The 52911-nt window shown below is 58.2% G+C and carries 71 protein-coding genes (1 of these 71 only partly in view); 19 read left to right on the top strand and 52 right to left on the bottom strand.

The genetic code is table 11. The features are described 5' to 3' along the window. The 3 genes from ASD94_RS04540 to ASD94_RS23465 all read right to left on the bottom strand — a co-directional run. A protein-coding gene (locus tag ASD94_RS04540) for a DotI/IcmL family type IV secretion protein (protein ID WP_056639275.1) crosses the window boundary here: on the bottom strand, nt 1–451 show its 5' portion. It extends 308 nt beyond the left edge of the window; 451 of the gene's 759 nt are visible here — the first part of the coding sequence; its start codon is at nt 449–451; its stop codon lies off the left edge, out of view. Continuing rightward, nucleotides 438–719: a hypothetical protein gene (locus tag ASD94_RS04535; protein WP_056639273.1), complete on the bottom strand. Its 282-nt coding sequence runs from the start codon at nt 717–719 to the stop codon at nt 438–440. Before ASD94_RS04535 ends, ASD94_RS04540 begins: the two co-directional genes overlap by 14 nt. Before the next feature lie 518 nt (nt 720–1237). After that, nucleotides 1238–2377 carry a site-specific integrase gene (locus tag ASD94_RS23465; protein ID WP_156391343.1) on the bottom strand — a complete coding sequence of 380 codons (1140 nt, stop codon included), beginning with the start codon at nt 2375–2377 and terminating at the stop codon, nt 1238–1240. A 931-nt stretch (nt 2378–3308) separates the two neighbouring features. Here ASD94_RS23465 and ASD94_RS04530 point away from each other — a divergent pair. The 12 genes from ASD94_RS04530 (at nt 3309) to ASD94_RS23950 (ending at nt 14375) form a co-directional block, all read left to right on the top strand. Further along, entirely contained in the window at nt 3309–3791 is a 483-nt protein-coding gene (locus ASD94_RS04530) for a DotD/TraH family lipoprotein (protein ID WP_056639271.1), read from the top strand. 5 nt (nt 3792–3796) lie between these two features. Beyond that, nucleotides 3797–4705: a type IV secretory system conjugative DNA transfer family protein gene (locus ASD94_RS23030; RefSeq protein WP_082576749.1), complete on the top strand. Its 909-nt coding sequence runs from the start codon at nt 3797–3799 to the stop codon at nt 4703–4705. A gap of 1 nt (nt 4706) precedes the next feature. Then, complete coding sequence (locus ASD94_RS04515) at nt 4707–5945, top strand: ATPase, T2SS/T4P/T4SS family (protein ID WP_087865045.1); 1239 nt, start codon at nt 4707–4709, stop codon at nt 5943–5945. 272 nt (nt 5946–6217) lie between these two features. Next, nucleotides 6218–6475 (top strand): IcmT/TraK family protein, encoded by a 258-nt coding sequence (icmT, locus tag ASD94_RS24255; protein WP_087865043.1) that lies wholly within the window; start codon nt 6218–6220, stop codon nt 6473–6475. A 29-nt stretch (nt 6476–6504) separates the two neighbouring features. After that, entirely contained in the window at nt 6505–7521 is a 1017-nt protein-coding gene (gene parM / locus ASD94_RS04505) for a ParM/StbA family protein (RefSeq protein ID WP_056639342.1), read from the top strand. A gap of 213 nt (nt 7522–7734) precedes the next feature. Beyond that, the gene (locus ASD94_RS04495; protein ID WP_144267072.1) at nt 7735–8250 is read left to right on the top strand and encodes a hypothetical protein; all 516 of its coding nucleotides are present in this window, start codon (nt 7735–7737) and stop codon (nt 8248–8250) included. Next, nucleotides 8250–9644, top strand: coding sequence for a hypothetical protein (locus tag ASD94_RS04490; protein ID WP_056639258.1), 1395 nt, complete (start codon nt 8250–8252; stop codon nt 9642–9644). Before ASD94_RS04495 ends, ASD94_RS04490 begins: the two co-directional genes overlap by 1 nt. A gap of 58 nt (nt 9645–9702) precedes the next feature. Then, complete coding sequence (locus ASD94_RS23460; RefSeq protein ID WP_156391342.1) at nt 9703–10875, top strand: hypothetical protein; 1173 nt, start codon at nt 9703–9705, stop codon at nt 10873–10875. A gap of 5 nt (nt 10876–10880) precedes the next feature. Then, the gene (locus ASD94_RS04480; RefSeq protein ID WP_156391341.1) at nt 10881–11681 is read left to right on the top strand and encodes a hypothetical protein; all 801 of its coding nucleotides are present in this window, start codon (nt 10881–10883) and stop codon (nt 11679–11681) included. Between the two features lie 270 nt (nt 11682–11951). Next, complete coding sequence (locus tag ASD94_RS04475) at nt 11952–13079, top strand: hypothetical protein (protein ID WP_056639250.1); 1128 nt, start codon at nt 11952–11954, stop codon at nt 13077–13079. Continuing rightward, nucleotides 13048–13617, top strand: a complete 570-nt coding sequence (locus ASD94_RS04470; protein WP_056639247.1) for a hypothetical protein — start codon at nt 13048–13050, stop codon at nt 13615–13617. The genes ASD94_RS04475 and ASD94_RS04470 overlap by 32 nt, the downstream gene beginning before the upstream one ends. Nucleotides 13618–13622: 5 nt before the next feature. Next, complete coding sequence (locus ASD94_RS23950) at nt 13623–14375, top strand: zinc-finger-containing protein (protein WP_082576748.1); 753 nt, start codon at nt 13623–13625, stop codon at nt 14373–14375. Between the two features lie 14 nt (nt 14376–14389). On the opposite strand, the gene ASD94_RS04465 is transcribed toward ASD94_RS23950, so the two are convergent. Genes ASD94_RS04465 through ASD94_RS04450 form a run of 4 tightly spaced genes read right to left on the bottom strand, consistent with a single transcriptional unit; the run spans nt 14390 to nt 16644 of the window. Beyond that, the gene (locus tag ASD94_RS04465; RefSeq protein WP_056639244.1) at nt 14390–14722 is read right to left on the bottom strand and encodes a hypothetical protein; all 333 of its coding nucleotides are present in this window, start codon (nt 14720–14722) and stop codon (nt 14390–14392) included. A 35-nt stretch (nt 14723–14757) separates the two neighbouring features. Further along, nucleotides 14758–15363, bottom strand: coding sequence for a hypothetical protein (locus ASD94_RS04460; RefSeq protein ID WP_156391340.1), 606 nt, complete (start codon nt 15361–15363; stop codon nt 14758–14760). Next, nucleotides 15360–16220 carry a hypothetical protein gene (locus ASD94_RS04455; protein ID WP_056639239.1) on the bottom strand — a complete coding sequence of 287 codons (861 nt, stop codon included), beginning with the start codon at nt 16218–16220 and terminating at the stop codon, nt 15360–15362. The genes ASD94_RS04460 and ASD94_RS04455 overlap by 4 nt, the downstream gene beginning before the upstream one ends. 13 nt (nt 16221–16233) lie before the next feature. Further along, entirely contained in the window at nt 16234–16644 is a 411-nt protein-coding gene (locus ASD94_RS04450) for a hypothetical protein (protein WP_056639236.1), read from the bottom strand. Nucleotides 16645–16758: 114 nt separating this feature from the next. Between ASD94_RS04450 and ASD94_RS04445 the strand changes: the two genes are divergently transcribed. Beyond that, nucleotides 16759–19563, top strand: a complete 2805-nt coding sequence (locus ASD94_RS04445) for a DotA/TraY family protein (protein WP_082576747.1) — start codon at nt 16759–16761, stop codon at nt 19561–19563. Nucleotides 19564–19626: 63 nt separating this feature from the next. Continuing rightward, nucleotides 19627–20175: a hypothetical protein gene (locus tag ASD94_RS04440; RefSeq protein ID WP_056639230.1), complete on the top strand. Its 549-nt coding sequence runs from the start codon at nt 19627–19629 to the stop codon at nt 20173–20175. A gap of 1554 nt (nt 20176–21729) precedes the next feature. Here ASD94_RS04440 and trfA read toward each other — a convergent pair. Beyond that, nucleotides 21730–22596, bottom strand: a complete 867-nt coding sequence (gene trfA, locus ASD94_RS04435) for a plasmid replication initiator TrfA (protein ID WP_162255814.1) — start codon at nt 22594–22596, stop codon at nt 21730–21732. Nucleotides 22597–22769: 173 nt separating this feature from the next. Here trfA and ASD94_RS04430 point away from each other — a divergent pair, with 173 nt between their 5' ends. From ASD94_RS04430 to ASD94_RS04420, 3 genes are all read left to right on the top strand, one after another. Beyond that, nucleotides 22770–23117, top strand: a complete 348-nt coding sequence (locus ASD94_RS04430) for a hypothetical protein (protein ID WP_056639224.1) — start codon at nt 22770–22772, stop codon at nt 23115–23117. Then, nucleotides 23114–23548, top strand: a complete 435-nt coding sequence (locus ASD94_RS04425) for a hypothetical protein (protein ID WP_056639221.1) — start codon at nt 23114–23116, stop codon at nt 23546–23548. Before ASD94_RS04430 ends, ASD94_RS04425 begins: the two co-directional genes overlap by 4 nt. A gap of 64 nt (nt 23549–23612) precedes the next feature. Further along, complete coding sequence (locus tag ASD94_RS04420) at nt 23613–24521, top strand: DUF6685 family protein (RefSeq protein WP_056639217.1); 909 nt, start codon at nt 23613–23615, stop codon at nt 24519–24521. Nucleotides 24522–24525: 4 nt separating this feature from the next. Here the strand turns inward: ASD94_RS04420 and ASD94_RS04415 are convergent, their stop codons facing one another. The 29 genes from ASD94_RS04415 to ASD94_RS04290 form a co-directional block, all read right to left on the bottom strand. Next, the gene (locus tag ASD94_RS04415) at nt 24526–24840 is read right to left on the bottom strand and encodes a hypothetical protein (RefSeq protein ID WP_056639215.1); all 315 of its coding nucleotides are present in this window, start codon (nt 24838–24840) and stop codon (nt 24526–24528) included. 18 nt (nt 24841–24858) lie between these two features. Beyond that, on the bottom strand, nt 24859–25281 hold the full coding sequence (locus ASD94_RS24205) for a glycine zipper 2TM domain-containing protein (RefSeq protein WP_156391338.1): 423 nt from the start codon (nt 25279–25281) through the stop codon (nt 24859–24861). A 25-nt stretch (nt 25282–25306) separates the two neighbouring features. Further along, entirely contained in the window at nt 25307–25570 is a 264-nt protein-coding gene (locus ASD94_RS04405) for a hypothetical protein (protein ID WP_056639209.1), read from the bottom strand. A 295-nt stretch (nt 25571–25865) separates the two neighbouring features. Beyond that, a complete protein-coding gene (locus ASD94_RS04400) occupies nt 25866–26474 on the bottom strand; it encodes a hypothetical protein (RefSeq protein WP_056639206.1) in 609 nt (202 codons plus the stop codon). After that, the gene (locus ASD94_RS04395) at nt 26468–26755 is read right to left on the bottom strand and encodes a hypothetical protein (protein WP_200954183.1); all 288 of its coding nucleotides are present in this window, start codon (nt 26753–26755) and stop codon (nt 26468–26470) included. The genes ASD94_RS04400 and ASD94_RS04395 overlap by 7 nt, the downstream gene beginning before the upstream one ends. A 408-nt stretch (nt 26756–27163) precedes the next feature. Beyond that, on the bottom strand, nt 27164–27442 hold the full coding sequence (locus ASD94_RS23455; protein WP_156391337.1) for a hypothetical protein: 279 nt from the start codon (nt 27440–27442) through the stop codon (nt 27164–27166). Nucleotides 27443–27746: 304 nt separating this feature from the next. Continuing rightward, a complete protein-coding gene (locus ASD94_RS04390; protein WP_056639202.1) occupies nt 27747–29519 on the bottom strand; it encodes a hypothetical protein in 1773 nt (590 codons plus the stop codon). Nucleotides 29520–29527: 8 nt separating this feature from the next. Further along, a complete protein-coding gene (locus ASD94_RS23020) occupies nt 29528–30079 on the bottom strand; it encodes a thermonuclease family protein (RefSeq protein WP_082576745.1) in 552 nt (183 codons plus the stop codon). Continuing rightward, the gene (locus ASD94_RS04385; protein WP_056639200.1) at nt 30076–30501 is read right to left on the bottom strand and encodes a hypothetical protein; all 426 of its coding nucleotides are present in this window, start codon (nt 30499–30501) and stop codon (nt 30076–30078) included. Before ASD94_RS04385 ends, ASD94_RS23020 begins: the two co-directional genes overlap by 4 nt. Nucleotides 30502–30716: 215 nt before the next feature. After that, nucleotides 30717–31034, bottom strand: coding sequence for a hypothetical protein (locus ASD94_RS04375; RefSeq protein WP_056639195.1), 318 nt, complete (start codon nt 31032–31034; stop codon nt 30717–30719). 381 nt (nt 31035–31415) lie between these two features. Next, on the bottom strand, nt 31416–33107 hold the full coding sequence (locus ASD94_RS04370) for a type II toxin-antitoxin system HipA family toxin (RefSeq protein WP_082576744.1): 1692 nt from the start codon (nt 33105–33107) through the stop codon (nt 31416–31418). Beyond that, nucleotides 33100–33405 (bottom strand): helix-turn-helix transcriptional regulator, encoded by a 306-nt coding sequence (locus ASD94_RS04365; RefSeq protein WP_082576757.1) that lies wholly within the window; start codon nt 33403–33405, stop codon nt 33100–33102. Before ASD94_RS04365 ends, ASD94_RS04370 begins: the two co-directional genes overlap by 8 nt. Before the next feature lie 134 nt (nt 33406–33539). Further along, nucleotides 33540–33788, bottom strand: coding sequence for a hypothetical protein (locus tag ASD94_RS04360; protein WP_056639192.1), 249 nt, complete (start codon nt 33786–33788; stop codon nt 33540–33542). Beyond that, nucleotides 33785–34090, bottom strand: a complete 306-nt coding sequence (locus ASD94_RS04355) for a hypothetical protein (protein WP_056639189.1) — start codon at nt 34088–34090, stop codon at nt 33785–33787. Before ASD94_RS04355 ends, ASD94_RS04360 begins: the two co-directional genes overlap by 4 nt. Nucleotides 34091–34098: 8 nt before the next feature. Then, nucleotides 34099–34470, bottom strand: coding sequence for a nucleotidyltransferase domain-containing protein (locus ASD94_RS23015; protein WP_082576743.1), 372 nt, complete (start codon nt 34468–34470; stop codon nt 34099–34101). Nucleotides 34471–34473: 3 nt separating this feature from the next. Then, nucleotides 34474–35001: a hypothetical protein gene (locus tag ASD94_RS23450; protein WP_156391336.1), complete on the bottom strand. Its 528-nt coding sequence runs from the start codon at nt 34999–35001 to the stop codon at nt 34474–34476. Nucleotides 35002–35088: 87 nt separating this feature from the next. Next, nucleotides 35089–35424 (bottom strand): hypothetical protein, encoded by a 336-nt coding sequence (locus ASD94_RS04350; protein WP_056639185.1) that lies wholly within the window; start codon nt 35422–35424, stop codon nt 35089–35091. A gap of 14 nt (nt 35425–35438) precedes the next feature. Continuing rightward, a complete protein-coding gene (locus ASD94_RS04345) occupies nt 35439–35648 on the bottom strand; it encodes a hypothetical protein (protein WP_056639182.1) in 210 nt (69 codons plus the stop codon). Further along, entirely contained in the window at nt 35645–35986 is a 342-nt protein-coding gene (locus tag ASD94_RS04340) for a hypothetical protein (RefSeq protein WP_056639180.1), read from the bottom strand. Before ASD94_RS04340 ends, ASD94_RS04345 begins: the two co-directional genes overlap by 4 nt. A 65-nt stretch (nt 35987–36051) precedes the next feature. Continuing rightward, a complete protein-coding gene (locus ASD94_RS04335) occupies nt 36052–37155 on the bottom strand; it encodes a Fic family protein (protein ID WP_082576742.1) in 1104 nt (367 codons plus the stop codon). Between the two features lie 9 nt (nt 37156–37164). After that, nucleotides 37165–37389 carry an antitoxin VbhA family protein gene (locus ASD94_RS04330; protein ID WP_056639174.1) on the bottom strand — a complete coding sequence of 75 codons (225 nt, stop codon included), beginning with the start codon at nt 37387–37389 and terminating at the stop codon, nt 37165–37167. Nucleotides 37390–37438: 49 nt separating this feature from the next. Beyond that, complete coding sequence (locus ASD94_RS04325) at nt 37439–38062, bottom strand: hypothetical protein (RefSeq protein ID WP_156391335.1); 624 nt, start codon at nt 38060–38062, stop codon at nt 37439–37441. 11 nt (nt 38063–38073) lie between these two features. After that, nucleotides 38074–38550, bottom strand: coding sequence for a hypothetical protein (locus ASD94_RS04320; protein WP_056639166.1), 477 nt, complete (start codon nt 38548–38550; stop codon nt 38074–38076). Nucleotides 38551–38584: 34 nt separating this feature from the next. Further along, nucleotides 38585–39106, bottom strand: a complete 522-nt coding sequence (locus ASD94_RS04315) for a hypothetical protein (RefSeq protein WP_056639164.1) — start codon at nt 39104–39106, stop codon at nt 38585–38587. Nucleotides 39107–39121: 15 nt separating this feature from the next. Then, nucleotides 39122–39730 carry an OmpA family protein gene (locus ASD94_RS04310; protein ID WP_056639161.1) on the bottom strand — a complete coding sequence of 203 codons (609 nt, stop codon included), beginning with the start codon at nt 39728–39730 and terminating at the stop codon, nt 39122–39124. Between the two features lie 12 nt (nt 39731–39742). After that, the gene (locus ASD94_RS04305; RefSeq protein WP_156391334.1) at nt 39743–40189 is read right to left on the bottom strand and encodes a hypothetical protein; all 447 of its coding nucleotides are present in this window, start codon (nt 40187–40189) and stop codon (nt 39743–39745) included. 98 nt (nt 40190–40287) lie between these two features. After that, on the bottom strand, nt 40288–41406 hold the full coding sequence (locus ASD94_RS04300) for a site-specific integrase (protein WP_235510563.1): 1119 nt from the start codon (nt 41404–41406) through the stop codon (nt 40288–40290). Nucleotides 41407–41560: 154 nt separating this feature from the next. Further along, on the bottom strand, nt 41561–42433 hold the full coding sequence (locus tag ASD94_RS04295) for a hypothetical protein (protein ID WP_056639153.1): 873 nt from the start codon (nt 42431–42433) through the stop codon (nt 41561–41563). An 11-nt stretch (nt 42434–42444) separates the two neighbouring features. Beyond that, entirely contained in the window at nt 42445–42753 is a 309-nt protein-coding gene (locus ASD94_RS04290; RefSeq protein WP_156391333.1) for a hypothetical protein, read from the bottom strand. Between the two features lie 302 nt (nt 42754–43055). On the opposite strand from ASD94_RS04290, the gene ASD94_RS04285 reads away from it, so the two are divergent. Beyond that, the gene (locus ASD94_RS04285) at nt 43056–44060 is read left to right on the top strand and encodes a DNA-binding protein (RefSeq protein WP_162255813.1); all 1005 of its coding nucleotides are present in this window, start codon (nt 43056–43058) and stop codon (nt 44058–44060) included. 123 nt (nt 44061–44183) lie between these two features. Continuing rightward, entirely contained in the window at nt 44184–44570 is a 387-nt protein-coding gene (locus ASD94_RS04280) for a hypothetical protein (RefSeq protein WP_056639144.1), read from the top strand. 20 nt (nt 44571–44590) lie between these two features. Here ASD94_RS04280 and ASD94_RS24170 read toward each other — a convergent pair whose 3' ends face one another. From ASD94_RS24170 to ASD94_RS23765, 15 genes are all read right to left on the bottom strand, one after another. Then, nucleotides 44591–44719 carry a hypothetical protein gene (locus ASD94_RS24170; protein WP_255357418.1) on the bottom strand — a complete coding sequence of 43 codons (129 nt, stop codon included), beginning with the start codon at nt 44717–44719 and terminating at the stop codon, nt 44591–44593. A 137-nt stretch (nt 44720–44856) separates the two neighbouring features. Continuing rightward, a complete protein-coding gene (locus tag ASD94_RS04270) occupies nt 44857–45195 on the bottom strand; it encodes a hypothetical protein (protein WP_056639138.1) in 339 nt (112 codons plus the stop codon). A gap of 43 nt (nt 45196–45238) precedes the next feature. Next, nucleotides 45239–45451, bottom strand: a complete 213-nt coding sequence (locus ASD94_RS04265) for a hypothetical protein (RefSeq protein ID WP_056639136.1) — start codon at nt 45449–45451, stop codon at nt 45239–45241. Nucleotides 45452–45842: 391 nt separating this feature from the next. Further along, a complete protein-coding gene (locus tag ASD94_RS04260) occupies nt 45843–46220 on the bottom strand; it encodes a hypothetical protein (protein ID WP_056639133.1) in 378 nt (125 codons plus the stop codon). A gap of 13 nt (nt 46221–46233) precedes the next feature. After that, on the bottom strand, nt 46234–46500 hold the full coding sequence (locus ASD94_RS04255) for a hypothetical protein (RefSeq protein ID WP_056639130.1): 267 nt from the start codon (nt 46498–46500) through the stop codon (nt 46234–46236). A gap of 429 nt (nt 46501–46929) precedes the next feature. Continuing rightward, nucleotides 46930–47202, bottom strand: a complete 273-nt coding sequence (locus ASD94_RS04245; RefSeq protein WP_156391332.1) for a hypothetical protein — start codon at nt 47200–47202, stop codon at nt 46930–46932. Nucleotides 47203–47213: 11 nt separating this feature from the next. Then, nucleotides 47214–47444: a hypothetical protein gene (locus ASD94_RS04240; protein ID WP_056639120.1), complete on the bottom strand. Its 231-nt coding sequence runs from the start codon at nt 47442–47444 to the stop codon at nt 47214–47216. 41 nt (nt 47445–47485) lie between these two features. Continuing rightward, on the bottom strand, nt 47486–47749 hold the full coding sequence (locus ASD94_RS04235) for a hypothetical protein (protein ID WP_056639117.1): 264 nt from the start codon (nt 47747–47749) through the stop codon (nt 47486–47488). Nucleotides 47750–48106: 357 nt separating this feature from the next. Continuing rightward, on the bottom strand, nt 48107–48466 hold the full coding sequence (locus tag ASD94_RS04230) for a hypothetical protein (RefSeq protein ID WP_056639114.1): 360 nt from the start codon (nt 48464–48466) through the stop codon (nt 48107–48109). After that, complete coding sequence (locus ASD94_RS04225; RefSeq protein ID WP_156391331.1) at nt 48463–48816, bottom strand: hypothetical protein; 354 nt, start codon at nt 48814–48816, stop codon at nt 48463–48465. The genes ASD94_RS04230 and ASD94_RS04225 overlap by 4 nt, the downstream gene beginning before the upstream one ends. An 11-nt stretch (nt 48817–48827) precedes the next feature. Further along, a complete protein-coding gene (locus tag ASD94_RS04220) occupies nt 48828–49058 on the bottom strand; it encodes a hypothetical protein (RefSeq protein WP_056639108.1) in 231 nt (76 codons plus the stop codon). 2 nt (nt 49059–49060) lie between these two features. Further along, nucleotides 49061–49330: a hypothetical protein gene (locus ASD94_RS04215; RefSeq protein ID WP_156391330.1), complete on the bottom strand. Its 270-nt coding sequence runs from the start codon at nt 49328–49330 to the stop codon at nt 49061–49063. A 152-nt stretch (nt 49331–49482) separates the two neighbouring features. Beyond that, nucleotides 49483–49890, bottom strand: coding sequence for a hypothetical protein (locus tag ASD94_RS04210; RefSeq protein ID WP_056639102.1), 408 nt, complete (start codon nt 49888–49890; stop codon nt 49483–49485). A 28-nt stretch (nt 49891–49918) separates the two neighbouring features. Further along, nucleotides 49919–51277, bottom strand: coding sequence for a hypothetical protein (locus ASD94_RS04205; protein WP_056639099.1), 1359 nt, complete (start codon nt 51275–51277; stop codon nt 49919–49921). 31 nt (nt 51278–51308) lie between these two features. Next, nucleotides 51309–52911, bottom strand: a 1603-nt coding sequence (locus ASD94_RS23765; RefSeq protein WP_200954182.1) for a hypothetical protein, incomplete at its 5' end; no start/stop codon positions are given.

Here is a 52911-nt window from a genome sequence, read left to right as displayed (position 1 = left end):
TGCGTCCAGCATCTGTGAAACGCTTCGTGGCAACATCGTTGATCGCGGGCCGGTAGTTCACGTAGTCGTAGGTGTAGGCCTCAACCACAGTGTCTTTGGCGTACTCAGTCAGCGCAGCGGGAGTGACGCGCACTTGCGCGTCACTGCTGACTGCACACAGCGCCCTGTTGTCAGTCGTGGGGATGTAGCGGTACTTTGGGAACAGAAAGAGTGCCGAACTCACAGACACCGCAAAGGTCGCACCCAATGTGAGTGCCAATCCCCAGACCCTCACATTGCGTTTTTTGAGAGTGATGTTTTCTTGGTGCAGACGCGCGACTTCGCGCAGCACTGCAGCAGCTTCACCAGGGGTCTTGTCGTTGGCGATCTGAGCAAGGATCGCGTCGTCAAGCTGACGCCCCTCAAGCTGATCCTTGCCGTTGTCCGGTTTTGTGTTCTCAGTTTTTGCCATAGCGAATCTCTCCGGTGCGGCTGTCCAGCACGCAAATGTGATCGGTCGCGTCCCAAAAGATCACGTCCTCATAACTGGTTTCCGTAAGGAGCCAAGCACACGAGCCCATGAGGCCCAAGACCAGCACCACTACTGCCACCTCCCCATAGACGGCTGCGCGGTCGTAAAAGCGATTCAGACGGCGCAATGTGCGCACGTCCGAACTTCCATCACTGACCCCCCAACTCGTCTGGCCCGAAAGCCAACCCCGAACGCTGTGCAGACGCATGAATACCTCTCGTTGGGCCGCATTCTACAAGCCATTTCAAAATCCGCAATCACGCAATTTTGCGATTTCTGCGTATGTTGCTGTTGCAATGCAATCCCTTATGACCTTTGAGACATACCTTTATGCAACATTCTGAAGCATTCCAACGATCAATCACTGGACTCAGATCAGCAGAACGCTGCGCAGCGCCTCACCCACTGGGAAGGGGAAACAAAAGAATGGATTTCAAGGCCACTTGAACGCGCCGTGTACGTGCCGCGTCTGCGCCGCATATGTGCCGTTTATGAGCCAGATAGGTGTCGCATTGGAGCTGTTGCGGTATACATAACGCGCAACCGCCCCTCCTGAGTGCCGCATGAGTGCTGCATGGGAGCCAGTTGGGCGCCGCCTACGTGCCGCTCCCGTGTCGCATGCGTGTCACATGATTACAAAATGCGTATCGACGCAATGTTGCGAAATTTAACAATTGCAACTGTGCGTGCAAGTGTGCAGGCGCAAAGCACGGTCGTGCTTTTGAGTCAACTTTTATCTGGCTGGGGGCCTGGGCGGGGCGATGGCTCACTCCATTGCGCAACGTCCTGGGGCGCCTGCACCTGCGTGTAGCGCACGGCCAGCAGGGACTCCCTCGCAGCGCGCATGCTGCGCCCGGTGTAGCCCGAAAACTTCCGTGCGTAATGCCTGTGCGCTGTCTCCTCGCTGGAATGCCCAAACAAGGCAGCAATCTGACGGCGGTCCTGACCATCTGCTTTTGCATTTGCAACAGCTTGATGGCGCGTCCCGTAAATAGACGGAACGCTTCCTTCCCACCCTTTACTTAGAAGCGTTCGGCGTATCGCTCTCTGCAAAGAGTCATAAATCTTTTTTGTCTTATCTCCATAAGACAACCTAGAAATCTCAGGCGTGTACAACTCCTTTATTGCAGCAAGCCACTTGCTGATATAGGAAAGATTTTGCTCCGTCAGGTTTTCAAGCATGATTATTCGATGCTCTCCATTAGCCCTTTCAGCGGATTGCTTGGCGTTATATACCCGCAACGCAGTACAGGTTTCAATCTCGCCATCTCTACCGATAACAAACTCACCCAATGGATCTGTCTTTTGATGCTTGATGAGCGCCGCATTTAGCCATTCAATTGGCCGCAAGCCAACCACGAGGTTCGCCCGAATAAACAACAATCCGTGCAAGAGATTCAAGCTCCTGTCATCAATTGCAGCCTTAGAAAGAATTTCTACTGCCTCATCGGGAAACGCCTTCAAATTTGGACTTGAAGTCATGCCCGATTTTTTTGGAAGTGCGCTCGTCCCTAGAAACTGAATATCTCTGTATGCAGACTCATAACGGTCAATAACTAAATCACCCGAATCCATAAGTGATTGCGCTTCCGACGCAATCCAAAATAAAGCAGCGGCCTTTTCAAGGCGCGCTGTGGCTCGGGTAATTTGGCTGTTGTCCACGCGATCCGAAAGATCGCGCACCAGCATCTCAGGCGTTAATCTTGAAATTTCGCCGCCAGCCACTCGGCTGGCGGCTTGTCTTATCTTTCTCGAATACAGAACAATAGTATCTGCAGACAGTGATTGACCCACCCGTTCCTCAGCACCAATACGAGAAAGCAGATCAAGCGCCCGCGTTCCTCCTGTTATCGAATTTTCGTACATAGCAATTATTTATTCCGCTCACAAAAGTAGGTATTTCGCGGATGCAGATCAAAAGAGGGCAGGGTGGCACAGGGCAAAAACCTCCAGTTCGGCACCAGCTCAGCAGACCGTCCAGACCTGGCACAGGGCCTGGCACCAGCTCGCCGAAAGGGCGCAGAACTACGCGCATCCTGTGACCAGAACGTGTGCTTCGGAACCAGAAAGCACGCCCCCAGGAGTCCCGGCACGCGGGCTCCGGTAACAGACGGAGGTTCCAGATCATCAGTGTTTCGGCGGCAGAAGGGGAAAAGCATGGTCGCAGATTGGTCGGCTTGGTCACAGATGGGCGTTACTCCGCCAAAACTTGGATGTATCGCCGCCAAAAATTGGATGTATCGCAGCACAAACGCCCCCTCTAAAGTGCCCAGAATGGAGTCCATGCCTACGGATTTCCGCAATTATGCGGATGTATTGCAGCATGGACAAGGGGCACAGACGCACAGTGCAAATTTCGCGGCTAAAACACGCGGAGTAACGCCCATGTGGGCTCCTGTGACCAGAACCTCGCGCGGCCTGCGACCAGAGGACAGTCAACAACTGCAGCATGCGTGCCGCAATGGTGCCGGATTGGGGCGATTGAGTGCCATTTGAGCACCGTATCTGCACCGTATGCGTGTCGCATCGGTGCCGTTTTCCGCAACTGCAAGGCGTTTTCACGGCGAAAGAGGCGCCAGATAGGTGCCGCATTGGTGCCGTATAAGAGCCAGAAGAGAACCGTTTGCGTGTCGTTTTGGTGCTAGAGAACGCATTTTTGCGCTCGAATTCATGAACTTGGGGATGCTTCTTTTGCCTTGGCGGGGTATGATCCCCGCGTGCGAAAGTTCGCTCCGAGCACGCCACAACATCACCGTTTGTCGTTTTATCGTCGTTTCACTTTTTGAAGGAGTCTGCAATGGGATTGAGATTGACTGCATGTGCGAGTCTGGCCGTGGCGTTCACGCTGTTGGGCTGCGCCACGCCCCCCGCGCCCATGGACGAGGACTTTGCGTCCAAGCTGATTGCCGAGAAAGCTGCGATTGCAGCAGGCGCTCAGCGCGATTACGCGGCGCTGCTCGCCGAGGACTATTCGACTGTCCAAAAACGGCAGGCTGCATTTGACACTGACACCATTGACGTGGACTACATCGGTAATCCACGCGAGCTGGTGCAATCCCTCGCTTCGCGCTATGGCATGGCATTCAGCGAGACAGGTCGTCCCGCTGAATTGCGTCCTATCAATATCCGCATGAAAGGGGTCACACCTGATTCGGTTCTCCGCAATATCGGCAATCAGATGCACCTCGCGGCTGATCTCGTTCTGAATCGTCCCGGCAAGTCACTCACCATTGAGTACAAGAACCGCGACAGCGAACAGAATCAAACAAAGGGAGGCTAAGCGCTATGGCTGCTGATATTCCTGTGTCCCTTGAGCAATTGCAGGCGCAATATGACCGCCCTGCAATGGTTCGATCCGCCGATGATTCTTCATCCAGTATCAAAATCGAAGCCCTTAAAGAAGCCGCTTTGGGCATTGGAGTCAAGGGTGGCTTGCGAAAACAGCTCGCCCACATCAATGGCGTGATCGAAAGAAAATCGCGTGAGCTGGATACGGTTTACGATTTCGGCAATCTGATGATTCGGGATCGGGTCGTACCCGCAGTTATCACCGAAGCCCGTGATTTGTATAACCAAGACGGCGCATACGCTCTGCGTTTATCTGGTGCCTCTTACAAAATTGACCAACAGCCGCGATTCTCGTCAGTACCTCCGAACTGGCGTGATTACCTTTGGTTCGGCAATGCAGACAAAGATGATGACGTGGCATCTGGCAATATGCGGCCTAAAACAGATTATGAGCGCCAGCTTTGGCGTGAATACATCGGGAAAGGTTGGCAGCAGGGTATCGACCAAGCGAACGTCATGCTGCAATATGGGCTCGACCGCCTGAACCGGGACTTGACTGGAATGATCCGGTTCCACACATTCGTGCTGCAGAACAAAATCACGATGCCCGCCATTGCGACGCAGACATGGGCATATTCGGCACAGCAGAATGAAACCATTGCTGTCGATGAAACGCTTCTGCGCATCACGACTTTGCCTGAATTCAACCCCGCCATTGACAAATGGCGCGCGTCTGTAAAGACCTCAGAGATCGTGCCTCCAATTCCAGCGCAGCCTACGCAGTCCATGCGCCGGATTTCGCCAAAATTCAACCCCACGCCCGATCCAGCACAGCCGCCAGCTCCCGAACGGCGCACGCTGCCCCACGGCCAGGATGGCGAAGGGCAGGGTGCCGCAGGTGTCTGATATGAGCGAGCCCGTGGGCAAGCTGCGGGTGGAGGCCGGTGGCTTGCTGCCACGCGCTGCTCGCCTTACCGACTTCGTGCCCCCACAGCGCTTCATCGTGCCGGAGCACTTGAAAGGCGTGATGCTCGAAGCTCAGGCACACAATGCCAGTGACGTGTACATCCAGCCTGGGTTGCCGATCTGTGCACGGATCAACGGCGACCTCATGGCTCTAACGCCCAGCACTCTCGATGAGAGCGAGGTCATGTACATGATTAAGTGGACGAGCAACCGTGACACCGCTGAAACGGACATACTTTCAGGAGTCCCGGTCAATGCTCGGTACGAGCTTTTCTCGCCAACTGAGAGAGACGCCCGTGGCGCAAAGCTGCGCTACGGCTACCGCGTCAACATTTCCCCGATTCTCAACCCAGGTGGCACGTCTGGCCAGATCGTGCTGCGCTCGATCCCAAACGAGCCAATACCGTTCTACAAAATCGGGTTGCCAGAGACGCTTGTGCGCGATTGCATCCCCGAGAGCGGACTGGTCTACATCGCCGGAGCTACCGGATCAGGCAAGACCACCACTTTCGCGGCCATCATCCGCTACATCCTGGAAAACGATACCCCCATCAAGGGCAATCTGTTGACGCATGAAGAACCGATTGAGTTCACATACGACCAAATCAACAGCCAGCATTCAATCATCGTGCAGTCTGAGGTGCCACAGCACTTCAAGGATTTCTACGCAGCCAATCGCGAAGCGATGCGCAGAAAGCCAGGACTTGTACTGGTTGGCGAAATGCGTGACGAAGAAACCATTCGTGCCGGTGTGGAGCTTTCTCTTACTGGGCATCCAGTTTTTGCCACGGTGCATGCTACTGATGTGCCATCGGTAATGCGAAGGCTCATATCGCGTTTTCCATCAAACGAGCGTGCAACCGCTATTTACGACATTGTTGATACTGCGCGGATGATAATGGCGCAGCGCCTTGTAAAAGGCATTGATGGAAAATTGATCGCTGTACGTGAATACTTGAAGTTCAACGACGAAATTCGCGACGAATTGGCCGAGCTGGACCAGATGGGAAAGATTACCAGCGTGATCGCCAGAATCGTTGAAGAGAAAGGGCACTCCTTCCGCAAGGAAGCCAGCACGCTGCTCGCCGAGGGGCGGATCACCAAAGCCGTCGCTGAAAGCATCTTCCCACCGCAGAAGGAGCAACAGCTAAAGGCGATCCTGGCTAGTCAGGAGTCCTAAGCACCTCGCTCCTACGTGTTGCATCGGTGCCGTTTACGCGCCGCGAATGCGCCGTAAAGGTGCCGCATAGGGTGGTTTAGGTGTCGCTTGCGTGCCACATTGGCCGCTTGCGTGTTGTATTGGTGTCGTTTTGGTGTCGCTTACGTGCCGCGAGTGCTACACTTCACTCACGATGGCGCGCAGTGCCATCTACGTGCCATGAGCTGGTCCCTTGGGACTTGTTCATGGGTATTTGTATCGACTCTTGTTGCTGACAAATTGAAGGGGGATTTATGTCAACTGGGCGTTATCACTGGAGCAATGTCTCTGGAGAAGCCAAATTTTTCATAATCAATGCGTCGGCAAGTGTGCCGTGGCTTGCGCTGATTCTCTTTCCGCGCTGGTCCACGCTCGCAATTGCATTGATATTGACGGCTTTTTTGCTGTACGTGCAATTCAAGAAAATGAATTTCAGGACGTTTCTCAAATCGAAAAAAACGTTTTTCCTGGGTCATTCGATACGTGTTGAGCGGCCTTTCAAGGGGCAATGATGGCAACCAAAAAAAAGGAAACCTCCCAAATGAGCGAAAACAATAGCGATAAGGATCTCTTCGTTGGCGTGGATGATGGTCACTACGCCATCAAAATCGTTCTGGAGACTGGTCAAACGTTCTCGATCCCCTCGCGGGCCGCTGCAGGCAAACACCTGATTTCGCTACGCGATAGCGACGATGGCGTGTTCTACGACACCGAAGAAGGCCGCACCTTCACGGTGAGCGCCCAGCTCCCCAAGTTCGAGGACACGCGCTTTATGGACTACCCCAAGTCCGAGCTGAACCGTGTGCTCGTGCATGACGCACTGCGCCGCGCAGGCCTGGGTGGCCGCAACGTGCGCATCACTACGGGCCTCCCCGTCAGCTATTACTACCTCGCCAACGGTGAGAAGAATCAAGCGCTGATCGACGCCAAAGTTGCCAACCTGGGCAAGCGGGTCAGCTACGGCGACACCCCCCTTGCCAAGATCGTTGCCAACACCGTGACAACCGAAGCGGTTGCCTCGTTTGTGGATCAACTGATGGACCTCGACGGGAACCCCTCGGGTGACTTCCAGAATCTCTCCGAGATGCCCGTGGGCGTCATTGACGTGGGTGGCAAGACAACTGATTGCGCAGTTCTCTTGCCTGGAATGGTCGTTGACCCCAGCCGTTCGGGCTCGAACGATGTGGGCGTGCTGCAGCTCATGGAAAACGTTGGCGCAAAGCTGCTTGCACACCTGCAATTGGACGCTGCGCTCCCGGCCTCGGCCATTGAAAAGGCACTGACCACAGGCACCGTCCGCTTGTATGGGAAAGAGCAGGACGTGAAGAAAATCATTGACGACGAAAAGGAGCGCCTGACGCAGCAGATCATGAGCGCAGTCCGCACGAAGGTCGGCAGCGGCGCTGATCTCGATCATGTGCTCTTCGTCGGTGGTGGGGCACTGGTGCTGAAAGAGCAACTGCTGAAACACTTTCCACATGCTCGCGTGCCAGACGAACCAGTGTTCGCCAACGCGCGTGGCATGCTCAAGTTCGCCAAGCATGTGGTGGGGGCCTAATGGCGAGCGAAGGCAAGTGGGTTAGGGCTTCGACGGCTTTGAACGGCAGCTACGAAGCCGAAAGCGACTTGCAGAGCGATCTCCAGAAGACCGACACATCCAACAGCGGAAAGCTGTTGCGTGCGTTGATCCGGGCGGGCTTCAAGGCCAGCCACAGCAGTCATGGCAGCGCTGCGGCGACTGCCATGACACACCCAGGTGGAGGTCAACCGCATGAGCCCTAAACGCCATGGCATGTATCTCTCACCCGAAGACGATCAGCAACTGTTGCAGGAGCTTGAGAGTTGCACGGTGAAGGGTCGGAAGTCGGAGTTGCTCCGCAACTACGCACTGCTCGGCTACAAGCTCGCGCTGGACCTGTGCGAAAAAACGCAGGACCACGCGGCGCTGACGACAGCGCTTGCCGCGCTGTTTGGCGCACAGGAATCACAACATGATTTCCGGCAAGCGGCCGAATTTTTGAAGGTCAGAGGCCTGCGCAAAGGGCAGGGCGGCACAACGCAGATCGCAGCACAACCACCTGCTCCTGTGCAGGCGGTTGTGACGGCACCTGCGCAGCCGTCCGAGGCGCTGCGCGAGCCGTCCCAGCCTGACGACAAGGCGGCACCGCTGATGGCGCACGAAGCGCAGCCAGCGGCTACAAAACCGCGCTGGGGCGCTTTGAACTCGCTGGTAGGCGGTGCGACTCAGCCCAAACCAATTACCTCCGACGAAAAAGGGAGTGACTGATGGCCAGTGGTGCGAGCGGCAGCGGCAACGGGCGCAGCGTTGACGATTTCACGATGATCCTGGCCCTCCTTGCAGGGTCAGTCATCGCAATCTTCATTGCTTGGCTCGCGTTTCATACCGAGCTTTCGATGGCGTACACCTACGTGCGCCGAGCGGAGTTGTGGTGGCTCGACATGATCGGAGCCACAGGCCTTCCAGGCGCTGCTGCAGTCAGCAAATGGTTTGCCAATGGCTGCGCTGCAAGCGGCTTGTTGGAGCGCTGCACACGCGATTTCAGCACGATGAGCTGGAGGGAAATTACCAATCTCGCCTTCTATGTGAATGTGATTTTGTTGCCCTTCATCATGCTTTTTGCGTTCAAAATTTTCGCAAACATCCAGTCCAAGCATCCGAACAATCGGTTCTCTAAAACCTTCAACGTGGACAGCTTTGTTCGCGAGAAAAAGCCGCTCTATCGCCACCTGCGCATGTTCGATGCGCTGGACTTGATAGAGGCGCCCCTGGATCACCCCGTCTTGGGCATGTCTCAAACCTCGCGCCAGTTCGTCTACCACCATCGCCTTATCGTGGACAACGGCGAGCCTGGAGACGGCTGGATAGAAGAGGCAGATGGCTCTGTCACCCCGGTGCTGGATAGAGCCAAAGCGGAGCGTGTGCTGAGAGAGCAACTTGGCTCTGTTTGGACCGGGGTTGCAAACCTCACACCAGCAGAAACGCTGTTGCTCGCAATCGCTATCCCGCGCGTAGCAGCCACCGATGGCTCGCTGGACGATGCTGCTTTCAAGGCCTGTCTTGCCGAGTCCAACGAGATGGTCAATTGGTGCTGGGATCAGTTCAAACCACCGCCAAAGGATAGCGCCAAGGCTGACAAAGCTGGTATCGCAACAGACCCACTCGCATGGCTTCAACCTCAGATTGATTTGACGGTGCCACGCACCGTCATTGCACGCCATATCGAGAGCAAGCCGATGCAGGCCATCCTGGGCAAGCACGCCTACGTGCGGACGATCCTGTTTGCCATGTTCACCGCCGCGCGCAGCCTGGGCGTGCTGCCGCCCGCAGACATGCGCTGGATGCGCTTCTTTGATCGCACGCTGTGGTACGTGCTGCAGAACTTCGGTCGCCAAGGCGCCTACGTGGAGGGCAGTGCGGTCCACGTCCACTACTTGTACGAAATCAAGTCCAACAACCCATTGATCGAACCGCAACTGGACAAGGCAATTACGGCCCTGGATATGGCCCTGACAGCCTTCCGCTACAGGCCATCGGATCGTGACGCTTACCGGGCTGGGGCACGGTCAATCGCGGAAGCGCTACCACCCGAGTTAACCGAGCAAAAAGACCAATCAGAAACGCCAGATGACCGCAAAATCGCCAAGGTTGTCAAAAATTAGTCGTTACGCTTTTCTAAATCGGTGATAGCATCGTGTGAGCTTCAAATGGATGTTGCTCATGGAATTGACACGCAAAAAACTCGCTATTGCCGCCGCTGCGGTGGCCGTCTTGATGGGTGGGGTTTGGCTCGTTGCCAGCCGCACCGCCTCCCCTCAACTTTCTGCAGATGGCATCGCCGACTTCAAGGCACCGCCTCGTTCACCTGATCTCAGTGGAGAAATCCACGACAAGATGGCGGCACTGCAACCTCCAAACGCAGAGCGGCCAGAGGTCAAGCTGCCACCTGCGCCACCATCGCGTGGATTCGACGCTCCCCCGACGCTGCCGACCGTAGGCACACCCACGGCTCAAGCGGTAGGGGCGGGTGCCGCAGAAGCGGCGCAAGCTGCTCAGGCTCTGCAAAACGACCCCGTGATGACTCATCTCGCACGCTACGGCACACCTGTGACCAAGCAGGTTATGCCTGTTGGCGGGCTGACGATGTGGACCCTCATCAGCAAATCCGGCAAGACCGTAAAGCTGTACACCACCGCAGATGGCAAGGCCCTCGTTTCCGGGGTGGTGTGGAATCTGGAGAGCGGCGCCAACGTATCCGAATCCGCTGCACTGCCCATGCCAATGCCCGGAGGCGACCCCAGCTATGGGGCACGCCTGCCCCAAGTTGTGGCGCCTGCCGCGCCCACAAACAACCTTGTGACGGGCAAATACTCAACACCGTCCGCATTCGACGGCAAGGCTCCTAGCCAGATCCCCGAAGCCATCAAGCTCGTTGATGGCTTGGCTGGTTTCAAGGAAGGGAAGGGCGGTCCAGCGGACACGCTCTACATCATCATTGACCCTCGGTGCCCATACTGCCGCAGCGCCTACCTCAAGACGCGCGAGCATGTGGCCAAGGGCATGACCATCAAATGGATTCCCACTGCCGCCTTGGGGCGCCCCGAACAGGGCCTCCCCCTGGCGACGACCATCCTTCGCTCCAAAGACCCTGCGGTGCTGGAGCGCGTACTGGGCAAGCATGAGTCCATCGCGACTGAGCCCGCCCAGGCAGACGTAGCAGCCCTCAATAACAACCTCGATTTCATGTTCGAGGCGTTCAAACAAAACAACGAGCCGAGTCCCGGCGTTCCCGTCGCATTCTTCGTTGATCGGCGCTCTGGCAAGGCTCGCATGATGATGGGCCTGTCCGAGCAGGCTGTGATTGACGACATTCTCGGCAACCCCAAGAAGTAAATCCCATGGCAAAACAATCTCTGCCCGATTTCGCTCCTGAGCTGCGCGTTGTAGCAGCAGGAACCGCAAGCAACCGTCTAGTCGTCGTGTTCGACACGGCCACCGACCTTGACCTCAAACGCTCGCCGCGCGTGGTGATGATCGACACCGAAGGCGTCACGAACATCACCACAGAAGTGACCGATGTGACCACCCAGGAACTGGTGGACCGTGCGCTGTACCAAGGCAAGATCAACCTGCTCACCCAAAAGGGCGAAGCAGAAGCTACTCGATACCTTCTGGCCGAGTTTTCGCTGGAAGTAGAGGGCCACGGCAAGCGCAGCAAGGAAGGGAAGCTCAATTTCCCTCCAGCGCTGGAAGTCGAACAACAGGTTCTCCAGGGCGTGGCCGACGCCTTCACCGAGGCAAGCCTGGAAATGGTCTACAGCAGCGGCGCAGGTGCCGCCCCGACCACCGCAGCCTATGAACAGGCTCCCGCTGGCTCCCCTTGGCTCGCCAGACCAGCCCTGGCCTACGCTGGCGGCCCAGCCGCCCCTGCAGCAGGCTCAGCGCGCAGCAGCGGCGGCAAAAAGGGCTGGAGCAAAAAAGCAACTTGGTTTGTTGCCCTGCTGGCCTTGCTGCTTTTGGCTGCAACGCTCAAAATCATGCTTTCGTCCTCTGATCCCGTTCAGTCCGCCGTCAACAAGGCGCTTGCAAACGACCCTCGTGCCCGCGACGAACAGATCGAGATCACAAGGAATACTCTCAGAGAAATGGGCCTTGATCCAGGCAAAAACGGCGACCTGGGCTGTCTCGCGGCCCCATAACACCGGATGCTTTCATGGAAGGTAGGGTGCCCAGTCTTCGTGGTGACTTTGCTCTCATCCCCACCCGCCAGCGTCAGGCTTGGCGGGATGCCGCTGCGCGGCATTTGACGAGCATCATGCGTGACCGCGACGACAAACTACTGCCCAAATGGAAGCAAGACGAACAACTTGAGCCAGCGCGACTGTTTATTAAGTTATTGCGCGAGCAAGGGGTAGACGACTTGCCTACCATAGCGGGTCTATACACATCAATAGAGCCACGTCCCACGTATGCGCGAACTCAGTAACGTCGAAAACGACCCCGCCGCCCTAAAAGCACTGAGCGAGGAAATAGCGGCTTTTTGCCTCCGAACTCGCTACCTCTTGATCCCGTCACCGGAGCAACTGACCGATGCGGTCATCTTGCTTCGGCGACTGGTTCTGATCTCCCACAAGGTCTTACCGATCAAGAGCTACTTCAACCTGCTGCGCGATCTGCAGCGAATAGTGCTCACTTCGGCTGTACTCGCACACGAGCACACCAAGAACATGCCGGAGGACACTGACGAGGCTGTACAAGCGAAGCGCAGGGCCTATCAGCATTACGACGATCAGTACAACGCAACCCTGGCCGTCCATCCTGTTGGGGAAGTGGAGGGCGAGCAAATCGCCGCCCTGGTGCGCCATCGCCTTTGCACAGAAGACGTGTTCTGTGCTGCCTGCTCGTTCTTGCAGCTCGAAGTCTCCAAACGCGGCTCCATCTACTACATCCGGGGCGAGTCGCCTGAATTCTCGGAAACGAAGAAGAACCGCGACCCCCTGTTGATGGACAACGAGATCACCTTGAAAACACTGGCGAGCAACCTCGCCCGCCCCGATCTTGAACGCGGGGCGGTCGAGCAGACCCAGATCACATACGGATTCAATCTGATGGCAAAGCTCTACCAGCTTTTCATCAAGATGCCGGTTGTGATCCAGTGGATAAAGGACGGCGAGCACCTTGCAAACCCGCGCCGCAAGGTGGACGTGCGGGCGCACTTCAACCTCACGCTGCGCGATTACGACACGGTGATGGTCATGGCCCGCCAGATGGGCATGACGGTCCTCAAATCGCGAAAAGAGGCGAGCGCCATCAAATGGACGCTCAATGCAAAGATCGAGGAGCGCGTCCTGGCGCACGCCAAGCTGACTGGCTACTCGCCGAACAGGGCATTGAATTCCCTGCTGCACGACCTGTTCATGCTCATTGACGCACGCAAACGCGGTAAAGCACTCCAGCCAGCAACGCCAGAGGCTCCCGCTGCGGCCCCTCCAAAACCCGTGGCACGCCCGGTTCGTGTCAAGGCAAACCTCCCTCAACCCAAAAAACCGCAACATGGAGCGCGGAATGGCAAAACAAGAACAAAGCGACGCCCCTGAGATTCCCGAGGAAGACAAGAAGAGGCTCCAGAAAGCCACCACCTTGTTGACCGCATACACCAACTTCATGCGTTGGGCAGGGAACTTCCGCCGCGATGAGATCAAGCGGCACCCGCGCCACGCATCTGTGGTGATGCTCAGTACGATGCAGTCCAGCCGGTTTGCTTTCGCGGTCGAGGGCAGCTCTCTGCTCCTGGCCGCGCAGCCCTTCGAGATGACTTGGCTATCCGCCATGCCTTTCGACTCAGCCTACGTCTCTGACAGGCTCTATCTGTCCACAGATGGCGCGCAGTGCATGGAGGTGAACCTACCCCCCCTCACCATCGGTATTTGGTGCGATCAAAAGGCCAAGCGTGAAGAGATGGCACAGGCCAACTATGTCGTGCCGGTGGAGATGACTGTCCATGAGGGCCAGATCATTGATGTTGGCAGGCCTCAAGGCCTGGGCATCAAGATCAAGCGGGGGGATGTTGTTGCGGCACTCAACGAGGCCACGAAAGAGCGGCAAAACAGCCGCGACATGGCAAGGTACTTCTAACAGCAATGAGTAGGCTTAGCGTCGAGCTGCACCAGCTTTATACGCACGGCAGGAGTCTTGGCACCACATTCGGCAAACCACACTGGCCGATATTGGATGAGTTCACTCGCGATCTAGCGCGAGCTGGGTTTAACAGAAATAAACTCCCGGCGAATACGCTGCGTGGCAGGCACGTCCAGGCACTACTCAACTGCTGGCGAAAGAACAACCTTCACGACACGACAATCTTTGTTCTCGTTGAGGTCTTGCGTTGGTGGGCGAGGGCGATTGACAACCCAGGCGCGGTGTTGTCGGACGACCGTCTCCGTCTTCAAAAACCTGAGCGTAGCGAAACAGATCCATTTCCAGTTCAGGTGATCTATTGCTGCGGTTGTCAGAAAAACGTGTACGCACGCTTAACCACGGGTTCCGAGGTTTACGCTCACAGAGCAGACCTACGTATGACACCTTTTTGGAAATGTGACACATGCTCCAACCATGTTGGCTGTCATCACAAATCGAGCGACAGAACAGCGCCACTAGGCTGCATTGCAACTGCCGAAATAAAGAATGCGCGCAAGCATATTCATGCAATCTTTGACCCAATCTGGAAGCAAGGATTGATGACCCGCGATGCCCTCTATGAGCAAGTTGGAGCGGCAGTGGGTAAAGAATTCCACATCGCTGACATACGATCAATTGATGAAGCCCGCACGGTCTACAGAATCGTGAGAAACATAGCTTCAGCCCACAAAAAAGCCGCCTCGCAGGCGGCTTGATTGATGAACTGCCCTCAGATCGACGGGCCATCATTCCAAGGGTCATTGGACCCCAGCCCGATCTCGTCCATCTGACGAGAAGTCGCGGCTCCATTCTTGAGCCACTCCACATCGAGGTTTTGTCCCTTTTCTGCAGACTCGATGATGCGCTCGCGCTCTGCCATAGCAACAAAAACGCCATCGAGCGTTTCGTTGCTGGGGGCCTTGTAATCGGCCAGGAGCGAGTCCACCACCGGGGGAGGGAGCTTGTTCAGCGCTGCCCGCGTCTGCTGGCCATGGGCCGACAGCGCGGACTGCTTGGAAATCAGAATTTCACGCTCTTGCGATGGCAGAACGCTGGATGACATGGCCTGGAAGGACGCTGGAGACATAGACACCTCGCTCACATCGACGGCGAAGGGCCGTCATTTGGTTCGTCGTAATGCGAATACACCATGTCGGCATATCGCTTCAAATAAATCTGCTCGGCCTGCAGCAGCAGCTCGGCGACCTGGGGCCGGTTGGCCTCCGGCACTGCCAGGGCCGTCTCGCTCTGAAACTGCGCGCGCAGCTCCTGCCGCGCCTTCGCGCCCATGGGGAACTGGTCAATGCCCTGCATGGCAGTCACGAAGCTCTCCTGCAGCACGTTGATGCCGTCAGCATCGTTGCTGCGCAACGCAGGGATGGAGTTCAACGTGGTCAATGCTGCGGCGTAGACGCTGACCATGGAGGAAAGCTCCCGCTCACGGGTTTCGTTGACCCGAGGGGAGACAGTGGCGTGTGTAGCGCGCTCTTTGAGGAACCCGCTCTCGCGAGCAGCGAGGGTGTGAATGCCCGTGCGCACTGACAGCGCTCTACTGTCTTCGCCAAGCATCTCATCAGCCATGGAATCAATCGCATAGCTGTTCTCTGGAGTGGATGCAAGCTGGCGCAAAGCGGCAATGCCTATCGCGGCCTCGCTTGCTCTGCGGACGGACAAATTCGACATATAGCTTTCATGTGCTGTCATGATGGTGCCATATCGTCTGAGTAGCTTGAAGACTCGCGCAGGTCTGCTCTGGCCTGCAGCAAATCCCTTGCACGTTTGGCCGCACCGTGCTGAACAAGGTGCATCGTAGGCGACGATGCAATGTCCACCAGCACGCTGTCCGGTGTGTATGGGTTTTCGACAAAGGCCTCAACAACGCCCAGCGCCTTCGAGGTCTTGTCGAACATTTCCCGAAGCTGCTCCGATGACTGGCACACGGGGACGAGATATGGAGCGAAATCGCTCTCGTAACCCACCATTAAAGCACTAAAAATAGCAGCTTTTTTAGTTGTCAGACTTGGCTCGTCTAAGCGCATGTGCCCCCCAAGGCTCGCAGCCACGTTCAACCGTGTCCGCTGGTCATTGCTGACTGCCAAGGCTGCAAGTGTGTCCAGCGTCGCATCAGGCCGTGCTGCCAGGGCCTGCAAGGTCGATGTGTGACTGCTGCAGTGCTCAATCAGTGCCGCCTGCACCTCCGGTGCAATGCGGCGCTGCCTCAGTGTCGCCTCGGAGACAATAGGAGCATCGCGGCCTTGCTTCACCAGCTCGGCCTGTTGGGCTGGCGACACACGGTTGATCTCGGCGTAGATCAGTTGTGTTGCGAGCGCTTGCGAAGCGTCCGCCATGTTTGCGATGTGTCGCTTGAAAGCAACTTGCATCGTTTGACCAACAGCGGTCGCCGCTTCGGTCAGCTTCTCAACGAGGTTTCCTTGGACCTGGGCCAAGTTCAAAACCACACGAACTGCCAATCGTGCAGGGCGATCTTGATTGAGTTGCCTGCTCAGAAAGTCGTTCTCCGACTCAAAGCGAGCAACTACCGGGAGCTTCTTCATCGTCATAGTGCTCCGTTCGTTAGGCGTTCAACAGGGTCGTCTTTGTGCCCAGCAGGACTGTTTCGCTCATCTCCGGGGGGAACACCACCACCTCGCCAAACCCCTCGACCCTCAGCGTGAGCAGCTTTTTGCCTGTGTCCTTCATTTCCCGCGTAATCGCTTCACCGATGGCGCGCATCGCGCTCGCATCAACGTGAGCGGGCAGCGCGGGCACCTCAAGGCGGTACTCGGCATCGAGGTCGCGTGTCAGCAGCACCTCAAGCGTGGAGCCCGGAAAAAGTCCACCCACCGCACAGTCGGCCCGCGCCTGGGCCGCTGAGTAGGCCAGCGCCTGGAGCGCTGCATAAATCTCAACGTTGGAGACTTTGATGGCGCTTCGCGCGAGCACCCACTGGGCTCCATCCGTGTAATTCAATTCCTGCAACGGCATGTTTTCTCACTTTTCTACGATGATGGCACTCGCCGAGTATATTTTCTTCATTGAAAACACACTAGCATCCTGAGAGAATCTTAGGACTCGGTTACATCACTTCGGGACACATCAATGGCAACAATGCCTTTCACCCCCTGCACGGCAGACCCATGCACAGACGTAACAGTCAGCATCCTGCAGACAGTCTTCGGGCCAGTTATTCGCAATCTCACACTTGGAGCGGACCCTGGCACGGTCGATCCGGTTGTGAACGTGATCGCGACGATGATGAGTTACTTCAACAGCGGGGTGCTGACCGTTGCGATGCTGATCGTCAGCTTCATCACCATCATGGGCGTCATCAACACGGCCAACGATGGCGAGGCCTTCGGAAAAAACTGGTCGTCCTTGTGGACACCCGTGCGGATCGTTTCCGGTGCGGCGGTGCTTCTGCCCACGGGCACCGGCTACTCGTTCATCCAGCTCATCGTCATGATGTTCTCGCTGTGGTCGGTTGGCTTTGCCAACGGCACCTTCAAGATGGGCGTTGAAAACGGCATCATCGCTGGCTCACTACAAAATGTGAGTCAGCAAATCGGGGTGGGCTCTAGCGCAACAGCGAATAAAGACTTCCCTTTATTCAATATGCGAGAGCTTGCATCTAACTACATGGTCTCGGCATATTGCGCAAAAACTGTTAATGCAGTTTACGGCGACGGTATTGTTTCTGGCCTCGTTCCACCGAATGTCAGTTTGAACACGGGCGGCACACCTGACAGGCAAGCCACCGAAGCTGGTATTAAAACCACATACACATACGAGTTCAAAGACAGAAATCTTTTGGCTCCGCTGGCTGGTGGGAACGCAGTTTGCGGAACAGTCAACCTGTATGAATATCAGCATGTAACCCCGACGCCGAGTTCCACACCAGTGCTGTTGTCCGCAGTTTTTGACGATGCGGCGCGTGATGCCAATAATCAAGCAATCAGCCTGTTGCGGGACGCCATCCTCGCTGCAAAACTTTCCGCAGTCAAAGACATGATGCGAGAAATTGACAGTTGGGTTGCGTCCTGGCCTGGAGACATTAATCAGGATTGGAGCGCTGTCAGCGTCAATACCTTCAACACTATTGCCGACAACGCACAGACAAATATGCTGTCGAACCTCCGGTCGCGCATGCAGTCTGACAATACCCTCAAAGGGTTGATGGAGCGTTTCACAAATGACATTACCAAAGACGGCTGGGCAATGGCGGGCGGCTATTACCAGCGCCTGGGAGGCATCCGTGAAGAGCTGCGCAAGATTTACGCAGAGTCACCCGGTACTGTGACGCAACCAGCTCTGCGCTGGCTCCCGGAAGATGCCAAGGGCAACTTGGTGCGACAAAGCGCAATCATGCCCGCTGTCATCGCACGCAAGGCGCTTGACGGCTCTGGCTACACCCCCAAATCCATCACTGACACGGGCAATGTCGCAAGCATCATTCCTGTCGATCTGGACGATGTGGACATTGACCAGATGGGTGAGCGTGGCAACAAGGTTATGAATTCACTTGTCGGCAGAGTGATGGAGGCCGTCACGAACACGGCGACGGGCGCGGACGGTAATGCAGATGCCATCGCTCGTATCAAGACTACAGGAGATATTCTAGCTGTCGCCAATGGAACGCTCTCTGGTATTGGCAAGCTGCTTGATACTGCTGTGACAACAGGTCGTGTAATTGCTGCGGCAACAACCGGCGTGCCCATCGTGGGTGGCGTGTCGAAAGCAGCGGATATTCTCAGCGAGTTCTTGGGACGAAATATCCTGCAACCCATTGCAGAAATATCAGGCTGGATCGATATTCTTGCCTTCTATTTCGGTGTTTTTCTGCCCAGTTTGCCTTACACGATCTTCATCGTGGCGGTTGTTGGGTGGCTGCTGGCCGTCCTTCAAACTGTGTTCGCAGCTCCGCTTTGGGCCGTTATGCACATGACGCCTGACCGGACATTCGTTGGTAGTCAAACACAAGGCTATTTGATGTTCCTGTCGCTGTTTATGCGGCCTGTACTCATTATTGCAGCGCTTTTTGCTGCAATGTTGCTTGCTAATCCCATCGTCTTGTATGTATCGAAGGCATTCTGGGCAATGCGGACAGCAAATGTTTCGAGTGCTGAATCCCTGGGATTCTTTGTCCAATTCCTCACTTGGAAAAACTGGATGATTATGTACGGCCTTATGCTGGGGCCTATCGTGTACATGATCTTCGGTCTGACAAATACACTTCCTGATGCAATCCTTACGTGGATCGGCGCCGGAATCAAACCGCTGGGTGAAACCCAGGCCACGGCAGAGATGCGCAGCGGCATGGAACGCCATGGAGCATCCGCACGCGGCGCAGCCCTTGGCGGCGCGGCAGGAGCCCGCCGCTTGCCACCCGCTGGATCGGGTAATGCAGGGCGCAGTGGAGGCGCCATGCCCTCTGGTGGCTCAGGCCTGGGCTATGCCGGTGCTGCAGCAGGCGGCGCAGCGGCAGGTGCTGCCTATGCTGGTGGAGCGGGAAGCGACGCCAATCGCGCCCATCGGCCGATCTCCGACACTGGACAGTCCAAGGGACATGACACACCAGACTATGTGCCGCCCGAACAGTCACCGGCCACGTCCAGCTCGCGCGCTGCGGGAGCTGGTGCTGCAGGCGTTGCAGCAGGCGCTGCTGCGCAGAACTACTCGTCGGGCCAGGACCGACTGGTCAACAATGAATCCTCAACCTCATCCGCAAGAGCTGACGATGCAACAAGTGGCGGTACTGATGCCAATGGCAACAGACCACTCTCTAACGAAGCAGCCTCGACTGCAGGCGTTGGCGCCGTGCTGAATTCGGATACCGCTGAACCATCTGGAACATCCGAAGACCATATGTTCGATGACAATCAAAGCAACAGAAGCGCTGCAGCGTGACGAAATGCCGTGCAAACCCCTGCTAATTAGCGCATACTAATTACAACGTGAAAGGAGTACCCAATGTCCGTTTTCCAAGACCCTCGACTTGCTGAGTCCGTTGGCTACAACACCGGACATGCTCACGGCCATGCAATGGGCCTGGAGCAGGGGTACACCAATGGCTGGAACGCTGCCACGATCCACAGCGAGAATGTGATCGCTGACCGTGACGGCGTGATTGAACGTCTGCACGACGCGAACGCCAACCTGCAGTACCAGCTTGCACAGATGCAGCAGCTCCTTGAACTGCAGCAGGAGCAAGCCCAGTCGCTGCGAGCCGACTACGAGGGCATGCACAAGGCATTCTTGGGTGTTGTGGCTATTGCCACACCTGCAATGAAGATCGTTGCACATCAACCGCTAGAGGACCGTCACACCTTTATCAAGGATTACGGGGACAACGCCTACAAGCTGCAAGGCCGTGACTATGTGACCGCTCATCGGTTCCCTCACAATCAGCCACTGGTGAAGCAGTACCTGTCAATTGGGCACCATGTAATCGACCAAACCATTGAACAGATCAGGCGGCAGCAAGCCTCGCCATCTCCAGGCGCAGCGGCCACAGCCTGACGCAACCCAATCACAGTTCCTCCCTTTAACCAGCGCACTCCGCTGGTTTTTTTTCGCCTGCTGTGTTCAGCACGCAGCAGCTCGTGCACAAACCCGCCTCGGCGGTCCACCGGAATGTCGAAATGTCAGGAAGGAAGGCAGACGCCCTGGCCAGCGTCGTGAGCGACTTCACCGAGGCCGCAGGGGCATCCCGCAGGAAGGCCGCTCAGGAAACCACCCAGCCCGACCCCTTGCCAAAACGTTTTTAGGCCCTTCCTGGGCTCATGGGCAAGCGACAGCGGCATTTCCAACCGGCTTCGCCGCCCCTCTTCCTGATAAACAGGCCGGAGGGGGGAGCCGCTGCGACGGCAGCGGGGGGAGGGCTTGCCCTCCCATGGGGTCTGGGGCGACAGCCCGCAGCGGGGGAGCTGCCAGTAGGCAGCGGGCCGGAGGCCGAGGGGCGTCGAAGCGCCCCTCCCACAGAGGTAGTTCTTCCACCGCCTGGGGGGGCCTATTCCGCCCCCTTCGGGGGCCTGCTAATGGTATTGGGGGGATGCCGGGCGGGAGCGCGAAGCGCGGGCGTAGGCCGAAGGCCGGAGGAGCTGGCGGGGGGCGCAGCCCCCCAAGAGGCGGTGACTTTGTGCACCCCGCGAAAAATTTCGCGAGTTATCCACAGGGCGCGGGGCTAGTTAAAAAACCAGTTATAAAAGAGTTAAGAGACAGTTAGAGGGGTGTGGGTAACCCCAAAAACGCCTTGTAAATCATAGGCTTAGGCGACGTGCGGCGGTGTTCTACATACGAACTGGCGGGGGTCAACATGCGAACTTGCAGGGCTCAACATACGAGTAGGCGGGGGTCAACATGCGAATTTGCCTGTCTGGACGGGGGTCAACCTACGAAGAGTGCATTCAAATCGGGGGTCAACATACGAATCGTGTCCACCACGTCCGCGCGGCGTACTTTTTGATACGTTTTGCGCCTTCAAGGCCTCCGTTCCCTGCCATGGGTGGCTGCTCATCCCGAAAACGGGGGTCTAAATACGAACTCTGCGGGGGTCTAAGTACGAATCCGGGTGCCTGCAGGTTCCTCGCGGGGGTCAACATACGAACAGAACCTGCCCAGCATGCCCATGCCTGCTCTGAATTGGCGCTGCCGGGGGTCTAAATACGAACTTTTGCCCCCTAGTCCTGGCCTCAGCCGGCCAGTAGCGCGCCCTGACGCGGGCCGGGGGTCAAAATACGAACGGCAGGCGAGCGAACAGACCAGGCCCCCCACCCCCTCAAAAGCGGCTTGGAATGAGCCTTTCCCTGGGGAAATGGCTCGTGCATGGCGCTGCAATGCTGCTTGTGGGGGTCAAAAAACGAACTGCCGGGGGTCAACCGACGAACAGCAGTGCTCGCCACAGCCCGTGGCGCAGCGTCTCAACCGCGAGGACGGGGGTCTAGTGACGAACACGCCCAGCGTGCAGGCACCGCTGGATCACTCCAGCGACGCGCGGCGGTTGTCTATGTACGAATCCAGGGAGGGAAGGGTGCCGAGCGCTTGCGGTAGCGCAGGCGGCACGAGCAGCTTGTCTCAGGCGCGGAAGACGGTCACGAGGCCGGTCTTGGATATGTCGTAGGCCTTGAGGAAGCCCACGCTCACCAGGGCCTCCAGGGCACGTTTTATGGTCTTCTTGGCCTCGCGCAAGCGAGCAGATTTACGGCTCGCCTGGGCCTTGGCATCGAGGTCAGCATCCTCCGGTGCATCGACCTCGATCCCAGCTCCGCGCAGCAGCGTCTCCAGCTTGTGCGCATAGGGTTCCTGATGGGTGGAGAAATAGGCGTGCAGCCATGTGGCCACGCCCTCGGGGAGGGCCAGTCGAGTCTCCCAATCTATCCGGCTGTACATGCGCTCGAACAAGAACAGCAACCTGTCTTCCTTGTCGAAGACCTTGACAGTCCAGGGCTTCTGCTCGTCCTTGCTGTACTCGTAGCCAGCGATCAACCGGGTGCTGCAGCCCTTGTCGAAGCGCTGGCTGTAAACCTCGATAGTGCCTGACGAGAGGCGACGAATCGTGCCCAGCAGCCGCTGGTAGCTGGGGCCGGTGGTCGGCCACCTGATGGCCTTGAGAAAACTGTGCGGCGTGAAAGTGACGGAAGGGCACCGCGCCGCCTTGGACAGATGCACGAGCTGCAGCCAGACGGTTTCATCGTCCTGGCGCAGTTCCTCGCCGATGTAGAAAATCTCCCCGCCCCCCAGGATGGGGGTGCGCAGCGGGTTCTGAGCAACGAACACGCTGCGCGGCACCTTGCGATTGCGAGCACTGCATAGCCCGCTACGGAAAACTTCGTTGGGCGCCGCTCGCTCGTCCTCCGGCCACATCATCAACTGCCCGTCGCTGTGCAGCAGCTCAAGCTCTTCGCTCTTGCGAGCTGCAGCGCGGGCCATCTGTTGGTCCACCAGTTGCCGCGCCTTCGCCGTTGTCCGATCCTCTGTCATAGAACCCCTCCGCAATTGCATGCTGCCGTAAATCATACACACCAACGAAAAGTAGCCTGGAAGGCCCCTGCACTCGTTTAATAGTGTGGAATAATTATGGCACGATTGGGCATTCTTTGACTTAGGAGGTGTGAATGAACGACTACCTTGAACAACAGAACGAATGGGCCAGACGCGCTGATAGCGTGCAGGCCCCTGCAGCACAGGCCTACTCTCGGCTGCTCACCCTCACCGAGCAACGCGACAGCGGCCAGATTCTGCGTGTGGCGCAGTTCGTCGCTGCCACCTACAACGGAACAGCGTTCCCGCTCGACCCGTTCATCCTCCGTACCCTGGACGTGGACATTTCAGACGACATGCTGCTCTGCCTTGACGCCCTGCGATGGGGGCGAGCCGATCTGCATTCTCTGGTGCCTGACGGCGCCCGCCGCATCGAGGCGATGTGCACCAAGTGGGGTCTGAAATCGGACGATGGCAAATGACTGAATGGGCAGGCCTTCAACCGCCGCTCGATCCGGCGCTCATCATCGGGCAAACCGATGTGGGTGCTGTGCTGGTGGATACGCTCAAACTGCTGCAGGAGGCGTCAGACTACCTGACACGCCTCCCACGGGTGCCTGTTACCCAGCAGCTCATTGCCAAGCTCGAAGCGCACCAGAGCGCCCCTGCTACGCTGACTGCGCGACGGGTAGCGGAGCAGCTTGAGCACGAAAAGCAGGCGCGCTGCGCAGCGGCATACACAGCATTCGGAGTGCCCATCATCGAATGCGAGGTTCAAGGGAACAAGCTGCGAATGAAGCTGGGCAACGCCCCATCTTCACGCGCACGAGCCCTCGCGATGCTTGAGGCTGGGTGCGAGCTGCAGCTTGAGCAAAAGGCAAGTTTTCGACCGCCCAGGTCGAAACGGAGCTGACCCTGGCGCTCTGTGCCAATCAACGGTTGCTATACGCAGAATCGAAGTCACAGGAGAAGCGATTTTGCAGACGATAAGCAGCTCCATTTGGGAAGGCGTTCGCAACGCCTTCGGCGACCCGGCCAGCATCCGCCGTGTGCTCGCCACGCATCCGCGTATGCGCGCCAGCCTGCGCGCCCCGGCCCGCACCATCAGCGCCCGCAACGTGCCCTCCTGGCACGAGCTGGGCACGCCGCCGCTCTTGGGCTGGCCCAGAAGGGCGAAAGGCCATCTGGTTGGCTGGACGGCATCTGGAGGCGACGGCTGGCAGAGCTTCCACATCGTGCGGCCAGAGTACGCACGGCTTGCCCGCTGCCAGATCACGCAAGCCACTTTGGATCTGCAGGCCATAGACGGATTCGCTGCATCCAAATCAGACCTGAATACCTTCGCGTCCACCGACGAAATGGTCATCTCCAATTCGCGCGAGCTGATCGCCGAGATCAGCCTGCAGCAGTTGGCCAAGGCCCTTGCTCACAGAGAAATCCGCATCATCCATTCCCCTGGCGCCGACCACTTTGCCCGGTACTTGTGGGACGTACCTGCCCCGAGACTGTGGCTGATGAATTCAGGCGGTAGCCACCACCTCGCAGCAGCAAAGCTCATTGCGGCCCGCTTGGGCCAATCTGTCCCCTTGACTGGCGACCTTCACACGCACTCTTTGGACGCCAGCTCCGTGGCATCGCTCAGAGCCGAGTTTGAGCTATTTGCCCTGGCTGACGACGATGTGGGGATGACAGCCTTTGCGGACGCCATGAGGGCCGTTCGGGCAACTTGGCTGTCTCACCCACTACCCAGGCCCTACGAGCGCTCCACCGCCGTTCTGCTTCCGCGCAGCGAGGGCCGCTCGATGCGAGTGGCCTTGGAGATGCGCAAGGCCGGGATGACAGACCTGGGCGAGCACTTGAGCGCCCTGGCAACGGCGCTGGACTGACTTGTCAGAATGACTGGGTATTGAGGGTTGCCGGGTCAAGAACCATTGCCATGCTCGCAGCAATGTCCTCGTTTGAGATCACCCCCACCTGCAGGCCCAGACGGGCGATCACGGGCAGGCGTTCCAACTTAGCCATGACCGCGACCGCTCCTGCGCAGGTCATGCGCTCGGAATCCACGGTCTTGTGACAGGTGAAGGTGAGGAAATCATCGGCCAGCAGCCCTTTGATGATCCCCTCAATCCGCCCAGGCCTCAGCTCGATGGCCGCACCATCGCACCGGAACGGGCAGTTTGAGCACGGGCGCTTGGTGATGGGCATGGCCTTCGAGCGTCCGAGTTAGCGCAAGACCAGCTTGCCGTCTTCGGTGAGCGAGTACCGAATTGCCATGCCTGGGCGCCATGGGCCGCTCAGGTCTGCGTCGAAAATTTGGCCCGAGGCGTTGTCTCTGAATGTGACGTTCACGAAGCGCACCATCTTGGTCGATCCACCGGCACCAGCTCCAACGGCTGCTCCACCAATGACGCCGATGGCGGTTGCGAGCTTGCGACCGTTGCCCTTGCCGATCTGGTTGCCAACTGCGCCGCCAACGACCGCGCCCGCAACCGCACCGCCGGTGCTGGGCTGGAATTCAGGCCGCAGCCCTTCCTGCGTTTCGATGACCGTCCCCATCCGCACAGGCAAGCTCTGGTGCGGGTTGGTTGCACATCCGGCCAGGAGGGCAACAGCAAGCACCAGGGGGAAGAATTTTGCTCGGATCATGGATACCTCTCTATGAAAAATTGAATCAGCCCGAACGGCTGTCTACGTTGAATGGAAACCGGATAGACGCTTTCAAGTCGGCACCGCTGGCGCGCAGCTCTTCACCCACATCCAGCTCTGCGCGCGGGTTCGCCACGAGCCACGCCTTGCACACCTTACGGTCGAAAAACCCAACGTCATGATCGCCCACGGTGTAGGCCCCAAGCCGATCCGAGGGGCAAGCATCGAGAACGGACTGCAATTCAGCAAGCCACTTTTTCTCGGCCTGGGTGAGCGGTTTGGCTGGCATTTTTTGGCCTCGCTAAAGTACACGGATCGGAGCATCGGGCTCGAACGCAATCCACAGTCCTCGCCCCTCAGTCCCGCCGACCATTGCGAAGCACCAGCCCTCGGACCAACACTCTCTGATGTGGACTCCCGAGGGCCTGCGCCCCGAGTATTCCTCGATCATTCGCGATAGATCATCGCGACTAAACGCGGCGGCGTAAGCCGCTGGTGCAGCAGAAAAGGGCAGGGCTCGCCACAGTGGATCGTTCGCCAGACGACAGCACGACCCGTCGCCTTTCCAGTATCTCAGTGCCCGTTCAGCCATGACTGGCTTCGCTGACTGCGACAGTAGAAAGCGCGCGGGAGAAAAAATGCCTACAGGCCTTTGCATGGTGTCTCTCGATTTTTTTGGACTCGGCATCTGCTGACCAGTTCGCGCTGGAAAGGCTGCTCACAGGCATCCTTGTGCGGCGTGTGAGAGGTTTGAGCCTTTCACGCTCGCCCGGAGCCAGGGGCGCCAGCCATGTATTGGAGGGCGTGCGCAAGGCCTCATCATCGAACAGCACCTGATACTCAAACCCGAATCGGGTGCGAATGGCACAGAGCACCGAGGCAGGCGCATACAGCTCAAGCGATCCGGTCTTGTGTCGCCCCATCTCGTTGAACCTGCTGGGGGGAACCGCCAAGGTGCGGATAGGCTCCGTGGGTATGACGTTCATCACATCCAGAGCTGAAATCCGCTCTCCGTGCCCCGAAGGCGAGGCAATAAGCATCTCGCCTCCAGAGTGCATGCCTTGAAAGAACCAATAGGGCAACTCCTTGGGAACGGCGTACATCCGGGACCACTGGGAGGCTTCGCGGATCACGCGCTTTGACGCAACTTCGATCAGCGTCAATGGAGTGAGGTTCAGGATGCTGTTCAGCATGCGGACCTCGCTACCCCTGCGATCCCTGGAGCGTCCACATTGGCGCCATGGCGCCACCAAGACACGGATTCAAAGGGCGATGCCTGCATCACGAGGTGTTGACCACCCATGAGGCCCACGGCGAAGTCGCGGCAGATGCCCAGACCGAAAACGTCAGGGCGCTGCGTGGTCACAGCCTCGTTGACCACCGCATCCTCCGGTGCGCTCTTTCGATAGCCGAAGGAAGGCGCGGCCAGGAATGGGCACACCTGCAGCGCATAGATCGCGCAGTCCCGATGCATCGGGCCATCGGTGTAGCACCTTGCCTCAGTTGACCGAGGGCCACCCACAAAAGCCATGCGTGAGCCCAAGGGCTCACCGCACAGGGCGCAGCAACGGCGCTGAATGAGCGCCGCTACCTTGTAGGGGTCCATTGTCCGAAAATCAACCACTCCATCGACCACGCGAGCATGCGCTGTTATGGGGTAGCCTCGCGGGTCACGCGCAAGGCGGGCCATGCGCGCGGGCATAGCCACCGCGCTCAGATCGCGCCACGCCTTCATGATTGGGCTCCAATCACGAGGCGGCGAGCTGCGAAAGCAGCTTGAATGCGTGCGGCCATAGATGAAAAATTCAGGTCCATGGCCTAATCATACACACTATTAAGGCTTGTGCAACCTCAATCTGGGTGGCTTCACCGCAGACCCGCGTCAGGCTTTCGAGGATCGTTTCTTTGGTGCTGGCGTTGCCGTGCGAAGGGCATGCCGCTTCTCACTGAATACGCGCACATCGCCTGCTTCCGCCAATCGACGCGCTGCCTCTCTGGCGCCAAGGGATAGTTGCCCTTTACCGATCTGCAAAAACAGCTCGACGCTATCGGGATCGAGCATGACGTTGTAGCGCTTGCCGTCCTGCACGCCATCTGCTGCCTTGACGCCCGCGCCGGGTGCACGCTTGACAGGTGCAGTCTTTGGTGTGGTTTCTTCCATGTCTATCAACTCAGTTGGCGGTGGGCTTTGCGGCGATCATGCCAAAAAGCAGCGATGGCATCCAGGCGCCACGCACTGCGTGCAAACACTGTGCTGCCGCCATCATGAACGGAGTCACTGGGGGTGGCGCATGACCACTCTTTGTTAGCTGCATGACCACTCTTTGTTAGCTGCATGACCACTCTTTGTTAGCTGCATGACCACTCTTTGTTAGCAAACCAGCGCATGCATTTTCCGTGCTGGACACATTCGCCAAATCATACCCATCAATTGCACACATTAATAAGCATTGACGAACAAATAGCTACCAGCTCTCCATCCGCAGTATTGTTTCCAGCGCGGGGCGGTCGGTCGGGCGCTTCAAGACCCGCGCCATGCTGACCTGAGAGAAGGGGATCAGAATGGACAGATTCAGTGCGAGCCATGGGTTGGGGGCCACCCAATCCATCGGGTCCACGCGCCCCCCAGTACATGCCTGCCACAACTCCCAGTGCTGCAGCACATCAGGCAACTCGCTGACCTCGCAACCAGCCAGGAATGCCAGTTCGCAAGGGTTGCAGGGGTAGATTCCCACCCAATAGGTGGCAATCTTCCCGTTGAGATAGCAGTGCAGATCGCCATGGTCTGAGCGCTCGCCAAAAACCACCCCTGATGCCTGGGCGCGTTGCGCCTCCGTGCTCTTGCTCATGAGGAACCGGCGCAGGAACTGGCGAGGCACCCCATGCTGCGGCGCCTCGACCCAGAGCGATGTGTGACCGCACAAGCTCAGCAACGTGGGCGCGTTTGCCTTCACTCGCTCGGAGTACCAAGCGAGCACGTCGTCCTTGCGAGCTGCAAACTCAGATGCGGCCAGCTCACCAACACGGGCGGCAAACTTGATCCGCGCGAGTAGGGCGCGATCCTCGTCACCGCCCAGTTGGCCGGTGCCGGTGTAGGCCTCCAAGGGCACCTCACAGCCATACCGATCTTCCATCCAAAGGCTGACCGACGACTTGACCTCGCTACGCGGTACCGCGCTGAACCCGGCAAGCGCAGCGGCCTTTGGCCGCTGCGCTTGCGACAGGGCAGCGGGCCGGGAAACCTTGTAGCCACGGCGCCAGAACTTTTCCACGATCAGGTCGAACATCATGGACAACCACACCAGCTCCAGGGGGTGCAGATCGGCAATGTGCGTCAACGAAATCGACACGTTCTGTTCACTTGCGACGGCACGATGCTCAGTGCGCTGGAAATACAGTCGCTCACTTTCACCGTGATAGCGCAGACCCAGGTAGCCATACGGAAACCAGCTCCGGGGCACAGGCCTTTGTTGATAGCCATCACCTGTTTCGCTCACCTCCAGCGGTGGCTCTTCGTACTCCGGCACATCCGAGAGCACAAACAGGTTGCCCCCGTTCTTGACCACAAAGCAGAAATAGCTCTGATAAGTCTCTTGATGCCGGATCAGGTTCAGCGACACGCCAGAAGGCATGCGGGTGGCCGCTGCCACCATCGACTCCAGACTCCACCACTGCATCACGGTTCTGCTGCAGTCGGGGCGACGCCCTGCCGTATCCTCTGGGCCTTCAAGGAACTGCTCGACGCGCAGCCTTTCGATGCCGCGCAGCGCATCCCGCCGCAGCAGCGCCATGGAGTCATCACGGGCAAGGAGCTGCTGCACGCCAGGATGGTCGGCAGCACCGTAGCCATTCAGTGACTCGGCCACGGTGGCGAAAAATGCCGCTCTGGCCTGCACCAGCTCCGGCGTGCCCAGCAGTTCCATGAGGGAGCGCGGCTTTTCAAGCCGGGATGCCAAGCACTCCGGGTCATTGAGCAGCGACAGGGCGCTGCACTCGACCCCAGCAAGGTAGGTTTTCAGGAAATAGGCCAGCAACAAGCTGGCCGTGACCCCATCGGGATCAAGATGCATTGCATCCTCAACCTCGGCATACGTGTCCTGCAGCCGCCACGAACCGATGCAGACGCCAGAGGAACTGCCCACACCACTTGCGATCTCGCCCCAAATGCTCAATGCATGCAGCAGATTCGACGGACCCATTTTCACGGGATCAGTACGCACATTCACCACCTTCGTCATTCGTCAATCTACTGGCCTGCACCATCGCAGGCCTGGTTCTTCCAGCATTGCTTTCGCCACTCCCACGGCGGTACAGGCTGCGTTCCCCCTGCAGCCCAGATGCCAAGCCCTGCAGCCCTGGCTTGAGCTTCAAAAGTCGCTGACTGGGGATTACGGACATAGGAGCGGTTGACACGGTTTACCCATGCCATCCCGCGCCTCAACTGCTCGGCATTCACATCTAGGCCACCGACAAAGACCGTGCAGACAGATCGCCCCCAGTGGTCGGTTTCGTAGCAAGTAGCCGTCGCGCTTTGACCTCTCGCCAGAGAGACAAGCGATTGCTTGGCTGCTTGGCTGAACGGTTGCCCAGGCCTACCACCTCCATGACCGCGCTCAGGGGCATCAATGTCAGAAAGTCTGACTGTGGACTTGGAGAAATCAGCTTGCAGAATCGTCAGGCTATCGCCGTCATCGACGTGGATCACCTTGCCAGTCAATGACCATGGGGCCGCACTCGCAACCTGCCAACTCAGGGCAAGTGTGCCGCCGATCAAGATCGCGCGTACCACGACCTTCATGTCGCGGCCCCTGGTGGCGTTGCGGCTGCACGAGCCTCCATGATCTTGATTGCATCAAGAACGTCTACAGCAACGCACCTTGCCATCATTTCCTCCAGGGCCGATTTGCCAAACACAGATAGTCGAGCAGTGCGGATGAGCGAGGCCTCCCGCAGCTCACCGCGCCCAGAAGGCCCCATGGCATCGCCGAGCGACTGGTGCCAGTTTTCAGCGCAGCACAGTGCGGTGAAAGCAGTGGCACGCTCAGCCTCGTTCATGTCGGCAAGCGCCTTGCCGCGCAACGCATGTATGGCGCGCATCTCTGAGCGCGCTTGCTCGGCCCCCTCGCCCTGCCCGGAGTAGGCGTCCACCAGCCCTTTGCGATCCTGGATCGCGGAAGGGATGCAGCGCTGCAAGATCGTGTCTGGCTTCAATCTGGGCATAGCGGATCACGAGAAGGAGACGAAATTTCCCAGGTGATCCACCACCAACTCACCCTTGAATTCCCCACTCGCTATGCGAGAGGGAAGGGCGTGCATCGGAAAGACGACCATGGTCGCGTCGGACAGGCGACAGAGCGTAAAAAAGCTGAGGCCAGAGAACGAGGCTGTGTCTGTCAGCCAGATGGTCTGATTGCTTGAGCTGGAAGGAGCTTGCATCAGCAGTACCCCATGTGGCGACGTTCTGCAGCCACCTCTGCCGCGTAGTCCCGCCGTGCTTCATCCGCACGGCGCTTCGTCACCAACGCGCGCTTCTCTGCGAAGCTCAGCGCGGACACGTTGGGCACCTGAACCTTGCCGCTGCCCTTGCACTCCGTGCAGGTCACGTCATAGGCGCCGCTCAGATAGCGCTGTTGCTCATCGCCGTCCATCTCGGCCCACTCCGTGGACGTGAAGCCGTTGGTGAAGGCCGGATTTTCAACACGGCCTTCGCCTTCACAGCAGGAGCAAATAGCCCAGTGATATTTCCCGTTCATGTGCGCCCCGTTATTAGGATGCGCTATTGTCCCACACTAATTAGGCTTCTGAAAACGAATTCTGAGGGGGATCACGGCTCGAAAGTTTCGGTGGCCGTCGCTGCAGACAAGCGCACCGGCTGCGCGGGCGGGGAGGCCAAAGCCCTGCGCACCGACTCCGCTGCAACCTCGTTCAAGATGGTGCCGCACAGACCCGCAAGGGAAGTGCCAAGCACCTTTGCTTGCGCATCAAGCCAAGCTCGCGTCTCTCCAGTCACCGTTACCGGGAACCGGGACTCTTCGCTCGATGCCATTGCTGGCATCGATCTCGACGTTGCTGCAGCCAAAACATCGACAATCGACAGCGGCCCTTCTGGGATCATCTTGATCTTTCTCCGTTGCTCACAGACCCGGCTCAGAATCCCTCTCGCGGCCCAAGTGCGCGGGGGAGGGTTTGCCCTCCGTTTCGTGGGCCACTGCTTGAGCTGCAGTGTTCACACGGTCGCGCAACGCTGCCTTCTGCTCATCCGTCAGTGCTGCAGGGCTCGCGCCAGCAATAGCCCGGTACACGTCATCCGCTGACTGCTTGTCAGCGTTCAGGCTCTTGGCAATGGCGGCATCCTCCACGGCCCGCCAATCGACCTTGGCGCCGCCGCCAGCTCGCTCGATTGCCTCTGACCCCATCTCCGCAAACGTGAGCAACGCTCCCGTGGTCATGGCCTTGAGGCTGTCCAACATTCCGGCGCGCTGGTCCTGCGCAGCCGTCCATGCAGGCGTCGCCGGGGCCATTACCTGCTTGTATGCACGAGGGTTGCCCAAGCCACCCAGGCGCACCTTCTTGACCTGGGACTCCAGGCCAAGCCTGCTCATGTCCCATTCCTTCTTCATACGCTGCCAGAGCTGGTCAGGCACGCGGTCACGATTGGCCTCAAGCGATGCCGTCATACCGGCGTCGATGCGCTCGATCACACGCTCGGGCTTGAGCACGTTGCAACGGTGGCCGAACGCGATCAGCGCTGCCCGATCTGGATAGGCCGAAGACTTGTTGAGCTTCAAGGCCATGTCACGGTCCTGGGTGATCCTCCCTGTGCGGAGGTTCTCCACGTCATAAACCGAGGTCGTCACCACGTCAAACAGTGGCGACAGCCTGATGCTCTCGGGCTTGTGCGGTGAGTCGTAAAGCAGGCCAAAGTTTTTCAAATGGGCGTCGCCGTTTCTGACCATCGTGCTCAGGCAGAAATAGTCGAAGAACCGTTGCTTGGACTCAGTGGCATTCGGTCCGCAGTAGGCTTCGATGATCGTGGCGATGTTTTCATACGAACCCTCGTACTTGTAAGAGCCGTACTCGTTGTATGTCAATCCGGCCAGGACCGACATGTCCTCGAAGCCCTTGCGCTCCCCCGTGTCCGTTCTATCGAACCTGCGAACAACAAACAAGCTGCCGTCATCGCTCAGGTGAAACTCCGGCACGTCGATGCCAGCTCGCTTGGCTGCGTCCATGCACAGAAACTCGTTTTGCGTCAGGTTCTCGTGCTGAATACTGGACGCCTTCACGATGAGATCAGACAGGCGCGCTGTGGTGTGCATGATGGCCGCAACGCCATCGCTACTGGCATCTGCGTCAGGGACCATCACCTTGGGCTGGACCCCGCTGACGCCCGATGCCAGATAGGTGTCGAGCAGGTGATCGAACAGCTCGTCAGATGCCTTCGAGCCAAGCAGTTCACGCAGGCCAACACCGGCACCAGGGCGGGTCACCTCTTCGGTGGGGTCAACGACCGTGAGCCTACCGATCTGGTCGTGGCCCACGATTGAAAGGAGCGACATGTCATCGAGCTTGCTGAAAGCCTTCCCGTAGCGCTCACGAATCTTGTGACGCAGATTGCCCTCGGGCAGATTCATCGCAAAGATGGGATGAGGCTGGCTACTGTTGTAGCTCGCCGCCCGAAGCGGCATGCCCAACGCCAGCTCTGCCTGCCTGTCTTGTGTGTCGTAGTTGAAAACGTACTGCGACTCGCGCAGCAGCTTCCCACTATGGCCCTGGGGGGTGTCCACCGCCAGGGCCTTGATCTTCCCGCGCAGAGCCTCAGCCATTGTCTAACCCAACAAGCATCTTGCGCATGCTTTCCGTGTCAGGGCGGGCATCGGTGATCTCCACCAATTTGCCCAAGGCTCCGAGCGTTGCAAAAACGATGTGCGAGCCCACGTTCTTGCCCCTCTCAAGGTCAGCGATGGTCTGCCTGCGGGTGCCCACAGCGTGGGCGAGATCGTCCTGCGTTTTGCCCAGCGCGATACGCTCCTTGCGAACCATTTGGCCGAACGTCCCGCTGTCTTGGGCACGCTTCGGCCCCTCGGGCCTGTCCGGGTTTTTGATGGTCACTCTGATGCTCATGCTGGGCTCCTTCGCGGTGTTCCGCATGTTCGTAGTATCGAACATTTGCAAAACTGCGTCAATGTTTTGTTCGTTTAACCGAACACAACATCCACCCCATGGATCTTGGGAAGGGCTGGCCCCACGGCAGGCCGCTAGTCTTTCGGCGCCAGAAAGATTCCGAACCCAGTGACCAATCCCAACAGCAGCAACGCGGTGGACAGGATCATCAAAACGGCGCGCAGCACGAAGACGCCGAGGCCTGCCAGAGGATCAAGGCTGCTGGCCAGGGCGAAAGCGCCTACGGCCAGCAGCATGCAAACGGCCACGATTGCCGTGGCTAGTTTCAACCGGGCGAACCGGACTGGCCTCTCGCCCGGTTGGGCCGGGAAGATGCCTTTCACGCCCTTTTGCCTCGCACGAATGGCGCGATCTTTGTGGTGATCGAGGGGTGGTAGATATAGGGCTTGACGCCCTTTGCTGCGGCATCCGCTTTGACGCCAAGAGTGGCGCCCATGCCGTGCAAATGCAGCTCCGTGGCCCCCTGCGTCAATGCATCCGCAAGTGCTGCGCGGCACGCTGCAATCTTGGTGGGGTGCGCGTCCTTCCGATGCACTGACGGCGCCGCAATCGCGGCTGCTTCTGCTGCATGCGGCACAAACCAATACCCGACTGCATCCTCGAAGACTGTGTATTCAGCTTTCATTGCGTTCCTCAGAATAATCGAATCCCACCGGACACAGCACCGGCAAATGCACTTGGATCATCTTTACTGTTTTGATAGCGGCTTTCACGCATAGTAATCAGATCAATAGGCCCTAGCCCTTGTGCTTTACGCGCCTTATCCAATTGCAAAAAGATTTTTGAATGCAGCGTACCGCTCAACGAAATATCCGCAGGCGCAGCATCGTCAAGAATTACCAAAATATCATGGTCAGAGTTACTGCGGGGTTGACCGTTAGCTCTGCTGCCAATCAGATAAATGGACTTAATCCCATAACCGCCAAGCACTTGAATGCAGAAATTGACGGCAAAGGCAAGGGTTCCCGGATCGGCCAAGGGAGCGCTGTAGCTAATCGCTGCCATCGCCTACCTTATCTCACGCCGCTCGCGCTCGCTTGAATACCAGCCAGCGCATGCCACCACCAATACAAAAACCGGCGCGAACACCAAAGCGATAACCCAAGTCAGATCGAACAACTCGCGCATCGGAACGATGCTCACTGAATTCTCTTCTACCGGTACGCCCAAAGCGCCGGTCAAAAAGAATAATAGAAGGGGAATGCATCCTAATACTATTAGTGGCATCATGTGACGACGCGCACCAAAGAAATGGGTTATGGAGATTGCTGACAGCATAGAAACACCCCATAAGGTCCAAGCCCAGCCAGGAGCGCCGACAATTTCGATACCACTGGCGAAAGAGCCCACCAACAGACCTAATGCGATGCTGGCCGACAAGATCAAGTAAACAGCCGACAGGCCATTAAAAAGACTACTGATTGGTCCGGTTTTATTCATTGTGCTTTCCCCGACGAATTGTGCCTGGATGGTGGATGAAATAGCTGCTCGCTGGACAAGAGCAAATCCCACAGGGTGCGCCGCGCAGCTCAACATGAATGTGCTCCAGCGCATCGGCAACCGTGCGAAATGACACAGCCGGAAATGCACCCGCTCTTGCCGGGTAGACAGTCGTGTGGTCGGTCAATCGAGCTTGCTGCATGGTTCGCTCACTGCCTCAAAAGTGATCTGTGTCGGAGGCCTGCTGTCGTCAAAGACGGCAAACAGGTCAACATCGAACAGGCGGTACTGCCCACCAGGGCCACCGATGACCACGTACTCACCGGCTGGCCCAATGCAGACGGGGAACAGCGCCCCCTCAACGCCCTGGCCGTAGTATTTGGAGCTTGGACGAACGCGGGCCAGCAGCCTTTGACCGACATTCGTCAGCACGGTCTGCCGCGCTTCGATGGCGGCGAACTCTTTTCGCATTTGCTCCACGTCCACTACGCGAAGCGGCATTGGTTTCGACTCTGGCATAACTCCCTCCTGCGCTAAAGACCGACGATGCGTTCAAGGTGTCTGGGGATGACAACTGCCACGCCGCCCGCCTCCTTGCTGCGCAAGGTGACGCCCTTGCCACACACGGGGCAATTGAGCATGCCGTGCTCATTCGGCACGCCACGGCGCACATAGCGCGTGAACTCCTTGCCGCTCGCCTCGCAGCGGCTACGGCGGGCGAGGGGGATAGTAAACCCACTCATGCTGGACAGGCGGCGGCGCGAGCTGCAGAACGCCCCAGCAACTTCTGCTGAAAGTCAGGGTCGGCTCCTTTGAGATGCCAGCCAAACATACTGCCTGCCAGCATCGCCTCGCGCTGAGCTTCACTCACGCCCTCGGCTGCATTGAGTTCATCGGCAGACAAGCGGCTTTGAATTGGATAGAAGCCGGTTTCACCGCGCTTGATGGCGATGACCTTTGCATCGCATCCGTAGATGCCTTTGGAGTTGTCTGCGTAAGCAATGGGCGGCAGTCCGCGCTCAGCCAAGGCATCATCACGCACTTGATCTGCGGGGTTCTCGTAACTGGTCTTGTTCAGCATGAATCACTCCTTTGTTAGTGTGTATTATTACACACCATTAAGGAGATTCAAAGCCGTAACGGCATCTACATCGAAGGCCCAGCGCTAGGCGATGGGTCGGGCGGTAAAGCTGCTTTGCGCGCTGCGCTATCCACTCGCACCTTGAGGATTGTCCTCTGAGGCTCCGCGACAGCGTTCGGGCTGGTATCCAGCAGTGTCTTGTACACGGCCTCTGGGGCCTCTCTTTGTTCGCCAATAGCCCTGAAAATCGCTGCATCTTCGACCGCTCTCCAGTCCACCTTTGAGGCGCTTCCAGACTGCTGAATCGCCTCAACGCCGATCTCAGCAAACGCAAGTCTTGTTCCCGTGGCAGTTGCTCGCATTGCATCCAGCTTTGACGCTCGCAGCTCCTGCTCAGCGCTCCACGGCGCGGGGCGCGGGGTGAGGGCTTCCTTGTAGCCTTTGCTGCCGGTCAACACCGATAGGCGCACCTGAAAATCACGAGCTGCATCAGTGAGGCGTTCTTTCACAGACCTGGGCCGAGGGGTGGCCATCCGCTCGAAGATTTCGCGGAGTGGCCGATCATCCGGAGGCAGGCGATTCAGATGGTTCTCGCCATCGCGTATTTCACGCTCGCCGTAGATGCCCGAAACTGCACTCGCATGATTCCAAGAACGCGAGTTCGCGGCGCCATAGTCCAGCTCCACACCTTGCTTATCAGCAAGCAGCTTCATAAACGTCTGCAGGGCACGGCCATTACCCTCGGGAAATGGGTGTATGTGATTAGCTTCAATGAAAATATCTACCAATGCCTCTCTCTTTTGGTCAAAAGAAAGATTCTTGGCGTGGACAAATTCAGCCGTTTTTTCCTCCAGGGCTGACCATTTATCCAGCAACTGGCCTGGATTGGCAAAGACACTAAAATAACCCTTTTTTAGGCTCAGCTCCTTGGCAAGCGGTATCGTTCGCAGCTCACCCGCCCATTCATAAATATCACCAAGCTGGTATTTATGAATGGCTCTAAGTGTTTCCAGGCCAAAACCATTTTCGGCAAGCGCAACCTTGCCACTTAGTATTTCAACCTGCTTATTCTGGGAAACGCTGTACTCTATCGAATCAAGCAATGCCGGGTCTTTAATGCCGAGCTTGTTGTCAAAAACACCGTCCTTGTTTATGTATTGATTTGACACCGCAGCCCACTATACCCACGCGCGGGAAGCAATAAATCCATCAAGCGACTGGTGGGCCTTGACCCACTCACACAACTCAGCCACGGCCTGGGAGCCGGTCACACGGCCAGCGATGACAGCATTTTTGATTGCAATGCTGGTTGAATCGGGACTCATGCCCTCCAGCGCCAAAATCGACTCGGAGTGGTGGAATGCATCCGCGAGACTGGCACTTGCGGGGTTCAAGGTGGTCATAAATCACTCCAAATAGTCTAGGACAAGAGCCTACCACTATTGATGCACACTAATTAGCCTTGGTTCCCTTGGCTACAAATTTTTCAGCCTTCTCTCTTGGCAAGGCGTAGTAAGCCATGCGCCCCACGGCCACATCCACCCAGTCACCACCCAAAGCCTCATGCGACAGCATTGAGCGCAGCACCAGGGTGGCAAAGGCATGCTCTGCCATGCCATGTGGGTAGAACACTGCAAACCAGTCGGGGAAGAGGACGCGCTGCCCACTGCCATCCTCGCCAGGGCTCTCGACGGTGAAGGGGAGGGCCAGCACACCCGGCATCGCTTTGATCTTGCTGCTGGGCAGAGTATCGGCAACCCAGTAGGCGATGTTCTCGAACTCGCCTTCGGGTATCTCGATCAGCAAAAGCAGCTTGCCGCTGCCCCATACGATCCCTTGAGCCAGATCCACATCCTTGCCATCCTCGCCCAGGCAGGGCGTGTCGATCACCCGAAGTCGCGGGGCGAAGTGCTGCAGCAGCGCAACCATCTCCATAGCGCCCGGTACGTCCTTCGCCTGCAGGGTGTTGCGGCCCATGGCCCGCAACACTGAGGCCGCTTCGCCGAACTCCCAATCGCCGCACATGGCGGCGTCTGTGAGTGTTGCGATCTCTGCCCGGATCGCGTCAGCGCGCATAGCCCCGCCCATCACATGCACTGCAAATTGCCCACCACCAGTTTGGTCACTTGGGTGGACTTCTGCATCATCGCGTCGGTGAACACATCCTTGCTGATCTGCACCTTCATGTTGGCGGTGTAACCGGGCTGCATGATGGCTTCACTGCGCACAAGCATACCGGTATCATTCAACAGGTTGACGTTGAACATAATCATTCCCTTGCAGCTCTTGTTGTAAGAGTAATGTCCCGTCAGCTTGTCGATGAATTTCGATGCGGCAGGGCCTGGAATACCAGAACCCTCGCCCTTGCCATAACGCACATCAATATCGAATCCGGCAGGCATACCGCTTTTATCCACAGTCTGCTTGCCATAGAGCATCTCCGTCCAGCCAGAATTCATCTTCTTATTCGTGTCTTCGGCCCACTGATCGTAGCCAGCACAGCCGGACAGAATTGACGCAGCCGCGACCGCTGCTGCGAGCTTGAATTTCAGGTTTGTATTCATTAAATTCTCCTGTTGCAGATAGATTTCTTGTTGTTCAGCCTGTCACCTGACAGGCGACAGCCGATTGGTATTTCACCGTTGCGCTCCCCACGGACAGCTCCGAGGCTGCGCCGACCAGCAGCGTGGTCTTCTTGCCCGTCTTCTTGAAATACGAGGCTTCGTCGGTATTCGCCTGCTCGTCCACGTCGAGCACGGACAGCTTGCTCGCCATGCGCTTGCCCGACTGGGATGCAAGGTAGACGGCGGCTTTCACCTCGCCCGCCCCCTCGCTCACAAGCGCGGCCACAACCGTATCCCCAAACAGCGATGGCTTGTACCCGGCCCGTGCTGGCAGATACACCCCATCTGGCCCCTTCGCCAATCCAAGCGCCTGGAACTGGCCCTCTATGGCCTTGGGCGAGAGCTTGGTCCCGCTCTTGCACAGCAAGATGGCTTCGAGCTGGCTACGGGCCTGAGCAGCCTGCGGGCCTGCATCCAGCAACGGCACGGGCATCTGCGCCGAGGCGCTGAGGACCGAGAACAGTCCGCTCAGGATCAGCAGTAATTTTTTCTGCATAACGTGTTGCCCAGGTCAGCGGAACGAAACAATCGCACGACGATTGGCAGCACGCCCCTCGGGCGTGTCGTTGCTCGCGTAGTACACCCCAGACTGCTCCTTGACGCGGATTGACTGCGCCGGGATGCCTTCCTTCACCAGCATGTCTTTCACGAGCTGCGCGCGAGCAAGCGCTATGCGCTTATTGATCGCGGCACTGCCGGTGTTGTCGGTGTAGCCGACGATTTCGATGGCAGAGGCAGATCGAGCGCGCGCCAGAATCTCGGCCTTGCGCGAAGCAGGCTGCGCCACCGAGGTGCTCCCAGTGTCAAAGCCAACGGATGCTGTGTCATCACCATCGACAGATGGCGCCCTGCGGTTGCCCAATTTCCATTCGGCATCCCGCAGCCGCTCACGCAGTTCGCGGTTCTCCGCTTCCAGCGCCTGGACGCGGGCCGCAAGCACTTGCGGCTCAGCACCCTGGCCACCGGCAAGGGGAGCGGCGACCACAGGCGCAATTGGCACCGGCACGGGGACCGTGTAGGGCGCCTCGGGCGTCCCTTCACCGATGACTCGATACCCGGCCATCAGGCTCGGGTGCCCTGCAATCCCCAGGACGGCGATAGCGATCAGCCGATATTTCATCTCAACCTCCTATTACGTGTACTGAATAACTCGAATCCGCACAAATGCCTTTATCGTGAACCGCACAATTGCGATCCACAGATAACCAAAAATCAGCATCAAAATCACATTCAACCCAGCAACCTGAATGCGGACACCCAGTTGAAGATTGGGAATGAGGACCGCAGGAACCCAAAACATAACCAGGGCCACGAGCGGAATAGTCATGGTTTTTTGAATGAGCATTGGAACGTCATCACGAAATTCCCTCGTCTTGACGCCATACCAAATGACCGCCACGAGATAACCGGGAATGCAGAGGAATGCGCCGATCAGGACGGTCAATGCCATTGAGCCGATGCCACCCAGGAACCCGCCATGCTTGGCCGCGCCGACCATGCCAAAGGTCTGCAGGCCCACACCAAAGATGAATGAACCGAAGATCAGCAGCAGCGGCCCGCCGCACAGCAGCAGCAGCATCACGGCCCTCGGGCTGATCGTGCCGCGCTCAGACGGCACCCCATAGCTCACATGCGGCTGGCGGGCGCGCGCACGCGCAGGGCGCCTAATCCTTCTCGTCATCTCGATTTCTCCTGTTTGCCTCGTGCCGCTACTGCGGCTTCAAAAAGCTCTGCGTCCTCGCGTCGGGCGCGGCCCGCGATCTGGGCGTAGAGCAGGGTTGTTTTCGGGTTGGCATGCCCCAGCTCCTGCTGAGTGGTTTCCAAGCGCGCTCCCGCCTCCAGGCGATGCGTCGCCGAGGTGTGACGAAACCAGTGGACACTCATGCGGCGCAGCTCATCAGCGACGTGGGGATCGTCGCTGGCATCGGCTGCTGCCTTGCAAAGCTCGCTCACGAGCTTGTGCAGCATCCGCGACGAAATAGGGGTAGTTGCTCGATCCTTGCCACGCACATGAGGAATCAAGGGCATCGGGTCATCAGGTGTCGGCCAGGGCGAGACACCCATGGCCTCACGAAAGCGCATCAACTCTCGACCCAACGTGTTGCTCATCGTGACACGACGCTCCTTTGAGGCTTTGCCCAGCACCTTGAGCTGCCATCCGTCAGAGTCGCGAAAAATGTCAGCCATGCGGCCTGCCACAGCCTCCTTACTGCGAATCCCGGTGTAATAGAGCAGGGCACACACCCACCGATTCCGTGCAGCCACAAGCCGCTTGTGGTGAGTATCTGGAGGCTCCTGGGAGTGCAGCCATTCCCAGAGATATTTGCTCCCAACCTGGGACAGCACTTTGTTCGCTGGATCGACCTCAACGACCTTGGGCACCTCCGTCAACGCAAACACATTGCTCCGCACATACCCAGCCGTCATCAGGTATTGAAAAAGCTGACTCAGGACGGTGCGCGAGAACGCAAACCCCTTCGCACTCATGGGCCGCTTGAGGGTCTGACTTTTGTACAGAGGCTCAGCAAGCTGACCCTTCTCATTGCGCGGAATCATCAAGCTCGCATCCGGGCTGCGTAGCGAATCGAGATGAACCTGTGCGTCAGTCACCGTCATCCGGGCCAGGGTCATCTCGGCCCTGGAGAGCCAAATCAACAGGCGCTCGCTGATCCGGCGGTAAGTTCGCTGCGTGTGGATCGACCGCGACCCACGCGCCTGCAGCCACATCGCAACTGCGTCTGCATCACCACGGGCGCCCAAAACAGACAGCCCGCCTTCGCTAAGCGATGCGGGCATGGGCGCGGACTCATGTACAGGCAGGTTCATAGTGGTCCAGTCAGCATAACAGAGGAAGGGTTTTTCACTGGCAAATTCATGCCATCAACGAGCTTTTGCATCAATCGACAAAATTGCATCGTTACGGTTGTTTGCATTTTTTGATTCTGGCCGTTCAGCGGCCTCCCATACCCGGTTGCCATTCAGCAAGCATCTTCTCCAGGGGAGGGAGGTCGGCGCTGAGCACGCGCACCGAATACTCAAGCTCGGCGACGTAGGCCCTGAACAGCCGAGCCCAGAGCGGATCGCCTCTTCCGATCCTCTCCAGCGGCCCCTTGCGCTCACGCTTTCCAAGCAGGTACTCCGGCTGCGTGGCCTGCTCAGCGAGCGCTTTCCGACTGGCTTCCAGTTGGGCGCGCAACGTCCGCACCACGTACTCAAGGCCTTTTGGGGACACCTCCAGCGGCTCAAACTGGATGCCAGCACAGGAGGCCGTTTGCCAGCCGTGGCCTGGGCGCTCGTAGCCATGGTGGACCATGGTGCCTCGTGCCACCGCTATGCCGCGCTGGCAACAAGGGCACGTCTTAACTACCTTGTGTGGATTGATGGGCTTGGCAGGCCCCGCGCCGGGTGCGCGACCCTTGACCACCTTATCTCGGAGAGAGGCTACAGCGAGGGAGAGCGGCAGCACCTCGTTACAGAAAGCTCGCATCGCATCGACAGCGGGGCCAGTTGCCTTGGTCTTGGCGACCTTCTTGGCCGTCGAAATCACGTCATGCAGCCCCATCACTAGGACACTGTTGTAGAGGTCTTGCAGATCCTCGGAAAGCTCAGCGTACCGCCCTTGGATATGAGGTCGGCTCACAACGTGAGGCCAGCTCTCGTACACGGCACGCGAGAGCGTGTCCTTGGCATCCTTCCAGGCTGTGTTGCGGATGGACCCCGCCGCAACACCATCAAGGATGACCTCCAGGGCCGCATCAAAGCTGCGTGTGTTGCGCAGCGCGCCGCGCACCAGGGGAAAGGACTCGGGGGTCATTTCGGTCATGGTGCGGCCTTTCAGTAGCGGTCTTGCTTGGACATTTCTGCTGCGTAGACGCGCTCATAGGTTGCCCGCTGCTCAGGCGTGAGCGTGACCATCAACTGCCGCAACACCTCAGTGCATGCAAAGGCGCGCTTGAAGTCTTGACTCATGTGCTCGACTGCCTTAATCTCACCAGATCGAATCAGCCGCCAAGCGATGAGGCCCATCTCGCCCCATGTAGGCGGCTCGATCTCGATAGTGCCGACGACCACGGACTTTGCATCGTGAGAGCTGTCATCCGACAGTTTTTCGTCCACAGGGGGTTGTGAATCACCAGCATTCATATCTAACTCCTTGATCTAAAAGACTTTTTACCCATTTTGACATCCCGACACCCCGGAAATCGCTTTCGATTTCCTGGTGCTGATAATAGCAGTTATCAGCACATCGTCAAGCATTTTTGTACTGATATGTACGATATACGTTCATGTATTTACGCTATTTTCCAAAAACAGGCGCTACAATCGCATTTGCAGATTGAGAGAAAATTTGCAGGATCAATGAGAATGTGACTGCTGCCGCGCCCCGACGCACAGCACCGATGCGGCACCCAAAAGACACCAACACAGCACAGAAAGGCGCTTGCATGTCCACCCCTGCAGAGAGTGAAATTCAGAGCGCACTTGAGGCCTACCCTGCATATAAGGATGGCTCGGCATACGAGCGAACAAAGATTTGCTGCGAGGTTTTGGCAAGGCTTGGAGAGCGAATTCCTTCCTGGCTGGTGATCCGTGGACACATCAAAAAAGGATCTGCCACCGACATAAACCGTGGCATCAAAGACTTCCGTGAAGAACAGGGAGTCAGGCTGCAGCGGCTACACCAACGGCCCGAGGGCCTGCCTGACGCCTTGACCCAGCCGATGCAGGCCCTATGGCACGCAGCGCTGACAGAAGCACGCTCAGACTTCGAGGAACAGCGTGAAGCCCTGCTGGCCGAGCAGATGGAATCGGATCGCGCCCTCAATGTGGCCATGGGCGAGCTGGAAGCCAAAACCACAGCGCTGACGCATGCCGAGCAACGAACAGCCGAACTCCAAGCCGAGTTGGAACGGGAGCGCGAACGAGGCAACACGGAGAGGGCCGCACGCGAACAGGCAGAGCGCATGGCAGCACAGAACATCGCCGATCTGGGCCAACAACGCCGGGAAATGTCCCAAGTGATTGCAGCCAACACGCAGGAGCTGCACACACTCACAACCAGGCTAGACGACGAGCGCCGACGCGCAATGCGAGAGATCGACACAGCACGCCAACAAGTCGCGCTGGCCCGCCAGGAGGGCCTGCAGGAAGGTGAGCAGAAGGCGGCGAAGCTGGAGACGACCCTGCGGCGCGAAGTCGCTGACGCTCGCATGGAGCATGCCCAGGCGATGCGACGGTTCAACGAGCTGGCCGAGGCCAACACCAGCCTGCGCGCAGACCACGCCCAGGCGATGCAAAGAAACGCGGAGCTGGCCGAAGCCAATGCAGCCTTGCGCGCGCTGCTGAGCAAGGAGCGGCACCAACCTCAAGCGGTGCCCAGGAAAACTGCGGGCAAGGCCCCTACTGGCCGTGTACGCAGGCTCAAGCGGCCAAAACCACTGGTACGTTGACCACGATGCTCGCATCCTGCTCACGACGCTGGCGCGCCGATCAAGTCCCATTGGACTGAGTGTTCACGTAAAAATGGCAGAGATGACCGAGCGGATTCAATACTGTATTCTTATACAGTGCAAATGATTGTCTACCAGATGCGCGAACGAGGCCAGCGCAGACACCCCGCCCAGATCCTCAAAGCAGGTGGCGTGAAAGGCTGGCTGCACTTCCGGCCTGCCCCGCTGGACGACTACTCGCCAGCCGTGAACATGCAGGCGTTCCTCACAGATGGTCAGGCTGGGCCAGAGCTATTGCTTTGCCTTACCAGGGCACGACTTCGGATCGACGGGGTGATGCAGATCGCGGGCACAGAATACTTTTTGCGCGGTCGCAAAGGCCGTGCCGACAGGTGGCGGCAGTCATGGCTTTGCGTACCAGAGGGCCAGGAGGCAGAGGCTCTGCGGCGCATCAGCCTGATTGCAGTGCCACCCAGCGCGACGGGGTTCACCGAAGATGATGACGGTTGAACGGAGACAACCGGCACCGCTCACAGCTCTTTGGCGCGATAGCTTTCTTCGCATGCTGCCGAACAGCAGCCGCCGTACCGCAGGGAAAGATGCACCTCGTCATAGAACGCCACGGGCTGGCCGCAGCCATTGAGGCATGTGCTGTGCATGGACAGCCAATCCTGCCGCTGGATGGCCGCAAGCCGTGCCTCCTGTGCCTGCTTGCGGGCCTTGGCTCGCTCTGCAGGCGTCCTGGGCTTGTAGGGGCCGAATCGCCCGTTCAATAGGCCAGCCACTTCTATCTCCGCTACTCGGCCCGCTCCAGGGGGTGGAGCCGCCAAAACTCACCCTCTGAAATCTCCAGAGCACTCAGGCCGTAATGCCGTTCGAGGGCTGGCACCACCTTCGCAGCGAATGCCTCGCGGACAGCAGGCGCACCATGAAACACTGAGCCAGCGCACTCGAAGAACAGTGCTCCATCCAGGCCGAACACATCAACACTCACCAGGGCGCCAATCGCATCCAAGGCCGCGTCATGATGGTGGCCGTAGGGCACCCGGAGAAAGCCATACCCCCTGCGCTTCGGGACCAGAACCTGAAAACCGCTGGATACCCAGCACCAAAGAAGCTGCTTGGCATCGGTCATTTCAAGAGTCCCACTTGCAATTGGTTTGCAGCAGCTCGATCCGTTACCAGTTGAGTTGCCCCGATGGCTGCTGCAGAGCGGCGCTGAGAACATCAAGCTCATCCCGCTCTTCATCGAGTCCGTATGCCTTGGCAGCGTCGGCATTGGTCCACTTCCGTTGAACATTGGAAATCTCAGCTCGTTCGGCGACAACCGCAGCCCGCCGTGACTCGATAGCCTCGACAAGGCGCGTTCGTTGGTTCTGAGTGATTTGCATATCCGCTTAACCCTTGACTAAATTGCTGTGCAATTAATCCTGATTATAGTCATTTGCTACACACGAATAAGGCGCCGTTTCAACCGCAGGTTGTGAGGCGCAAAGGCCGTGCGGCCAGGAGCACCCCCGCCCTTCACCCAACACCGCCAGGATTCCGGGCACTATGGACAAGCCTGCAGCTTGCCCACAGTAAGACCCTGACGCGCTTCGCCATGGATGCGATGGACAACGCTCGCGTTGCCCACACCCCCACAGCTCTGCCTTGCCCTACTCCACTATTTTTGAATCTCGATTCCTCGCAGCTCCAACACCCGTCTCTACTCCCGGCATACGGCAGAATGGGTAGGCCAGCAGCGGTCGCATGCCAGGAGATACCACCATCGCCCTGCTCTCAGGAAAATGCGGCGTCGATGCCGCGCTCAGGCCCGCTGGCGTTCTCCAGTCGGTCAACAAGGCCAAGGTCTTGCATGCCGCCGATCAGGCCCATGAAGGCCCCCATACCTGTGACTCTGGCTTTGATGATCGGAGTGCGCGCGGGCTGTTCAAGCGTGACAAGCATCGTGTTGCCGCCAAAGCCCTCGTACTTTCGTTTCATTTGCTCCAGTAGCTGGATGACTGCCTCGCTCTTCGGATGCGCGGCCAAGTCGCCCAGCACTTCCCAGGTGACTGTTTCGCCGCCGCCGTCCGACCTCGCGCCCTGCGTCGCTGGCTTGGGCTTGGTAGTGTCGGGATAGTTTCCCAATGCCTTGCGGCGCTTTGCATCTCCCATTGGTGGCTCCATTTCAATTCATCAAACACGGGTCTGTCACCGCTTCCAGATACCCGCCCTCAAGGCAGTCACGGTACTCGTCCACCAGCTCAAGCACCACGCGCGCATCATCCGTGGAATTGCACCCTTCCAATGGATCATCGTGCTCCAGCTCAGGGCAAGATACCTCAAACCACATCCCGTCGAAGCTGTCGATCACGATGCCGTAGCGCGCTGCAATCCGCTTGGCCTTCGCCAGTGTCCCACGCGCTGCCACCTTGGCATCTTTCGGAGCCACCATGGGCCGGTCAAGCACCTCGAAAACGCCAAAAACTACGCCTGCCGCTGGCCTGAATGGAATCGACTCGGCCTCTCAGGGCGTGGCACCTGCCGCACTGCTGTCAGTTGCGGCCGCATTCTCAAGCACATGAATCCCTGCCTGCTTCGCGTAGTAGCCGCGACCAGCTCCCGCTTGCCCACCAGGGCTCCAGCCAATGAGGCCGCGATCCGCCATGCCGCGTGCCAGCCTAGCCGCCGCCAGAGCCGCGCCTTGCGGCGCTTTGAAGCTGTAGCCAGGATAGGCCGCGTAGCCGAGCGCTGACAGCGGCAGCGTGACCTTGTGCCCACTCACAGTCGGTGAAGCGAGCACTTGAAGCACCAACCTTTCCGAGTCGGCCTGGGAGGTATGCAAGTCCGAGTTGCGTCTGATTCTGCTCATGGGCGCACCTGCTCAGTGAACGGTGGGCGCTTGCACGTCCACCAGTCGGTACAACGTGTGCGCATCCTCACCTTCCGCGAGAACGACGAACTCGCCCGCCAGCAGATCCTGAGCGCCCAGTGACAGCAGGATGTTTGAAGCGGTAGCCAAGCTACCGCCCAATGCCTGAGTGGCCTCAGCCATGAAGAACCCAAAACGCGGCCCGTAGAGCGTGGCGCGTGGCTTCTGCAGTGGCCTCAGCAGCTCGATAGCTTGAGCAAAATTTAGGTCTTGTTTCACCGGCATGCTCGTCTCCCTCAATACCCGCGCAAGCCGTGTGCCTGCATCAGCACAGAGGCAGCAGAGCGCTGTGGCTCCACCATGTAATCCAGCAGATGCTCTGCGGACTTGTCGGACACCTCGTCAAAGGCTTCTTGAGCGCTAATGCCGTAGTGCTTGGCAATGCTCTCAAGAATCACCGCCCTCGCCTCGCTGTCGATCACCGCGAGGAACTGCGCATTGTTGTTGGGTGTGCCCGCTTCTGTCATTTCAGTATTTCCCTTGTGCTTGGCCCTATTGTTACACACTATTAGCCAAAAAGAAACCACCTACTTCCTTGCATCCTCATCGGCGACGAGAGCCCATTGCCGCGCAGCCACGCTAAGCTGCACTCGCCGTCAAGCGACTTGTTGATGACGCCGCACCGGATCAGCGACTCCACCGTCGCTGGGTGGACAGTTCGTGTTGTGGTGGGCTCCTGCAGGCGAAACAACCCTGTGCCAGGGTGGTGCTGCAACTTGCAGCCAGCCTGCAGCTTCGTGACGAGCAGTGCCTGTGGATCGCTGAGTTTCATGCTATTCCTTCAACATGCCTTAAAAAAACCAGGCGCCGTTTCAACCGTAGGTTGTGAGGCGCAAAGGCCGTGCGGCCAGGAGCACCCCCCGCCCTCCATCCTCCATCCTCCACCGCCAGGATTCCGGGCACTATGGACAAGCCTGCAGCTTGCCCACAGTAAAACCCTGACGCGCTTCGCCATGGAGCGATGGACAACGCTCGCGTTGCCCACGCCCCACAGCTCTGCCTTGCCTCTCGCTGACGCGCCTCACCATGGACATGATGGACAACGCTCGCGTTGCCCACATGCCCACAGCTCAGCCTTGCCCTAATCTTTCAATTTTTCAGGGAGATGGAAGGCAAGCGCTGCGCGCAGTCACCCAGGCACGGACTCCCAGATCAGCCACAAGCCCAACAAACAGCCCAACATGAATGCGACTTCACACGCAACAAAGATCGCAAAGCGTTGCGTCCGGGTTTGATAGGCGAACCGAATGCTCACCGCGATGGCGAGAAGGCACGCCATGACAAGCCCTACCAACACCCCCGGCCAAGCATCGAGAATCACCGCCGACATAGGTTTGATGTAATCGGCAATCGACAGACCAGTCGCGCCCTTTGGCACCGCCTGGAGGTGCTTGAGCACCCAAAAAATCAGTGGGCCGCACGCAAAGGAGCCGATGAGCCAAGTAACTGGCACATGGGCAACTTCCCGCTGCTGAGGTTGCTTGTTCATTTCGACACTGGACCAATGCCAGGGGATGCCTTGACACTGCCAAATGGAGACTCAACGCCGAGGGCATCGAATTTCCGCTGTCTCGCACTGGCTGTGTATTGCTCGGCCAAACGGGGGTCCGCCGACACACGTTGCACAAGCACCCGCAGCTCAGTCAGGCGCTCGGCGCTCGGGCTGGGATAGGCCTCGCGCCACTCGTCCACGAGCAACGACACCTGGGGGGTGTTCAAGGCTTCAAGGCGCTCCAGAAGCGTGCCCTGCTGCGCAGTGCGCTCTGCCTGCTCCGATTGCCCCACCACCATGAACGCGGTCAACGCAATCGCCGCCATTACCACCAACAATTTGAACATTTCCACCCCCACTATTTCGAGTAAATATCTTGCAGATAGCTGCTGTAGTGCGAGCACTGCGACACGAGAATTACCCTGCTGTCAGCGGCGCCGTTACGGTCGGGATTGCTTGCATCGGCGCATTCGCGGCATGCCCTCATGTACGCATTGAGAGCATCCGCCGCCGCTTCGAGCTTAGCTGCAGCAGCCAGCCCTGCCTTCTTGCGACTGGCCTCCAGAGAGGCCTGCGTGCTGCGCGCCATCGCTAGTCCAGGCCGTAGGCCGTAGCAAAAGCGGCTTGACTGGGGTAGGTTTCACGCTCGCGATCAAGCAACCCGTAGCTGACGATCAATCCGCCATCCACCTCAACGACCTCGATTTGCTTCGGTTCGTTGCCAGCAGCCTCGACATTGCCGAAGAAGCTGATGCTCAGACCGGAGCCTTCCCGGTAGGCGATGGCGACATTGTTGATGTGGCTCATCGCATTGCAGACAGCCACAGCCTGCGATTGATTCAAGATACGTTGGTGGGCCATGCTGGTCCTTTGAAAGAAGCAATGGCCCTATTATTGCGCACTAATTGGTCTTTTAGTACACACTAATAAAGATTTTTTGCGCTTGCTTGCGCTCCCGCCCACTCCAGCCACCGGGTGGTCTAAGCTCGTGCCGGAATGGGCAGGGCTACTGCCTAAGCGCTCGGGCTGGCCGACAGCTCGTCATCTTTTGGCTGAATGCGCGTTCCAGCCGTCTCAAGGCCACTCACCTTGACCCTTGCCATGCGTGCAATGTCCGCGTAGTCGTCCAGGGTAGGCTCTTCGCCGTTGACCGAGTGCAGGTGCAGGGAGAAGAAGCGCCGCTCACCTTCCTCAAAGTAAGCCCGATCCTCTTTCGGCGTGGTGGTGGAAAACCACATGCGCTCCTGCAGATGGCTGCAGGAAGGCTCGGAAAATCCGAAGTCTTGAACAAGCCGTTTCAGCTCGTCAAAATCCATGTCTTCGCGTTCGCGCTCGTAGCCACGGTACGCCACTTCGCCAGCTTCGACCGACTCGTCAGTCACCACCTCGAACGTGATGGAAACGGTGTAGTTTGTGCTCATATAGTTCCTTACGGGTACGGTGTAACGGTCACATGCCAGGGGTCGGCGAATCGCAATGTTCGACCTTCATGGTCTTCCACAGAGCCCGGTCGATCATGAAATCGTCGGCGACACTGCTGACGCGAGACGTGTACGCAACCACTTCCTCGCCCTCAACGTCTACCCAGCCCAAGTCGAAGTCGAACCGAGAACTGGCGTTCTTGATCTTGCCGTCCACCACCTCGCCATGCATCAGGACAAGCTGCTGGCTATCGTCCAGTTCGAGATACCACGCATCACCATCCAGCACTACGGCAGTTCCCTCTTCCTGGCTGGACAGGTAGCCCGCAAGGCGATTCTCTTCCTCGCATAAATTGGCCCATGCGGCACCCACCGCGCCAGGAGCGTCTGCGAACACACGTTCAGTCCTGATCGGAAAAGACGGCGCCGGAGTACGCTCAATCGCAACCCGCATTGAGACGGCCACCGCCGCGTCAGACACGTTCAGAATACGGTCGGCGTCGGGGGTAAATGGATCTCCGTTGATGCTGACCACGCCGCCCGTGGATGCACTTACGCGGATGGCCCTGCCATCGGGAGTGGTCATCGTGCTACGCACCCACTCCTTGGCCTGGGCCTGCACCCAATCCCCCAGCGTTCCGCCCATCGCACCGGCCACTCGTTGCGCGAGAGCCTGCGCCTCTGGCTGGGTCCGCGCCTCGGTAACGGGCATCTTGGCTTTCAGCGCGTCGAATGAGGCTATGGCCGCATCAAGCGCGCCGATCACTGACTTGCGAGGCATGACCTCACCCTCAACGAGCACATCGTCGCCTTTACCCAGCTTCGCATAGGCCAGGACCATGGACGCACCTGGGGGCGCCTCCAACACAACGTGCAAGGTCAGCCCATCGGGGTCGGTTCGCTTGAATCCCGCCCGCTCAGTGCCATCGGCAAGAGTCTCAACCGCGCCACCAAACTCCAGCTCAACATCCTCGCCGTATTCACGGAGCTTGGTCAACGCGAAATCGGCTTTGATGATCTCAGGCGCCATGGATTCATTGATGGAAGCCGTCACATCCCGCAGCGCCTGCATCTGCGCTTTCCAGCGCGGGTCTTGGTCGGCGGGCGGTAGCTTGCTCTTGCTGGCCTCCTGGCCCTCATCCAAGGCCAAGAGCACCGAGGCGTCCTGCAACTTGTGATGAGCCTCGTGAACACCGTGCAGCGCGAGCTTGCAATGCACCAGAGCCTGAACGATCCGGTTTTTGGTGATGGCCGGGTCAGCATGCTCGTGCTGATCCCGAAGCGCTTCCAGGCGCTCCACGCTCGCACGGAGCACCTGATCGGAGTGCATCTCACCCATGGCGATCTTCGCCAGATCACTGGAAAGCGACTTGTTGGAATGATCCATTTGATCCCCTCGGCGATTGATTGCTAGAGGTTTACGGTGCCGGGTCGGCATCGTCAAAGCTGCGCTCGAAGTCCTCGAACGTCACGCGCCCCTCGACCACATCGCGCAAGGCATTCAGCTCATCCGCTTTCAGCTCACGGAAGGCAGTCTCACGTACCGTCTGCGGCTCCTCGTAGCCTGGGGCCTTCTCGCCCTTGGCGTTGACGAGCCAAGCGTCGCCTTCGCCCTGGTGGTATCCAGGCTCGAACCCGTTGGTAGGCACCACATAGCGATACTCACCATCGGCAATGCCGGAATAGCCATCCTCGGCAAGATACACATCACCAAGCGCTGCGCTCATGTCGATCACGCCATCCTTTTCCAGGGATGGCAGCTCGCGGATCGACCCGTCGCCAACATGGTTCCCGTTGGTGTCGTAGATCGGAAAGTCGGTGTGGCCTGTGGTGATCTGGTGCGCCGCTTCGCGCAGATGCTGCGCAGCTTCGTGCGCAGGGTCATCGGCGTAGGCGTCGTTGTCCAGCTCACACCAGAATCCGAGCTTGACCCCGGCCTCCACCGCGTCCCCATTAAGGGCTTCTTTGTCATCCGTGAGCGTAAGATGCCCCACTACATTGCCATTGAGATCGCGCAGCGGATGGCGCTCGCCATCACCCTGGACCCACCAATCATCCAGCTTGTCAGCCGCTTCATCGACGATGCGCGCAACCTCCTGCTCGCGGCCTGTGTCCACGAAAGCCGCATTGGTGGTGTTCTCGATGGTCAGCACCATGTAACGCACCGGGCCGCGCCCCTTATCCGCCTGCTCCAAGGCCTCGATAGCAGATTGAAAGTCTTCGTTCGCAAGCTCTTTTACCCGCGCCGGATTCAACGGCACCTTGTAGCTGCCGTTGAGACTGTTGTTGGCGCCAGACTCAAACACCAAACCGACCGTGGTGCCGCGTGGGTCGTACATGAACTTCGGTTCCAAAACGCCAGGAATCTTGCTCGCCAATAAGACGATCTTCATCTCCACATCGTCACGCACGCGCTCCTGGGCTTTGCTCAAACCGCTTTCGCCCACGCTGATCTGCGCTAGACGTTGGTGCTGCACTGCCATCTCGTGGAGACGGTCGTTCAGATCGAGCGCGGCATCCACCTGCAGGGTGTCTTTGGACTGGTAGTGCAGCAGCTCGATAAATTCACGCTGCTCGGGCGTCAGACCATTCAGCCGGTACTGCCTGACCTTGGCAGCGTCATCCATACCGTGCCGATTGGCATCAAGCAGCTTTTCCACATCAGGGTGGTTCCCCCAAGTGGCGGGTGTCGCCTTTTGCAACTCACGCAACTTCGACACCTCGTCCTGGGGGATGGTGATACCAATCATCTGCGCGCCATTGCGCATGCCGTTGTCCCAAGCTGGAGAAAACCCTTGAGCGCGCAAGCGCCCCCACATCGTTTCCGCAGCGTCACGATACCCATTGGGCAAGTCATACACCCGCTCGCGCTCTGGCAGGTTGGCGGCGGGCTGTTCTTTGTTTTCCATGCTCAGTCCTTCATTTACCCAGTTTTGCGACATGCTTTTGGCCGTTGCCAGCGCATCGTCCGCGTCGTTTGTGTAGTACGCAATCGCTTCGTTTGTGTAGTACGCAATCGCT

Origin of the sequence: Acidovorax sp. Root70, assembly GCF_001428225.1 — a bacterium.
Taxonomy (GTDB): Bacteria; Pseudomonadota; Gammaproteobacteria; order Burkholderiales; family Burkholderiaceae_C; genus Acidovorax.
Note: the sequence above shows the minus strand (reverse complement) of the source record. Positions and strands in the feature narration are given on the sequence as shown.

Excerpts from the sequence above, each read along its gene's own strand:
- ASD94_RS04535 (WP_056639273.1), bottom strand. The coding sequence starts at position 719 with ATGCGTCTGCACAGCGTTCGGGGTTGGCTTTCGGGCCAGACGAGTTGG.
- ASD94_RS23465 (WP_156391343.1), bottom strand. The coding sequence starts at position 2,377 with ATGTACGAAAATTCGATAACAGGAGGAACGCGGGCGCTTGATCTGCTT.
- ASD94_RS04530 (WP_056639271.1), top strand. The coding sequence starts at position 3,309 with ATGGGATTGAGATTGACTGCATGTGCGAGTCTGGCCGTGGCGTTCACG.
- ASD94_RS23030 (WP_082576749.1), top strand. The coding sequence starts at position 3,797 with ATGGCTGCTGATATTCCTGTGTCCCTTGAGCAATTGCAGGCGCAATAT.
- ASD94_RS04515 (WP_087865045.1), top strand. The coding sequence starts at position 4,707 with ATGAGCGAGCCCGTGGGCAAGCTGCGGGTGGAGGCCGGTGGCTTGCTG.
- icmT (WP_087865043.1), top strand. The coding sequence starts at position 6,218 with ATGTCAACTGGGCGTTATCACTGGAGCAATGTCTCTGGAGAAGCCAAA.
- parM (WP_056639342.1), top strand. The coding sequence starts at position 6,505 with ATGAGCGAAAACAATAGCGATAAGGATCTCTTCGTTGGCGTGGATGAT.
- ASD94_RS04495 (WP_144267072.1), top strand. The coding sequence starts at position 7,735 with ATGAGCCCTAAACGCCATGGCATGTATCTCTCACCCGAAGACGATCAG.
- ASD94_RS04490 (WP_056639258.1), top strand. The coding sequence starts at position 8,250 with ATGGCCAGTGGTGCGAGCGGCAGCGGCAACGGGCGCAGCGTTGACGAT.
- ASD94_RS23460 (WP_156391342.1), top strand. The coding sequence starts at position 9,703 with ATGGAATTGACACGCAAAAAACTCGCTATTGCCGCCGCTGCGGTGGCC.
- ASD94_RS04480 (WP_156391341.1), top strand. The coding sequence starts at position 10,881 with ATGGCAAAACAATCTCTGCCCGATTTCGCTCCTGAGCTGCGCGTTGTA.
- ASD94_RS04475 (WP_056639250.1), top strand. The coding sequence starts at position 11,952 with ATGCGCGAACTCAGTAACGTCGAAAACGACCCCGCCGCCCTAAAAGCA.
- ASD94_RS04470 (WP_056639247.1), top strand. The coding sequence starts at position 13,048 with ATGGCAAAACAAGAACAAAGCGACGCCCCTGAGATTCCCGAGGAAGAC.
- ASD94_RS23950 (WP_082576748.1), top strand. The coding sequence starts at position 13,623 with ATGAGTAGGCTTAGCGTCGAGCTGCACCAGCTTTATACGCACGGCAGG.
- ASD94_RS04465 (WP_056639244.1), bottom strand. The coding sequence starts at position 14,722 with ATGTCATCCAGCGTTCTGCCATCGCAAGAGCGTGAAATTCTGATTTCC.
- ASD94_RS04460 (WP_156391340.1), bottom strand. The coding sequence starts at position 15,363 with ATGACAGCACATGAAAGCTATATGTCGAATTTGTCCGTCCGCAGAGCA.
- ASD94_RS04455 (WP_056639239.1), bottom strand. The coding sequence starts at position 16,220 with ATGACGATGAAGAAGCTCCCGGTAGTTGCTCGCTTTGAGTCGGAGAAC.
- ASD94_RS04450 (WP_056639236.1), bottom strand. The coding sequence starts at position 16,644 with ATGCCGTTGCAGGAATTGAATTACACGGATGGAGCCCAGTGGGTGCTC.
- ASD94_RS04445 (WP_082576747.1), top strand. The coding sequence starts at position 16,759 with ATGGCAACAATGCCTTTCACCCCCTGCACGGCAGACCCATGCACAGAC.
- ASD94_RS04440 (WP_056639230.1), top strand. The coding sequence starts at position 19,627 with ATGTCCGTTTTCCAAGACCCTCGACTTGCTGAGTCCGTTGGCTACAAC.
- ASD94_RS04430 (WP_056639224.1), top strand. The coding sequence starts at position 22,770 with ATGAACGACTACCTTGAACAACAGAACGAATGGGCCAGACGCGCTGAT.
- ASD94_RS04425 (WP_056639221.1), top strand. The coding sequence starts at position 23,114 with ATGACTGAATGGGCAGGCCTTCAACCGCCGCTCGATCCGGCGCTCATC.
- ASD94_RS04415 (WP_056639215.1), bottom strand. The coding sequence starts at position 24,840 with ATGCCCATCACCAAGCGCCCGTGCTCAAACTGCCCGTTCCGGTGCGAT.
- ASD94_RS24205 (WP_156391338.1), bottom strand. The coding sequence starts at position 25,281 with ATGATCCGAGCAAAATTCTTCCCCCTGGTGCTTGCTGTTGCCCTCCTG.
- ASD94_RS04405 (WP_056639209.1), bottom strand. The coding sequence starts at position 25,570 with ATGCCAGCCAAACCGCTCACCCAGGCCGAGAAAAAGTGGCTTGCTGAA.
- ASD94_RS04400 (WP_056639206.1), bottom strand. The coding sequence starts at position 26,474 with ATGCTGAACAGCATCCTGAACCTCACTCCATTGACGCTGATCGAAGTT.
- ASD94_RS04395 (WP_200954183.1), bottom strand. The coding sequence starts at position 26,755 with ATGCATCGGGACTGCGCGATCTATGCGCTGCAGGTGTGCCCATTCCTG.
- ASD94_RS23455 (WP_156391337.1), bottom strand. The coding sequence starts at position 27,442 with ATGGAAGAAACCACACCAAAGACTGCACCTGTCAAGCGTGCACCCGGC.
- ASD94_RS04390 (WP_056639202.1), bottom strand. The coding sequence starts at position 29,519 with ATGACGAAGGTGGTGAATGTGCGTACTGATCCCGTGAAAATGGGTCCG.
- ASD94_RS23020 (WP_082576745.1), bottom strand. The coding sequence starts at position 30,079 with ATGAAGGTCGTGGTACGCGCGATCTTGATCGGCGGCACACTTGCCCTG.
- ASD94_RS04385 (WP_056639200.1), bottom strand. The coding sequence starts at position 30,501 with ATGCCCAGATTGAAGCCAGACACGATCTTGCAGCGCTGCATCCCTTCC.
- ASD94_RS04375 (WP_056639195.1), bottom strand. The coding sequence starts at position 31,034 with ATGAACGGGAAATATCACTGGGCTATTTGCTCCTGCTGTGAAGGCGAA.
- ASD94_RS04370 (WP_082576744.1), bottom strand. The coding sequence starts at position 33,107 with ATGGCTGAGGCTCTGCGCGGGAAGATCAAGGCCCTGGCGGTGGACACC.
- ASD94_RS04365 (WP_082576757.1), bottom strand. The coding sequence starts at position 33,405 with ATGAGCATCAGAGTGACCATCAAAAACCCGGACAGGCCCGAGGGGCCG.
- ASD94_RS04355 (WP_056639189.1), bottom strand. The coding sequence starts at position 34,090 with ATGAAAGCTGAATACACAGTCTTCGAGGATGCAGTCGGGTATTGGTTT.
- ASD94_RS23015 (WP_082576743.1), bottom strand. The coding sequence starts at position 34,470 with ATGGCAGCGATTAGCTACAGCGCTCCCTTGGCCGATCCGGGAACCCTT.
- ASD94_RS23450 (WP_156391336.1), bottom strand. The coding sequence starts at position 35,001 with ATGTTGAGCTGCGCGGCGCACCCTGTGGGATTTGCTCTTGTCCAGCGA.
- ASD94_RS04350 (WP_056639185.1), bottom strand. The coding sequence starts at position 35,424 with ATGCCAGAGTCGAAACCAATGCCGCTTCGCGTAGTGGACGTGGAGCAA.
- ASD94_RS04345 (WP_056639182.1), bottom strand. The coding sequence starts at position 35,648 with ATGAGTGGGTTTACTATCCCCCTCGCCCGCCGTAGCCGCTGCGAGGCG.
- ASD94_RS04340 (WP_056639180.1), bottom strand. The coding sequence starts at position 35,986 with ATGCTGAACAAGACCAGTTACGAGAACCCCGCAGATCAAGTGCGTGAT.
- ASD94_RS04330 (WP_056639174.1), bottom strand. The coding sequence starts at position 37,389 with ATGACCACCTTGAACCCCGCAAGTGCCAGTCTCGCGGATGCATTCCAC.
- ASD94_RS04325 (WP_156391335.1), bottom strand. The coding sequence starts at position 38,062 with ATGCGCGCTGACGCGATCCGGGCAGAGATCGCAACACTCACAGACGCC.
- ASD94_RS04320 (WP_056639166.1), bottom strand. The coding sequence starts at position 38,550 with ATGAATACAAACCTGAAATTCAAGCTCGCAGCAGCGGTCGCGGCTGCG.
- ASD94_RS04315 (WP_056639164.1), bottom strand. The coding sequence starts at position 39,106 with ATGCAGAAAAAATTACTGCTGATCCTGAGCGGACTGTTCTCGGTCCTC.
- ASD94_RS04310 (WP_056639161.1), bottom strand. The coding sequence starts at position 39,730 with ATGAAATATCGGCTGATCGCTATCGCCGTCCTGGGGATTGCAGGGCAC.
- ASD94_RS04305 (WP_156391334.1), bottom strand. The coding sequence starts at position 40,189 with ATGCTGCTGCTGCTGTGCGGCGGGCCGCTGCTGCTGATCTTCGGTTCA.
- ASD94_RS04300 (WP_235510563.1), bottom strand. The coding sequence starts at position 41,406 with ATGCCCGCATCGCTTAGCGAAGGCGGGCTGTCTGTTTTGGGCGCCCGT.
- ASD94_RS04295 (WP_056639153.1), bottom strand. The coding sequence starts at position 42,433 with ATGACCGAAATGACCCCCGAGTCCTTTCCCCTGGTGCGCGGCGCGCTG.
- ASD94_RS04290 (WP_156391333.1), bottom strand. The coding sequence starts at position 42,753 with ATGAATGCTGGTGATTCACAACCCCCTGTGGACGAAAAACTGTCGGAT.
- ASD94_RS04285 (WP_162255813.1), top strand. The coding sequence starts at position 43,056 with ATGTCCACCCCTGCAGAGAGTGAAATTCAGAGCGCACTTGAGGCCTAC.
- ASD94_RS04280 (WP_056639144.1), top strand. The coding sequence starts at position 44,184 with ATGATTGTCTACCAGATGCGCGAACGAGGCCAGCGCAGACACCCCGCC.
- ASD94_RS24170 (WP_255357418.1), bottom strand. The coding sequence starts at position 44,719 with ATGCACAGCACATGCCTCAATGGCTGCGGCCAGCCCGTGGCGTTCTAT.
- ASD94_RS04270 (WP_056639138.1), bottom strand. The coding sequence starts at position 45,195 with ATGACCGATGCCAAGCAGCTTCTTTGGTGCTGGGTATCCAGCGGTTTT.
- ASD94_RS04265 (WP_056639136.1), bottom strand. The coding sequence starts at position 45,451 with ATGCAAATCACTCAGAACCAACGAACGCGCCTTGTCGAGGCTATCGAG.
- ASD94_RS04260 (WP_056639133.1), bottom strand. The coding sequence starts at position 46,220 with ATGGGAGATGCAAAGCGCCGCAAGGCATTGGGAAACTATCCCGACACT.
- ASD94_RS04255 (WP_056639130.1), bottom strand. The coding sequence starts at position 46,500 with ATGGTGGCTCCGAAAGATGCCAAGGTGGCAGCGCGTGGGACACTGGCG.
- ASD94_RS04245 (WP_156391332.1), bottom strand. The coding sequence starts at position 47,202 with ATGCCGGTGAAACAAGACCTAAATTTTGCTCAAGCTATCGAGCTGCTG.
- ASD94_RS04240 (WP_056639120.1), bottom strand. The coding sequence starts at position 47,444 with ATGACAGAAGCGGGCACACCCAACAACAATGCGCAGTTCCTCGCGGTG.
- ASD94_RS04235 (WP_056639117.1), bottom strand. The coding sequence starts at position 47,749 with ATGAAACTCAGCGATCCACAGGCACTGCTCGTCACGAAGCTGCAGGCT.
- ASD94_RS04230 (WP_056639114.1), bottom strand. The coding sequence starts at position 48,466 with ATGAACAAGCAACCTCAGCAGCGGGAAGTTGCCCATGTGCCAGTTACT.
- ASD94_RS04225 (WP_156391331.1), bottom strand. The coding sequence starts at position 48,816 with ATGTTCAAATTGTTGGTGGTAATGGCGGCGATTGCGTTGACCGCGTTC.
- ASD94_RS04220 (WP_056639108.1), bottom strand. The coding sequence starts at position 49,058 with ATGGCGCGCAGCACGCAGGCCTCTCTGGAGGCCAGTCGCAAGAAGGCA.
- ASD94_RS04215 (WP_156391330.1), bottom strand. The coding sequence starts at position 49,330 with ATGGCCCACCAACGTATCTTGAATCAATCGCAGGCTGTGGCTGTCTGC.
- ASD94_RS04210 (WP_056639102.1), bottom strand. The coding sequence starts at position 49,890 with ATGAGCACAAACTACACCGTTTCCATCACGTTCGAGGTGGTGACTGAC.
- ASD94_RS04205 (WP_056639099.1), bottom strand. The coding sequence starts at position 51,277 with ATGGATCATTCCAACAAGTCGCTTTCCAGTGATCTGGCGAAGATCGCC.